Origin of the sequence: Flavobacterium sp. AED, from assembly GCF_000812945.1 — a bacterium.
GTDB lineage: Bacteria > Bacteroidota > Bacteroidia > Flavobacteriales > Flavobacteriaceae > Flavobacterium.
Map to the genome: position 1 here is coordinate 115,343 of NZ_JSYM01000005.1, position 57,671 is coordinate 173,013.

Below are 57,671 nucleotides of genomic sequence, written 5' to 3' on the forward strand. Positions count from 1 at the left end.
ATATTGAAAATACAATTGCCGTAATGGGTGGTGAAGATTGGGCTATGTGGATTGATGCTTTAAAAGCGGAGAATTTATTGGCACCAGGAGCTACAACCGTTGCTTATTCTTATATTGGGCCATCATTGACTGAGGCAGTTTATAGAAAAGGTACAATAGGTCGTGCTAAAGATCATCTTGAAGCGACAGCATTTGCTATCACTGACAGTTTAGCCGATATTGATGGGAAAGCATTTGTTTCTGTAAACAAAGCATTAGTAACTCAAGCAAGTTCTGCGATTCCTGTTATTCCATTGTATATTTCTTTATTGTACAAAATAATGAAGGAAGAAGGAATTCATGAAGGTTGTATTGAGCAAATTCAACGTTTATACCAAGAAAGACTATATACTGGAAATGATGTTCCTGTAGATGAGAAAGGAAGAATCCGTATTGACGATTTAGAAATGCGTCCTGATGTTCAAGAAAAAGTAGCTAAATTATGGATTGAGGCTGTTACCGAAAACTTATCTGAGATAGGTGATTTAGAAGGATACAGAAAAGATTTTTACAATCTATTTGGCTTTGATGTTCAAGGAGTAGATTATAAAGCAGATGCAAACGAAGTGGTAAACATCGAAAGTATTGGGTAATCCTATTACTAAATTAAATATTTATAAAACCATCAATTAATAGTTGATGGTTTTTTTATGGATAAAGATTATATTTGTTAAAATTTTTTGAGTCTAAAAAACATCTTTAATACCACATTCTTAATTTATGTTATTTTCCCTGATTATACCAGTTTACAATCGTCCTGACGAAGTTGATGAACTTTTAGAAAGTTTGTCTCATTCAACTTACAACGAAATTTTTGAAATTGTTATTATTGAAGATGGTTCCACTTTACCTTGTAAGGATGTTGCTAAAAAATATGGTGACAGACTGGACATTTCTTATTATTTTAAAGAAAATTCAGGTCCAGGAGATTCTAGAAATTATGGAATGACAAAGGCTAGAGGAGATTACTTTATTATTTTTGACTCAGATTGCATTATTCCCGCAACTTATTTAAATGAAGTTGAAAATGCCTTAAAGCAGAATTATGTAGATTGTTTTGGAGGTCCGGATAAAGCTTTAGACAGTTTTTCGGATATTCAGAAAGCAATCAATTTTGCGATGACATCTTTTCTTACGACAGGTGGCATTAGAGGTGGTTCTGAAAAAATTGACAAGTTTCAGCCTAGAAGTTTTAACATGGGATTGTCTCGAAAAGCTTTTGAGGCTTCCAAAGGTTTTGGAAATATACATCCTGGGGAAGATCCGGATTTATCAATTCGTTTGTGGAATTTAGGTTTTGAGACCAAACTTTTTCCTAAAGCTTATGTGTATCACAAAAGAAGGATTGATTGGGATAAATTTTCCGTTCAGGTGAATAAATTTGGTAAAGCAAGACCCATTCTTAATAGTTGGTATCCACAATACAATAAATTAACTTTTTTCTTTCCTTCGGTTTTTATAATAGGATTTTTTACTTCATCAGTATTATTGGTTTTCAATTTTGATAAGCTATTGCAGTTGTATTTTGTTTATTTTTTGGTACTATTTTTGGTGTCTTCTTTCCAAAATAAAAGTTTTAAAATAGGATATTTATCTTTAATAGCTGTTTGGAAACAATTTTATGGTTATGGAACTGGATTTTTGGAATCATTTATAAAAATCATCATTCTGAAACAAAAACCACAAGAAGCTTTTCCGGAGTTATTTTTCAAAAAATAATATGACAAAAATAATTGGTTTAACCGGGGGTATTGGAAGTGGTAAAACTACTATTGCTACTATTTTTCAATCATATGGCATTCCAGTTTATATTGCTGATGATGAGGCCAGAGAAATTATGCAATCATTAGAAATTATTGATGCAATTAAAAAGGGTTTTGGACCTTTTATTTTCGAAAATGAAGTTTTGAATCGAGAAAAATTGGCCGAAATTGTATTTAGTAATCCTGAAAAACTAGAGCAACTCAATAAAATTGTTCACCCCGCCGTAAAAAAACATTTTGATGAATGGATTTTGAAGCATAAAGATAATCCTTACGTTATTTATGAAGCTGCTATTTTATTTGAAAGTGGTCGTTATAAAGATTGTGATGTGATTATAAGTGTCACAGCTCCAGTAGAATCAAGGATTCAAAGAGTTATTGACAGAGATAAAACGACTAGAGCACTTGTTTTGAAAAGAATAAATTCGCAATGGACTGATGATCAGCGTATTTTGAAAAGTGATTTTGTTATTGAAAATACTTCTATTGAAGCTGTAAAAACAGAAATTCTTAAAATTCTTAAAATTTTAAAGATTAAACAAAATGTGTCTTAGATGTTAATCTTTGGTTAATGTATTATTTAATATATTGTTAAAATACTAAATTTGTCTCGATGAATAAACTTTTTTTTAGATTGCTTGTATTGTTGATGAGTTTGTCCCTGATAGGAATTATTCTTGTTCAGGTGTATTGGTTTAATACCTCATTTAAGAATAATGATGAACAATTTAAATTTCATGTTAAGCAAGTTATTGGTAATGTGGCAGATAAGCTTCAGCAGCAAGAGGCTTATAGTTTTTATGATAAATACAATCATTATAAAGACAGTACAGGAAAGATTCCTAAAAAAAATGATTTATTAGAATTTTATTATGTTCAAAAAAATCCTAGAACGAATAAAACAATAATATATTCAAATAGTATTATATCTGAAGATTACAATATTTCGTCAACGTTCTTTGATAAAAAATTTGATAGCGAAAGGTTTAAGAGTTTTAATTCTAAACGTGTTACCGAAGTTTATAACAATAATAATATTGATAATCCAGGTGTTCAACAAAGTTTGATACCTGATGTTCGAATTGAAAAATCTGGAAATTTAGATGTTTTAGATAATGCACAGTTTGAAATTTTCTTTAAAGATATTGCTTCGGCAATGCCTCTTGAAGAAAGGGTTTCAAAAGAAATATTAAATAAACTCATCAAAAAAGAATTAGAAGAATATGGTGTTAATACCAAATTTGAGTTCGGAATTTATAATAATAATTTGGCGACTAAAATAAAATCTAAAGATTTTAAATATGACAAAAACGCCACATATTCTATTCCAATATTTACTGACAATGAAGGAAATAGTAAATACCAATTATTGGTTACTTTTCCTCATAAAAAGAAATATTTATTGTCAGATCTCGTTAGTATAACTATACTATCAATCATATTTACGCTTATTATTCTCATCGCATATTCAAGTGCTTTGAACCAATTGATTCGTCAACGTCATATATCTGAAATTAAAACAGATTTTATTAATAATATGACACATGAGTTTAAAACTCCTATTGCGACTATTAATTTGGCTTTGGATGCCATTAAAAATCCAAAAATTATTGATGATAAAGAGAAGGTCTTTAGGTACCTCCAAATGATTAGGGATGAAAATAAACGAATGCACGCACAGGTTGAGAATGTTTTAAGGATTTCTAAACTGGAGAAAAAAGAATTGGATATTAATAAAGATTCTAATAATATCCATGATGTAATTAATGATGCTATTGAACATGTTAATTTGATATTAGAAGATAGAGAAGGAACTATTACTAGTCATTTTGATGCCAATAGAACTACCGTTTTAATAAATGATGTTCATTTCACGAATGTGCTTGTAAATATTTTAGAAAATGCCATAAAATATTCTCCAAATACACCAATAATCGACGTGTTTACTGAAAATGTAAAAGATATGGTTATTATAAAAGTAAGAGACAATGGCTTAGGGATGAGTAAGGTAGCTCAAAAAAGAATCTTTGAAAAATTTTATAGAGAACATACAGGAGATATACATAATGTTAAAGGGCACGGACTCGGTTTAGCGTATGTAAAAAGAATAGTTGAAGACCATAACGGTCAAGTTTATGTAGAAAGTGAAAAGGGAAAAGGAAGTACCTTCATAATAAAATTACCATTAATAAATTAGGAATATGGAAAATGTAAATAAAAAAATACTTTTAGTGGAGGATGACCTTAATTTTGGTGCAGTACTAAAAGATTATTTAATGCTAAATGATTTCGATGTCACTTTGGCTAAAAATGGAATGGAAGGATTTGAAAAGTTCAAAAAAGATACTTATGATTTGTGTATTCTAGATGTAATGATGCCATATAAAGATGGATATACACTAGCTAAAGAAATCAGAGAAAAGAATAATGAAGTGCCTATTATTTTCTTGACTGCTAAATCTATGAAAGAGGATGTATTGAAAGGATATAAAGCAGGTGCCGATGATTATTTGAATAAACCTTTCGATTCTGAAGTTTTGTTAATGAAAATCAAAGCCATCATTCAAAGAAAATCTTCTGATACCAAAGCGGAACAAGTACAATTTGAATTTAATATTGGTAAATTCCATTTGAATTCTAAACTTCGTTTCTTAACTTTTGCAGATGAGGAACCAATTAAATTATCTCCAAAAGAGAATGAATTATTAAAAATGTTGATTCTTCATGAAAATGATTTGATGCCAAGAGAATTAGCCTTAACAAAAATATGGAGAGATGATAACTACTTTACTTCAAGAAGTATGGATGTGTACATCGCTAAATTAAGAAAATACCTGAAACTGGATGAAGATGTTGAAATCTTGAACATTCATGGTGAAGGATTCCGATTAGTTGTTAAGAATAAAACAGCAGTATAAAAAAAAAGCTCCGAGAAATCGGAGCTTTTTTTTGGGAGTTATTTATTTCGTCAGTTTGCTTAAGGGGTTTGTTGAAATAATAAATTTATTCTATTTCCAATTTAATTGTAAAGCGAAGCTGGTTTTATCTTCTTTCGTAATACTGAAAATGGTTTCATTTTCAGAAATATTTTCATGAATGATTACTTTATCTTTTAAAGATAATTCTTTTAAGAAATTCATTTCAAAACTTTTAATCTCTTGATTCAGAATTAATTTTTCGTCAACTAAATCTAAACACCATTCAAGGTATTTTACATTGTTGACATGATTTACAATATCTAAATCGGACAAGAATACTGTTTTTTCAAAAACGATCTCTTTTTCATGATTGAAGTTTATTTTAGAAAAACCTTCCTGAGTGGCTCTTTTTTCAGGATATAATTCAAAATGTTCATACGGTAAAGCTAATCCTTCCGGTCTGCGGGTTTTAGTGTTGAAAACAGCCCAGAAAGTCTCACAACCTACAATTTTCTTGCCATTCACATGCATTTCTAAAGCACGCACAGAACGGGAATTTTCTAGTGAATTGATCCACGTTTTTACAGTTACAAGATCCCCCCATTTGGGTAATTTAGTAATTTCAACACGCATTCTGCTCAAAACCCAAGCTTGGTTGAATTCTTGCATATCCAAAAAACTAATCCCACCAATTTCTGAATGTGCCGCAGCCGTTAACTGCAAAATATTACACAAATCAGTATATTTTAAAAAACCATTTGGTGCACATTGTGTAAAATTGATTTCCCAATCTTTGCTTAGAATGGATGTGAAGTTAGGAGAGATGGGCATATTTGTGACTTTTAATTATTAAGAAAGCAGTTTGAAATTGATTGCTTTATTTAAGTTTTATTTTTTTGAATTTACATAATCAACAATAACTTCATATGGAGTTTCAAAATCAAACCATTTAGTATTTTCATTTCTTTTGAACCAAGTGAGTTGTCGTTTAGAAAACCGTCGGGTGTTTTTCTTTATTTCTTCAATGGCAAATTCTAATGATATTTCTCTGTCAAAATAACTAAATAATTCTCTATAACCTACAGTTTGTAAGGCATTCAACTCTTTATTTGGGAATACTGTTTTTGCTTCCGCCAAAAGTCCTTCGTTCATCATGATGTCAACACGTTGATTGATTCGGTTATAAATTATTTTTCTGTCGGCTTCTAAGCCAATTAAAATAGGGGTAAAGTTACGCGTGTTTTGCTTCTGGTTTAAAAAAGAAGAATACGGTTTTCCAGAACCCAAACATACTTCCACAAAACGCATCATTCGTTGTGGGTTTTGCAAAGTTTGAGGATTTTCGATTGTCAAGCTTTTATAATAATCGGAATCTAGCGTTTCTAGTCTTTGTTGTAAATATCCAATTCCTAATTTTTCATAATTAGCGGTTATTTCAGCACGTACTACAGCGTCAATTTCGGGAAATTCATCAAAACCTTTCAGAATTGCATCTACGTATAATCCTGAACCACCAACCAGAATCGCATAATCATTCGTCAAGAATAATTCATTGAGTTTGGCAATGGCTTCTTTCTCAAAATCACCTACGGTGTAATTTTCGAATATGGATTTGTTTTGGATGAAATGATGTGGTGCTGCCGCCAATTCTGCTTCACTTGGTACAGCCGTCCCAATAGTCATTTCCTTGAAAAACTGTCGGCTGTCGCAGGAAAGAATAGCACATTTGAAATAATTGGCTAATACTATACTCAAGGAAGTTTTTCCTATAGCCGTTGGTCCGATAATGGTTATTAAGTATTTCATATTTTTTAGCCCAGATGGAAACGAAAACCCCGGAGTTAGGAAAGTTATTTTTTCTTGGTGTAAAAGAGCGACCAAAGGAAGCTCCTTTTATGCCTTAGAAAAACAACTTGAATAACGAGGAGTTGCAGTGTACAGCTGGAATTGCTTCAAATTAGTATTATTTTAAAACTGCACCACAATGGTAACAGTGTTTTGCGTTATAATTATGCCCTTCTGTTCCACAATTCGGACAAGGATTAATCTTACCAGACACTGTTTTTTTATGAAAATTGTTAGCAAATTCTGCTGTGACAATTCCCGTTGGGACCGCGATAATGCCATAGCCCATTATCATTACTAATGATGCAATGCCTTGTCCTAATGGCGTTATTGGAGAAATGTCTCCATAGCCTACTGTCGTGAGTGTTACTATAGTCCAGTAGATACTAATAGGAATACTGGTAAAACCACCTTCTTTTCCTTCAACGACATACATTAAAGAACCTATTATGATACTGCTGATTAGCATAAAGTAAATGAAAATCAATATTTTTCCCCTACTGGCAATCAAGGCTTCTTTCAAGTGAGTAGATTGACTGGAGAATTGTGGGTGTTTCAAAATCTTGAATAATCTCAGTAATCGTAGTGCGCGGACAATTGTTAATATGCTTGTTCCAAAATAAAACAAGGACAAATACATGGGTAAAGTGGCTATCAAATCAATTATGCCATAGAAACTGAAAATGTATTTTAATGGTTTCTTGAGGGATATAATTCGAAGTACGTATTCTAAAGTAAAGAAAATGGTGATAATCCATTCCAGTATAATAAGTTCATGATGGTATTTTATATCAAAACCTTTGACTGTTTCCAGCATAACTATGAAGACACTCAGCACAATAATTCCTAAAAGAACGAGGTCAAATAATCGTCCGGAGGCTGTATTCGTCCCGTAAATTACAATATTGGTTTGTTGTCTAAAATCATCAAATCTTGATTTTATTGTTTTCATATTTATTGTGAATTAATAGAATATGATTAAAATCGTATAATTTTGAGCGTTTTACTTTTCCGGACATGACTTTGAATAATATTTCGAGTGTCACGATTGTTCTGCATTGGGATTATGATGTTTCTAAGGATTTCGATATTGTTAATTTGGTAATTTAAATCATAAAAAGCATATCCTTTGTAAATCCCATTTTCGATTAAAACCGCACTGCGCTCGTTGATGGTTCTTCCTCTGTCTACAAGGACCATGTTTTGATTTTCGAAACTGTTTTTATCTATAAATTCCTGAACTCTTGCGTTGTATTCTTCAACAGAAACTTCCCCAATGCAAGCACCATCACATTCTTTTATAGTGTATTGAAAACAGTTTGTTTTAGAAGCATACAAACCCGTTAATTTTTGACATAAATTGTAATGGGAAGTGATTCTGAACAACGCATTTTTTCCTTCTTGTAATGAAGTAAACGAAGTTATTTCTTTTTTTCGGCCGTCTGCTTTTTGAAGTTTCAAATTGAGATATCCCTTTTCGTCTTTTTCGGCATACAAAGCCAATTGGAAAATGCTCTTTCTTTGTGCCCGATTATGAATTGGTTTATTGACTTTTATTTCTTCGCTTTCTTTTAAAAGAGCAATTAGTTCACTTCCGGTTTCATCGTATGTTACTGTGAAAACTTCGGCTTGTATTTTTTTGCATTTAATAGAAGTTCCAGTAAAATGTTGGTTGATGCGTTTTTTGATATTTCGGCTTTTACCAATATAAATCAAATTCCCTTTTTCGTTATGAATATAATACGTTCCGGTTTTTGCGGGTAAACTTGCAACAATGTCTAATAATTTGGGAGCAATTCCTTTTTCAATTTCTAGTTTAATGAAATCTTTGACAATTTCTTTTTCTAAATCTTTCTCCAAAAGGATTTTGAATAATTTCACTGTTGCCAATGCATCACCACTAGCTCGGTGTCTATCAGCCATTGGAATGCCAAGGGCACGAACCAGTTTTCCTAAACTATGGGATGGTTGCTCCGGTAATAATTTTTTTGACAATTCGACTGTACAAAGCGTTCTTGCTTCAAAATCATAGCCTAATCGTCTGAATTCGGTTCTTAATATTCTGTAATCAAAGGAAGCATTATGAGCGACAATAACACAATCATTTGTCATTTCGATGATGCGTTTGGCTACTTCAAAAAACTTGGGAGCGGAGCGCAACATTGCGTTATTAATTCCAGTCAGTTTCACTACAAAAGGCTGAATTGGAATTTCGGGATTGACTAAACTAATGAATTGATCCACAACTTCATGACCATCAAATTTATAGATGGCGATTTCAGTGATTCCTTCTTCGTTGAATTGTCCTCCAGTGGTTTCTATGTCGAGTATTGCGTACAAATTTTAGTCTTCAGTGTTCCGTTTTTAGTAATCAGTTTTTTAGCAGTAATTTTCAAATCTGAAATTAAAAATAGTTAATCCTCAATCAAAAATCAAATTATCTTCCTCCAAAGATACTACTTCCTATTCGAACCATCGTACTTCCGCATTCAATTGCGAGTTGATAATCACCGGACATTCCCATTGATAATGTAGAGACGCGATTCATCGTTTCTGTACGAATCGCATCAAAAATTGATTTCAAATGAAGGAATTCTTTTTTGATTTGCTCTTTATTATCAGTAAAAGTTGCCATTCCCATTAATCCTACAATTCGAATGTTTTTCATTTGCTGAAATTCACTTGAAGATAGGAGAGAAGCGAGTTCTTCTTCGTCGAGACCAAATTTAGTCTCCTCTTCGGCAATATGAATTTGCAATAGACAATCGATAACTCTATTGTTTTTTTGTGCTTGTTTGTTGATTTCCTGTACTAATTTCAAACTATCCACTCCATGAATCAAGCTCACAAATTGTGCCATAAATTTGACTTTATTGGTCTGAACATGTCCAATCATATGCCACTTAATATCTTTGGGCATTTGTTCCCATTTCTCGGCCATTTCCTGGATTTTGTTTTCTCCGAAAATTCGTTGACCGGCTTCATAGGCTTCCATCAAATCAGCAACTGGTTTGGTTTTTGAAACCGCAACAAGGGTTACCTGTTCAGGTAATGTGGATTTTATTTTGAGAAGGTTTTGTGCGATTGACATATTAAATAAATTGTTTAGCAATCTTCTCTGCTTTTTTGCTTTCAGAATAATCATAAAAACCTTCTCCGGTTTTTACTCCCATTTTTCCTGCACGAACCATGTTTACTAATAAAGGGCAAGGAGCATATTTTGGATTTTTGAATCCGTCGTACATTACGTTTAAAATGGCCAAACACACATCAAGACCAATAAAATCAGCTAGTTGTAACGGTCCCATCGGGTGACCCATTCCTAATTTCATAACCGTATCAATCTCATAAACACCCGCCACTTTGTTGTATAACGTTTCGATGGCTTCATTAATCATGGGCATCAAAATTCTATTGGCAACAAAACCTGGATAATCATTTACTTCAACAGGTGTTTTACCTAATTTCTCAGATAAATCCATAATGATTTTAGTCACTTCGTCGCTCGTATTGTAACCACGAATGATTTCCACTAATTTCATAATTGGCACCGGATTCATAAAGTGCATTCCAATAACGCGCTCCGGATGTGCTACAACAGCTCCAATTTGTGTAATGGAAATCGAAGAAGTATTGGTTGCTAAAATCGTATTATGAGAACAAGCTTCGTTTAATTGCTTGAAAATATTTAGTTTCAATTCAACATTTTCCGTAGCTGCTTCAATCACTAAATCAACGCCTACAACACCATCTTTGATATCAGTATACGTGATTATATTGGTAATTGTTTTGGCTACATCTTCTTGAGTGATGGTTCCTTTGGTTAACATTCGGTCTAAATTGGCAGCAATAGTTGCCATTCCTTTATCCAAAGACTTTTCGGAAACATCAATTAATTTTACGGTAAAACCACTTTGGGCAAAAGTATGGGCAATTCCGTTTCCCATTGTTCCTGCTCCGATTACAGCTATTGTTTTCATTGGTATTTTGTTTAAAGTCAAAAAAGTTTAAAGTTTAAAGTGCTATTAAATCCTTTAAACCTTAAACTTTTAACGTATTTTTTAATTTATTTTTTAAAACAATTGATAATTTGGTATGCTACTCTTAAAGCTTCTGTTGCTTGTTCTAATGTTACAACGGGAGTGATATTATTATTGATGGCATCAGCAAATGATTCTAATTCATCAAGGATAGCGTTGTTTTGTTCCACATCAGGATTGGAGAAGTAGATTTGCTTTTTTACACCTTCAGCATTTTGTAAAATGATGTCAAAATCACCTGGAACTTCTGGAGCATCTTTCATTTTGACCACTTCGCATTTCTTTTCGAGAAAATCAACTGAGATATAGGCATCTTTCTGGAAAAAACGAGATTTACGCATGTTCTTCATCGAAATTCTGCTTGCGGTTAAATTCGCAACACAACCATTTTCGAATTCGATTCGGGCATTGGCAATATCCGGAGTTTCACTTATAACGGAAACGCCACTGGCATTAATGTTTTTTACTTTGGATTTTACAACGCTCAAAATAGCATCAATATCATGAATCATCAAATCCAGCACTACAGGAACATCCGTACCACGAGGATTGAATTCCGCCAAACGGTGTGTTTCAATAAACATAGGATTTTCAATCATGTTTTTGGTAGCGATAAACGCTGGATTGAAACGCTCGACATGTCCTACTTGTCCTTTGATATTGTATTCTTTGGCTAAAGCGATTATTTCTTCTGCTTCTTCAACAGTTGTAGAAATGGGCTTTTCAATAAAAACGTGTTTTCCTGATTTGATAGAGACTTTAGCACATTTGTAGTGAGAAAGAGTAGGAGTGACGATGTCTATAACGTCAACAGCATGAATTAATTTGGCTATTGTGTCAAATTGTTTGTAGCCAAATTCAGCAGCGATTTTGGCTCCATTTTCAAGATTTTCATCATAAAAACCAACCAATTCATATTTTTCTGATTGTTGTAATAAACGCAAATGTATTTTTCCTAGATGACCGGCACCTAATACTCCAATTTTCAGCATAATTATGTAATTTGTACAAAAATAGCAATTAATTGATTAATTTTTTATTGATAATGAACAATTATTTAATGTATTTTAAATTCAATTTTCAATATTTGATATTAAAAATTCTTTTCTATTTTTGCCAAAATAAAATAGTAAACTTTGAAAGACACAGCCAAACATCAAGGACTTCGGAATCAGTTAGTAAGCACTTTGGAACAAAAAGGGATTACTGATAAAAGTGTTCTGGCTGCGATAAAAAAAATCCCAAGACACTTGTTTTTAAATTCCAGTTTTGAAGATTATGCTTATCAAGACAAAGCATTTCCTATTGGTGCTGGTCAAACCATTTCTCAACCGTATACAGTAGCTTTTCAATCCCAATTGTTAGAAGTTAAAAAAGAGCATAAAATTTTAGAAATTGGAACAGGTTCTGGGTATCAAACCGCTGTTTTGTGTACCATGGGAGCAAAAGTGTTTAGTGTAGAAAGACAAAACGAATTGTTTAAACAGACTTCTATTTTATTTCCAAAATTAGGTATTCGTCCCAAACATCTTTCTTTTGGAGATGGATACAAAGGGTTACCAAGTTACGCACCTTTTGATAGTATTATTGTAACTGCGGGAGCTCCATTTATTCCCCAGCCTTTGATGGCGCAGTTAAAAATAGGAGGAAGGTTGGTTATTCCGTTAGGAGAAGATGTCCAAATTATGACTTTACTAATCAGAAAAAATGAAACGCAATTCGAAAAACATGAGTTTGGGGAATTTCGTTTCGTTCCTTTATTGGAAGATAGAAATTAAAAATCCCATCCCCAGTCCTTCCCAAAGGGAAGGAAACTGAAAATGTTTTTTATTGACCAATAATACTTAGATAACGTTCTAAGCTTTCTTTTTCCATTTGAGCTATAAATAACAAAAAATCTTCTTTATTGTTTTTAGTTTGAGCCGTTTCCAGCGCTTGGTAATATTGCATTCTACTTTCATAATCCCCTTTTATATTGGCGATGATATAGCCATGTTGCAACAAAATCAAGTTCATCACCAAGCGTGACGTCCTGCCGTTTCCATCGATAAATGGATGGATTGTGACTAAGCGTTCGTGTATTTCAGCAGCTAAAACGATAGGATGAAGACTATTTTTATTGGTTTCAAACCAAATGAAAAAATCTTCCATTTCTTTGGCAACCAGAAAAGGTTGCGGAGGCATATGACTGCTTCCCTGTATCATTACTTGGACTTTTCTATAGCGACCTGCGTCTTCCCGATGGATTCCCCTTAAAATAAGATTGTGAATAGAAAGTACTTCTCGTTCATTTATGGAAGTGTTTTTTTGCATCAAATCTTTGATATAAGCAATCGCTTCCTGATGATTAATGACTTCAAGATGTTCTCGCATACTTTTACCTGAAATTGTCAAACCTTCATTGATAACCAAATCAGTTTCCCTAAGCGTCATCGTGTTTCCTTCGATACGGTTACTTTCAAAAGTATATTCTAATTCCAATGCCTGAGCAATACGATAACTGTCAAAAGCTCTAAAAGAATCTAATTTTGTTTTTAAGGAATCTATTTCGACTAGAATTTTTTGTAATGTGGTAGATAGCTTTTTCTTGGCAGCTTTATTTTGGTATTTTATTTCTTCCTCTGCAACCTGTAATGCTTTTAATGCAAATTCATCTTGACCTATTTCATAAAGAATTTTTTCTTTAAGCCAAGCTACCATTATTGTTTCTAAACCTATTTCAAGTAAAGCAGCAAGTTTTAAAACTTGATCTCTAGTAGGTTTTCTGGTACCACTTTCAAATTTACTGATTAAGGCTTGATCAATTCCTAAAAGTTGAGCCACTTCTCTTGTCTTGAGCCCTTTTAGTTCTCTGGCATTTTTGAGTAGTGTTTTCATTTTTATAAAAATGTTTTAAATTGTCTTGACAAATTTAGTCATTTTTGTTTTAATAAAAAAATAATTTTAGACTTAAAATTTAATTTAAAATGATTTTTTTATTCTGTCAAGGTCGCGTTTAGTATCTTGTTCTTTTAGAGATTCGCGTTTGTCATAGGTTTTCTTTCCTTTACAAAGACCAATTTGTAGTTTAGCCATTCCTTTTTCATTAGTGAATAATTTCAAAGGAATAATCGTCAGTCCTTTGGCTTGAACGCTTTTGATTAATCCTTTCAATTCTCTTTTATTCAAAAGTAATTTACGTTCGCTTCTGGCTTTGTGGTTGAATTGATTTCCAAAAGTATATTCTTCTATATAAGTATTGATTGCAAAAAGTTCATTGTTACTAAATTCACAAAAACTCTCCGTAATATTAGCCTTTCCTAATCGAATAGATTTGATTTCAGTTCCAGCCAAAACAATTCCAGCAGTAAATGTCTCGATTATTTCATAGTCGAATTTGGCTCTTTTATTGTAGATATTTATTGTTTTCAGCATAGGAATACAAAGGTAGAAACAAATCTACGAAACACCAATTGTTTTTATATAAATACTTAAATTTGCAAAATGGAAAATTCGAAATCAAAAGACCCTTTACACGGAATAACACTTCAAAAAATTGTGGAACAACTTGTTGAATATTATGGATTCGATACTTTGGGTACGCTCATAAAAGTGAAGTGCTTTACGGAAAATCCAAGTGTAAAATCTAGTCTGACTTTTTTACGAAAAACGGATTGGGCTAGAAAACAGGTAGAAGACTTATATATTAAATCATTGCCTAGATTTTCTAACTAGGTCTTAATTTAGTTTATAGGAAATCATGACTCCACCTCGATAAGGCAACCATTCCCCACTTTTGTTATAATCTTTTGCCTTGTCGTAACGTTCGTTAGTACCAACATAATATCCTTTGTAAAAACCTTGATGGGAACCCCCTCCAAGGAAAAAATCTAACATAAACTTGTTATTGATTTTTTTCTGATATCCTATTGTAGCTCCTAGCATATAACCGAAACCATTTTCATATTGATTTAACTTTGCATGAATCCCTTTAGAAACTTTATACAATGATCCTCCTATATGTGCACCTGCATAAAAACCATTATATTTTTCTTTAAAAAAATAACGGTATTCTGGTGTAATGGTTAGAAATTCATAAGGTAATCCATTTATAGACTTCCACGGAGAGACTAAAATATCAAATTGAAAAGTAGATTTTTTTCCAATACTAGTTTCAATTCCTATGTTAGGTACTGCAACCAAAGCTGTCAATGCATTTACCTTTACATACGTTTGGCTTTGTGAGTGAATTGAAAATAAAAGAATTGCAATTACTAATAATTTTTTCATGTTGAAATTTTCGGAATGCTTTATAAAGAGCATTTACTTTGGAGGCAAATATAAAGATTATTCTTTCAAAGGCGCTAGTAATTCGGGGTTTTATACAGATGTTTTTATTGAAATTTTTAAATTATATTTTATTCAAAAGAGAATAAATAACAGTATCTAAAAAGCGTCCATCATAAAATTCATTTTCTTTCAAATGCGCCTCTTTTACAAAACCGTTTTTTTGTAAAACTTTTTCAGAACCAAAATTTTCAGGATCAATTATAGCTTCAATCGAATGCAGTTTCATTACATTAAAACCATAATCGACAACTTCTTTTACAGCTTCAGGCATAATTCCTTTTCCATTAAATTCTGGAAGTAGCATATAACCAATTTCAGCACGAAAATTCTCAGTTTTTATTCTATAATGTCCAATAATTCCAATTATTTTTGGGGCATTTTTCAAAGTAATTCCCCAATTTATCCCTTCGTTATTCTCGATTTTAGCATCAATCATTGCAATATGCTCCAAGGCATCTTCATTTGTTTTTAATAATGGTCTTGGAATATATTTCATCGTTTCCGGATTAGAACGTAAAGCTAAAATTTCATTTATATCATTAGTATCAATACGTCTTAATAAGAGACGCTCCGTTTCTAAAAGTGGAAATGGATCAAAATTTATAGTTAACATATTTTGTTGCTTTTTACAAATTAAAGGATTTCGATGTTAAATTCAGAATTGAAAGTTTCATTTTCATTCAGAATTTGAATGCCTTCTTTTTCAAATATATTCCCCGAATTTTCGCCTGTATCCGAATAGCCAAACCATGGTTCTATACAAAGAAATGGCGCATTCATTTTTGTCCAAATTCCTAAACTTGGAAAATCCTCAAAATTCACTTTTAAGAATGGTTTTTTGTTTTCTAAAATAGTTATTGATTTGGATTCTAGTGTTTTGAAAATCAAGGCATCATTTTCGAATAATTGATAAGTCAAAGGAATCTGGCCTTCTTGGGGTTCCAATTTTTTTGTTTCATTTGAAATCAAATCATTTTCAAGAAGATAATATTGTAAAGGTTCTTCTTTTTCAAATTGAATGGAATAATTTTCAAAATTTCCTGGTAAAGCTAATGCAGGATGTGCCCCTATAGAAAATGGTATTTGTGAATTTCCCTTATTTATAACTTTGTACGCGATACTTAAATTATTTTTTTCTAAAGTATAAATGATTTGTAATTCAAATTCGAATGGATATACTTTTAGGGTTTCTTCAGAAGATTGTATCGAAAAAGTGGCGCTGTTTTCCTTTTTTTCAATTAATTCAAATTCCATTTCTCTTGCGAAACCATGACGAGATAAATGATACTTTTTATTATCGTAATCAAAAGAATTATTTTTCAATGTACCCACAATCGGAAACAAAATAGGAGAATGCTTGCCCCAAAATTCTGGATTCCCCTCCCATATGTATTCTTTATTAAAGTTGTTTTTTAGTGAACATAATTCGGCACCAAAGTTATTTATTGTAGCGGTTAAAAATGTATTTTTAATGACTGTTTTCAAAGCAGTTTCTGTTTAAATTTAGATTGTAAATATATTTAAAATTTAATTAAAACTATAAATTAGTTAAAATCTATACTATGTTAATGTTACCCTTTTCAATAAATTATTTTTTTGTTACAATGTGAGTTATTTTTCATTTATTTGTTATAATATTTATTCAATAATTTTTTTTTAATGTAACAAAAGTATTCGCTTTTATACTTATTGTTAATCAAACAGATAAAAAGTAAAAAATCAATCAAATTATGAAAAACAATTTCATTAAAGCTACATTGTGTTTAGCTTTCATTTGTGGAGTTTCTTCGCTTCAGGCACAAGATACAAAAGCAAATGTGTCAAAGTATGATTATCATGATGCCTTTGCACCAGGATTTTATACAAAAAATGGAACAGAAACGCGTTCTGCAAGTGGTCAACCCGGTTCAAAATACTGGCAAAACAGAGCTGATTATCAATTAACGGCAAATTTAAATGATAAAACCAGTGAAATCATTGGAACTGAAACACTAACGTATACCAATAATAGTCCAGATAAATTGGCTTTTCTTTGGATGAATGTTGACCAAAATTTATTTAAAAATGATTCCCGTGGAAATGCCGTTATTCCAGTAAGCGGAAGTCGCAACGGAGCAGACGGAGAAATTTTTGACGGAGGTCACAAAATCAAATCAGTTAAAGTTATCGCAACAGTTGGAGGAAAAGCTATTGAAAAAGAAGCAAAATTCACAGTTGTAGATACGCGTATGCAAATTATTTTGCCACAAGAATTAAATGGTAACGGTACTTCAATTAAAGTAAAAATTGACTTCTCTTATATCTCACCAAAATACGGTTCAGACAGAACAGGTGTTTTAGATACTAAAAACGGTAAAATTTTCACTATTGCACAATGGTATCCTAGAATGTGTGTGTATGATGATGTAAAAGGTTGGAATACTTTACCTTATATAGGTGCCGGAGAGTTTTATTTAGAGTATGGAGATTTTGATATATCAATTACAGCACCTGCTAATCATGTTGTAGTTTGTTCAGGTGATTTGCAAAATCCATCAGAGGTTTATACAGTTGAACAACAAAAACGTTGGGCTCAAGCTGCTGCAAGTGATAAAACGGTTATGATTCGTACTGCCGCCGAAGTTACAAATCCAAGTTCTCGTCCAGCAGGAAAAGCAACTTTGACATGGAAATTTAAAATAAAAAATTCTAGAGATGTTGCTTTTGCATCATCAGCTGCTTTTATTATTGATGCTGCCAAAATTAATTTACCAAGCGGAAAAAAATCTATTGCAGTTTCAGCTTATCCAGTTGAAAGTGATGGTCAAGGTGCATGGAGTCGTGCTACTGAATACACTAAAACATCTATTGAAAATTATTCAAAACGTTGGTTTGAATTTCCTTATCCTGCCGCCACAAATGTTGCTGGTAATGAAGGAGGAATGGAATATCCTGGAATTGTTTTTTGTGGATGGGAATCTAAAGGAGATGATTTATGGGGAGTTACTGATCACGAATTTGGTCACGGTTGGTTTCCTATGATTGTAGGTTCAAACGAAAGATTATTTGCTTGGATGGATGAAGGGTTTAATACATTCATTAACTCATTGAGTTCAGTAGATTTTAATAATGGAGAATACAAGCAACCGGCTACAGACATGCATCGTTCAGCAAACAGAATGACAAATGCTGAAATTGAACCTGTTTTCTCTGCACCAGATGCATTAAAAGAAGCAAATCTAGGTGTTTTGGCTTATTTTAAACCAAGTGCTGGATTAATCATGTTGCGTGAACAAATTCTTGGAAAAGAACGTTTTGATTATGCTTTTAGAACGTATACTGAACGTTGGGCTTTCAAACACCCAACTCCAGATGACTTTTTCCGTACTATTGAAAATGTTGCCGGTGAGGATTTAAACTGGTTTTGGAGAGGTTGGATTATTAATAACTGGCGTTTTGATCAAGCAGTTTCTAAAGTTAAGTATATAAAAAATGATCCTGCAAAAGGAGCTATTATTACTGTAGATAATTTAGAGAAAATGCCTTTTCCTGTAATTTTGGATATTAAGTCTAAATCTGGTAAAGTGACTAGAGTTAATCTTCCTGTAGAGATTTGGGAACGTAACAAAAGTTGGTCTTTCAAATCAAATACAACTGAAGAAATTGATACAATAACACTTGACCCAGGCCATGTTTTTCCTGACGTCAATACGGATAATGATACTTGGACTTCAGGTAAAGGAGAATTAGAGAAAGATGTAATCTTAGATGCTTACATAGGATCGTTTTCAAGTAAACAAATCCCTATAAAACTTGTTTTTTCTGAAGATAACGGTGTTTTAGTAGGGAAATCAGAAGGTCAGCCTAATTTGAATCTTGTTCCTGCCGGAAAGGATAAATTTGTTTTTGATCAAGCTGGACTTACCGTTCAATTTAATGAAAATAAAAGTGAATTTACATTGGGATATAACGGTCAGAGTTTCTTATTTACAAGAGATAAATAATTTTAGAATACTATTTACTAAAAACGCCAACTTCACAGTTGGCGTTTTTTTTTGCTTTACATTTAAAAGTAACTATTTTAATTTTTATTCTGGAATTTGTTGACTCAAACAATGTAAAGTTCCAAAACCCCAAATGAAATCAGTAGCACTAATTCCGATGATTTCTCTATCCGGAAAACATTCTGAAAGGATGTTTAAAGCTTTCCTGTCATTATTGTCGTTAAAAGTAGGAACTAAAACGCAATTGTTCAAAATAAGGAAATTAGCATAACTGGCAGGCAAGCGCAAGCCATCAAACTCCAAGCATTTCGGCATTGGTAAAGCAACAATTACAGGTGATTTACCATTTTCTAATTTAGCATTTTGCAATCGTTTTAAATTGTCTTGTAACGGTTTGTAATTATTATCTGTTGGATCTGTTTCTACAATAGTCACAATCGTATCTTCGTTTACAAATCGGCATAAATCATCAATATGACCATGGGTATCGTCACCTTCAATTCCGTCACCTAACCAAATCACATTCGTAATTCCAAGATATTCCTTGAAAACCGCTTCGTAATCTGCTTTAGTGAAATTTGGATTCCGAACCTGAATATCAGGATGCATCAAGCATTCTTCCGAAGTCAGCAAAGTTCCTCTTCCGTTGCTGTCAATAGCACCACCTTCAACAATTACCGGTTTTCCTTTGTATAGTACTTGAGTAACAGGAATATTCAAAAATTCGCCCACTTTAGCAGGAACAAATTTGTCTAATTGAATGTTTTTATACTTCGCCCAACCATTAAAATTAAAGTTTAAGGCTTCTCTTTCGGTTCCGTTTTTAACGATTATTGGACCCGAATCACGCATCCAACTTCTATTGGTTTTATGTATGATGTACGAAACATTTGCAAGATCAACATGAGCTGTTTCCAGCATAGTATTGACTTTTTCTTTCTGGTTTTCATCAGCAATCACTAAAAATACGGACTCGAAAGTGGCTATTTTTTTAATGAATTCGACAAAAGCCCATTGAACCGCTTCGTATTTTCCTGGCCAATCTTTACCATTATGTGGAAAACAAAGTAAAATACCTTGTTGCTTTTCCCACTCAGCAGGAAATCTTCTATTATTTGTAGTAGTCATAATTAGTCGATTGCTCTTTTTGTAATATCACCAAAAGCGTCTATTCTTCTGTCTCTGAAAAATGGCCAATTTTGACGTACATTTTCTTGTAAATCTAAATCTACTTCGGCAATCAGGATTTCTTCTTTGTCGTGTGAGGCTTGCGCCAAAATTTCGCCTTGTGGTCCCGCTATAAACGAAGATCCCCAAAACTGAATTCCCGCCGTATCAGGCAAGTATTGCTCTAAACCAATTCTATTTGCTGCGGCAACGTATACACCATTTGCAACTGCGTGACCTTTCATGACACTCATCCAAGCGCCATGTTGGTTTTCACCGTATTGCTCTTTTTCTTGTGGATGCCAACCAATTGCTGTTGGATAAAACAACACTTCGGCACCTTGTAAAGCAGTCAAACGAGCTGCTTCAGGATACCATTGATCCCAACAAATTAATGTTCCCACTTTTCCTTTTTTGGTAGGAATAGTTTTAAAACCCAAATCTCCAGGCGTGAAATAGAATTTTTCATAAAAATGAGGATCATCAGGAATGTGCATTTTGCGATACAATCCTGCTTCTGAACCATCTGTGTCAATGATGTAAGCGCTGTTATGGTAGATTCCAGCCATTCTTTTTTCGAAGAAAGGAACAATAATTACCACGCCTAATTCTTTTGCCAAAGCGCTAAAAGCAATAAACGAAGTGCTGTATAATGGTTCTGCTAAAGCAAAATTATCAACATCTTCACTTTGACAAAAATAATGACTGCTGTATAATTCCGGTAACGAAATCACTTCGGCACCAAGGTTGGCGGCATCACGAACCCAACTGATACATTTTTTTAAGTTGTTTTCGGCAATATCATTAAGATTCAATTGAATGACTGCTATTTTGTATTTCTTGTTTGGCATGACTAAAATTTTAGAATGCAAAAATAGTGAATTTTATAAAGAGTAGAAAAAGGGGTAATGTGTTTTTTAGGTTTTAAATAGTCTGTGAATATATCGAATTGGATTTTTAGGAATTACAATGAAGTTGAGAGACTTCATTGAGCTGGTACAAAGAGCATTTACTAATTGTACTAAGACTTTGAGCTGGAGAAAAAATTAATATAAAATTGGCATTAACAAAGTTAAAGAGGCTTTATTTTTGTATATAGTATTATAGCTAACAAAATGGGGTAAGTTTTTGTTTGATTTAATAGTGTAATTTATGATTAATTAAATTTTACAATTATGACAGAAGAATTCACAATCATTGAGAAAGAAGACATAGCTTCTCTTAAGTTCCCGACAACAGATGTTCTGGACGATGATAACGAAATAAAAACTAGAATAAGTGATATCAATAGGGCTTTATCATTGGGTAATTTAGAGCATTCGAAAATTAAAATTTTCTTTGAAGATAACGAATCCAAAAAAATTGTAGATACTACGGTTTGGGCTGTTACAGACAAAAATGTTATCTTAAAGCAAGGTGTGATGATTCCAATTCACAGAATATATAAGTTGTTTTAGGGTATTGTATTCTTTAATTATTTAGAACGGTTTTTTTATCACTATTTGTACTAGCGGAAGCGCCCTGCTAGGACTAGCGTGGTAATATTCCTCCAAAACCTTTCGGTATTAGCAGTACTGTTTTTAATTACTTTTGAAAAAAAAAATATGGGGTTCAAACATATATTTAAAGCTAAATTAGATTGGCTTTTTGCGACGACGTATACTAAAAGTCATGCCATAACGATTGACGATAAAGCTGTTCTACATGTTTCTGCCGCTAAAGCTTTCAAAGGAGATCCAGCTTTGTATAATCCTGAAGACCTCTTATTGAGCAGTGTAGTTTCCTGTCACATGATGTCTTACTTATATGTTTGTAAACAAAATGGTATCGACGTGGTATCCTATACAGACGAAGCAGAGGCAACTCTTGAGGTTTTGGCCGACGGTAGCGGACGTTTTATTGAAATTAAACTGAATCCGAAAGTTTGTATCAGTAACAAAGAAAAAATAGCGGAGGCACTTAGCTTACATAAAAAAGCAAACCAACTCTGTTTTATAGCCAATTCGTGTAATTTTCCAATTCTACATTTTCCAATTTGTGAAATTGCTGCTGCAAATTAAAGGTTGTGTATTTTTACTTTTTTTCGATACTAATTATAAAATCGCAATTAAATCAGCCGGTTGGTTTAATACATATTTTGCGCCATTTGAAATCAATTCTTCTTCAGGTCTATAGCCCCATGAAACCCCAACGGCATACATATTAGCATTCGTTGCCGTTTGCATATCAATACCGGAATCCCCTATGAAAATGATTTCTTCGGCTTTTAATCCAAAGTGTTTACTTATTTCCACTGTTTTAAACGGATTTGGTTTTTTTAGTGATTCTGTCGTCAAACCTACTATTGGATTAAAATAATCAGGAAATAGGGTTGCTGTAATTTCCTTTGTCAGGTCATCCGCTTTATTCGAGAATACGCTTAGTTTTATATTGCGTGATTTTAATTCGTCTAATAATTCGAATATCCCATCATAGGCTTTTGTTTTACGTGTACAATTATCACGATAAACTTCAACCATCAAATGGTAACAATGATCAATTTGTGTTTCCTCATTATGTGTTTCCGGCAAGGCTTTACTCACCAAATTTCTCAGGCCACTACCAATGAAATATTGATAAATAGCATAACTGTGAGTGGGGTAATTGAGACCTTCAAGGACACTATTCATAGCATCTGCAATATCTTCCAGTGAATTCACCAATGTTCCGTCTAAATCAAAAATAATTCCTTTAAATTTCATTTTTTATTCTTTAAATCAATCGAAAGGATGTGTTTTTCGATTGCTGTTTTGGGATCAGAGGCAAAGGTAGAGATATTGTTTTTTATCTGTTAGTGACTTTTATAAATTATATTTATTTGGCTCGATAACAGATTTGCAATCTGTGAGGACAAATTATAAAGTAAATTGACAAAAGATAGAATGATAAAAAAAATAGAAAATAACAAGTTGGGCTAGACAATTGGAATGGGCACGGATTGCAAATCCATATTGTTGTGGTGATATATCTGCGCCATCGGGTGTACAGTAGGAGGGAAGTTGTTATGAAAACCAATAGTTCTGCTCCAAAAAAAACACCAATCTCTCGACTGGTGTTTGCTATTGTTTTCTTTTTGTGTCATTTCGACCAAAGGGAGAAATCACATTTGTTGCTCAAATTTGTTGCTCTCGTTATGTGATTTCTCCTGCGTCGAAATGACAAAAGACTATAATCAGGAAACTAACTCGGTTTGATTTCTAAAAACCAGTTTCCCATCAAACGCATCGATTAAAACGATACTGTCTGTAGTTATTTTTCCGGATAGAATTTCTTTGGATAATTCATTGAGCACATCTCTTTGAATCACTCTTTTCACGGGTCTGGCTCCAAATTGCGGATCGTATCCTTTTTCGGATAAATAGGCAATGGCTTCCGGAGTTGCGTCCATGGTAATGCCTTGTTGTGCCAGCATTTTGGTTACATTTTTCAGTTGTAAACCTACAATTTGAGCAATGTTTTCATTGGTAAGCGGCGTGAACATCACGATTTCATCAATACGATTGATGAATTCCGGACGCACCGTTTGTTTCAATAATCCCAGCACTTCCACTTTTGCAGCTTCGGTTGCGGCTTCCACGCTTCCTTTTAGATTTTCAAATTTTTCCTGTATAATCTGGCTTCCCATATTAGAAGTCATGATGATAATCGTGTTTTTAAAATCGGCAAGACGTCCTTTGTTATCTGTTAAACGTCCTTCATCCAAAACCTGTAGCAAGATGTTGAACGTGTCCGGATGCGCTTTTTCAATCTCATCTAATAAGATTACGGAATATGGTTTTCTACGTACGGCTTCGGTCAATTGTCCGCCTTCATCATAACCCACATATCCCGGAGGTGCACCCACCAAACGGCTTACGCTGTGGCGTTCTTGGTATTCGCTCATGTCAATACGCGTCATCGCATTTTCATCGTCAAACAGGTATTCCGCCAAGGCTTTCGCCAATTCGGTTTTTCCAACTCCCGTTGTACCCAGGAAAAGAAAGGTTCCCACCGGTTTTTTCATATCCTGCAATCCGGCACGGCTTCTGCGCACGGCATCACTCACGGCCTGAATTGCCTCTTCTTGTCCTACGACTCTGTGATGCAATTCATCTTCCAATTTTAGCAGTTTTTCTCGTTCCCCCTGAAGCATTTTCATCACTGGAATTCCCGTCCATTTGGCTACTACTTCGGCAATATCTTCGCGGGTAACTTCTTCTTTTATTAATGATGTTCCAGATTGGTTTTCTTGTAATTCCTTGAGTAAAATGGCCAAACGTTCTTGGGCTTCTTTAATTTTTCCGTAACGAATTTCGGCAACTTTTCCATAATCACCATCACGTTCAGCTCGTTCGGCTTCGTATTTGAAGTCTTCAATTTCCGTTTTTACAGCTTGAATATTATCGACTACATCTTTTTCTGATTTCCATTTTGCGTAGATTTCGTTGCGATCTTCTTTGAGATTTGCCAAATCCATACCCAAAATTTTAAGTTTGCTTTCGTCTTTTTCTCGTTTAATGGCTTCAATTTCAATTTCCAATTGCATAATTTTTCGATCCAAAACATCCAGTTCTTCGGGTTTCGAATTGATTTCCATACGCAGTTTTGAAGCGGCTTCGTCCATTAAATCGATGGCTTTGTCCGGAAGAAAACGGTTGGTAATGTACCGTTGGGATAATTCGACAGCCGCAATAATAGCATCGTCTTTGATTTGGACTTTATGATGTGTTTCGTATTTTTCTTTAATTCCACGTAAAATCGAAATAGCACTTTCGGTATCTGGTTCTTCGACCATTATTTTTTGGAATCGTCTTTCGAGTGCTTTGTCTTTTTCAAAATATTTTTGATATTCGTCCAATGTTGTTGCTCCAATAGCACGCAGTTCCCCACGAGCCAACGCCGGTTTCAGAATATTCGCCGCATCCATAGCGCCTTCGCCACCGCCGGCTCCCACAAGTGTATGGATTTCGTCTATGAATAAAACAATATCGCCTTCGGCAGAAGTCACTTCTTTCACCACGGATTTTAATCGTTCTTCAAATTCCCCTTTGTATTTGGCACCGGCAATTAATGCCCCCATATCAAGGGAATACACGATTTTATCTTTCAAATTGTCTGGAACATCTCCGTCGACAATTCTGTGTGCTAATCCTTCCGCAATGGCGGTTTTTCCCACTCCGGGTTCTCCCACTAACATCGGATTGTTTTTGGTTCTACGGGTTAGAATTTGCAACACTCTACGAATTTCCTCGTCACGACCAATAACCGGATCGAGTTTCCCTGTGCGGGCCAATTCGTTCAGATTTTTGGCGTATTTATTTAAAGAATTATAGGTTTCCTCAGCAGATGCCGAAGTCACTCGTTCTCCTTTTCGTAATTCGTCGATAGCAGCTTTTAGTCCTTTTTCGGTAACGCCTTGGTCTTTTAGGATTTGGGCAACTTTGCTTTTGGAACCAAATATGGCTAAAATTAAATGCTCTACAGAAACGAATTCATCATTCATTTTTTTTGCAATAATTTCGGCTTCGTTCAGCGTTGAGTTTGCGGTTCTGGAAAGCATAATTTCACCTCCGGAAACTTTAGGGAAGCTTTGTATCGTGCTGTCTATTATTTGTTCCAATAAACTCACATTTACATTCAGTTTCTTCAATATAAAAGGCGCCACATTTTCATCAACTTCAAAAATGGCCTTGAAAATATGTTCGTTTTCTATTTGTTGTTGCCCGTGGCTTTGCGCCAATTGTTGGGAAAGCTGAATGGCTTCCTGGGATTTGATTGTAAATTTATTTATGTTCATGATGGTATATTGTTTTGTTGTTATTTGACTAACTTTGCGAATTATATTCAATATATATTCCAATACAATAATACAGACAAATTGACGGAAATTTCATGATTTTTATCATACTTTAAAGTCAAAATGTCTTAAAATAAGACAATTATGAGTTTTTTTCAAAATATTTTTAATAGTTCAGAAGACAAGGATTTAAAAGAAAGCAAAATCAGCTGGAATGTCTTGACTGATTTAGGGCAACTGAATGAAATTATTTCAGTTTCGAATGAAAAACCGGTAGCAATTTTTAAACACAGTACCCGATGCAGTGTAAGTAGGATGGCGCTGAAACAGTTTGAAAATGAGTTTAATAGCTCAGATAAAGTTACGCCTTATTTTTTAGATTTAATAGAACATCGTGATATTTCTAATGCCATTGCGGATCAATTTGGTGTAATTCATCAATCCCCACAATTGATAGTTATAAAAGACGGAAAAGCCATTTATAATGTTTCGCATAGTGATATTGATGCGGAAGAATTAGGTAAAAAGGTTTAAAAATCAACAGCTTAAATTTAAAGTATAAAAAAAACCATCAGCCGCGGCTGATGGTTTTTTTTGTAACAATTATTTTGGGTTTGAATTAATAAGAATCTTTCATTTTATTTTTTATTGCATCCAAACAAAGGTTGTTGATGCTTCCTTCATGCGTATGCTTAGTTTCTTTTGGCGATTTAAAAGTGCCATTTTCCAATTGTTCAGCAACAGCTTTATAAGCATCTCTGAACGGCATTCCCGCAACAACCATTTCGTTTAAAGAATCTACCGTAAACAAATAATCGTATTTTTTATCGTCTAAGATATGCTCTTTTACTTTAATGTCTTTAATCGCAAAAATTGCTATATCCAAACACGCTTTTAGGTTTTGAATCGCTGGAAACAATCCTTCTTTCAACAATTGTAAATCCCTGTGATATCCACTTGGGAGGTTGTTGGTAATTAAAGTGATTTCGTATGGCAAGGCTTGAATTTTGTTGCATTTTCCACGAATCAATTCAAAAACATCTGGGTTTTTCTTGTGTGGCATGATGCTCGAACCTGTTGTAAGATGCGAAGGCAAAGTGATAAAATCAAAATTTTGACTCATATACAAACAAACATCCATCGAGAATTTTGATAGAGTAGCAGCAACGCTGCTCATGGCAAAAGCGACTGTTTTTTCTGATTTTCCACGGCTCATTTGTGCCGCTACCGAATTGAATTTTAAAGTTTCAAAACCCAATTCCTTTGTAGTGAATGTTCTGTTGATAGGAAATGAACTTCCGTAACCTGCTGCAGAACCTAATGGGTTTTGATCCACGATTTTCAAAGCGGCATTCAACATTGTTACATCATCAATTAAGGTTTCAGCGTAAGCGGAAAACCACATTCCAAAAGAGGAAGGCATTGCAATTTGAAGGTGTGTGTATCCTGGCAACAATACATTTTGGTGTCTATCTGCTGATTCCATCAGTAAATCAAAAAGGCTTTTTACTTGCTCTTTAAATGCTGCAACTACATCTTTAAGATATAAATTAACGTCTACCAAAACTTGGTCGTTACGAGAACGAGCGGTGTGGATTTTTTTTCCGGCGTCGCCTAATTTTACTGTTAGTAAATATTCGATTTTCGAATGGACATCTTCAAAGCTGTCTTCGATTTCGAATTTACCGTTTTCAACGTCTTTTATGATTTCTTCTAATGCCAAAACCAAAGAAACGGTTTCGGAGTCTGTTAAAAGACCTATTTGCCCCAACATTTTTGCATGCGCAATCGAACCTAAAGCATCATATTTTGCCAGAACTAAATCTAGTTCTCTGTCGTTTCCAACGGTAAAATGTTCGATTTGTTTATCAGTTGGTATTCCTTTTTCCCAAAGTTTCATATATGGATAATTAGATTTTTAGATTATTTGACTACATAGAATATTAGATTATTAGACTTTCTAAGGAGTCTAAAAAAGTCTAATAATCTAAGAAGTCTTAAAAAAGAAGTCTGAAAGTATTTTGATATACAATTGAATTCCTTCTTCTATTTCGTTTATAAATATAAATTCATCTGCTGAGTGTGACCGCAGGGTTTCTCCAGGTCCTAATTTCAAGGATTGACAGTTCAAAACCGATTGATCCGAAAGGGTAGGCGAGCCATAAGTGGTTCTTCCCAATGCAATTCCGGCTTGTACTAATTCGTGTGCAACAGGAATCGATGACGCATTCAAATGCATCGATCTCGGATTTATTTCAACAGTCAAATGTTTCTTTACGGTATTTAAAATTTCTTGATTACTGTAACAATCATTCACTCTGATATCGACAACCAAATGACATTCCGCAGGAACTACATTGTGCTGTTTTCCAGCAGATACTTGTGTTACGGTCATTTTTACAGGACCTAAAACCTCCGATATTTTTTCGAATTGATAGCTGTTAAACCATTCGATAACTGGTATCGCATTGTAAATAGGATTGTCCGGGTTGTTGTGCGCGGCGTGGCTTGCCGTGCCTTTTACGATGACATCAAGTACCAATAAACCTTTTTCGGCTACGGCCAATTGCATCAAAGTGGGTTCACCAACAATAGCACATTCCAGTTCAGGTAAATGTTTCAATACGCTGTTTAATCCATTTTTTCCGCTACTTTCTTCTTCGGCTGAAGCGACCATCACAATATTGTAAGGCAGATTTTCATTCGAATAAAAATGTACAAAAGTGGCTAAAAGGGAAACCAAACAACCTCCTGCATCATTGCTTCCCAGTCCAAATAATTTACCGTCTTTTACGATAGCTTCAAATGGATTGTTAGTATAGCCTTGGTTTGGTTTTACGGTATCGTGGTGTGAATTCAGTAAAAGCGTAGGTTTGGTGCTATCAAAATGTTTATTGAAGGCCCAAACATTATTATTTTCTCTTTCGAAAGGGATACTATTTTGTGTAAACCAATTTTCGATTAAAAGTGCTGTTTTATCTTCTTCACTTGAAAATGAAGGCGTTTCAATCAGTGCTTTTAATAGCGCAATGGCTTCTTCTGTAAGGATTTCTATACTCTTCATAGTGTAATTGTAGTGTACAATGCGGTTTTATCTTGCAACATCCTGTGATGACCAATTTTTATTTTTTGAACTCCTTTGGACAAACTATTGAAACAGTTGTCTAATTTAGGAATCATACCGGAATGTATTGCTTTTTCGGCTTTTAATTTGGAATATAATTCTTGGTTGATGTTCTCAATTACAGAAGAATTGTCTTCGGCATCATATAAAACGCCAGGTTTTTCGAAGCAATAATTCAAAGTGACATCAAAAACTTCCGATAAAGCTATCGCCAATTCACTTGCAATGGTATCCGCATTCGTGTTTAATAATTGTCCTTTTCCATCGTGTGTTATTGCGCAAAATACTGGAACGATACCAGTTGAAAGCAACGTTTCCAATAAGTTTGTATTCACTTTTTTGACATCGCCCACAAAACCATAATTGATTGTTGGGTGGTTTCTTTTATCTGACTGAATTAAATTTCCATCAGCACCAGAAAACCCCATCGCATTGGTGGAATTTGCTTGTAATTGGGAAACAATATTTTTGTTGATTTGACCTGCATAAATCATCACAACTACATCAAGCATAGCGGCATCGGTGATGCGTCTTCCATCAATCATTTGAGGAACTAAACCAATGCTTTCAGCCATTTTGGTAGCTGATTTTCCACCGCCATGAACAAGTACTTTATATCCTTCAATCTTAGAAAAATCAGATAAAAACTGTGCTAATTCCGTAGGGTTATCAATAATATTTCCTCCAATTTTTATTAACGTTACTGGTTTTTTATTTTCCATTTTCCAATATTTTTTGCAATACTAATTGTGCGGCATAGGTTCTGTTGTTAGCCTGTTCGATAACAATTGAATTTTCGCTGTCAATTACTTCATCAGTAACAATTACATTACGTCTTACAGGTAAACAGTGCATAAATTTAGCATTGTTTGTCAGTTTCATTTTATCGGCAGTTACGGTCCAATTTGGGTCAGAATTAGTAATCTGACCATACTCGTTATAATTGCTCCAGTTTTTGGCGTAAATAAAATCGGCATTTTCAAATGCTTTATCTTGGTCGTATTCAATCTTGGAATCTTTCGTGATTTCAGGATTCAATTCGTATCCTTCCGGATGCGTGATTACAAAATCAGCATCTTGCAATTGCATCATTTGCACAAAGGAGTTGGGAACAGCCTGAGGCAATGCTCTTGGATGTGGTGCCCAAGTCAAAACCACTTTTGGTTTGTGTTTCGTTTTGTGTTCTGCCATAGTAATGGCATCGGCTAGTGATTGTAATGGATGTCCTGTGGCACTTTCCATATTAACAATTGGCACAGTGGCATATTTTAAGAAACCCATAAGAACCGTTTCGGCATTGTCTTTTTCTTTGTCTACTAATCCTGCAAAAGCTCTGATGGCAATAATATCACAATATTGAGAAACAACTGCTGCCGCTTCTTTAATATGTTCCGAAGCACCAGAGTTCATGATGGCTCCATCTTCAAATTCAAGTGTCCAGCCCTCACTGGTAAAATTCATTACCATGACGTTCATTCCTAAATTCAAAGCTGCTTTTTGAGTACTCAAACGCGTTCTTAAACTGGAATTAAAAAACAACATTCCTAAGGTTTTGTTTTTACCCAGTTTTTTGTTTTTAAGTGGTTTTTTCTTGATTTTTAATGCTTCTTTCACCCATTTGTTGAGCGAATCTATGTTTTGTATGGAGATGTAGTTCATTGTCTTAATTTGTTTAATCGGTTATTTGTTTAATCGATTAACCGAATTAACGATTAACCGCATCAACATTTATAGAATTTTAGTAAATGGTATTTCGTTTTTTAAAGCTTTCAAAATAAAATTGTCTTCCAATCCATTGACAATCCAAGTTTCTATATTAGCGGCTTTGGCAATTGCCGATGCTTCTATTTTAGATTGCATTCCACCTGTTCCGTGCGAAGATTTAGAATCGCCAATCTCTTTTTCCAATACTTTTAAATCAGTTACCAAAGAAATGGTTTCAGGAACGGCATCATGGATGGATGATTTAGTGTAAATCCCGTTCGTATTAGTAGCAATGATCAGAATGTCAACATTTAATAAAACGGCGGTTAAAGCGGCTAATTTATCATTATCACCAAACTGAATCTCATCCGTTGCCACGGTATCATTTTCATTGATGATTGGAATATAATTGTTTTTGACCAACACATTGATTGTGTTTACAATATTTACTTTGGCTTGCTCTTTTTCGAAATCAGAATAAGAAAGCAAACATTGCGAAATTAATAGTCCTAAATCGCTGAAATTTTCATGATAAATCCGCATTAAATGAGGCTGGCCAATTGAAGCCAACGCTTGTTTTACAAAAACATCTTTGTCTTGACTTTCCAGTTTTACAAATTGTTTGGCAGCAGCAATCGCACCGGAACTTACAATTACAAATTCATAATCGTCTTTTAACGCTGCTATTTGCATACCAATATCCTCAATCTTCCCTCTCGAAATGTGATTGGTTTCTTTGGTTAAAGTATTGCTTCCTAACTTTAATAAAATTCTTTTTTTACCTGATTTGTCCATTTCCGTAAATATACCACTTATTAGTAACTAAATGTTGCAAACCAATTGGTCCACGTTGGTGTAATTTGTCCGTGCTTATCGCCAATTCTCCTCCTAAACCAAATTGTCCTCCATCAGTGAATCGAGTAGAGGCATTTTGATAAACGGCTGCAGTATCTACATTTTCCATGAATTCCTGGGCAATTGCATCATTTTTTGTAATTATCGAAGCGGAATGTCCGCCACAATATTTATTTATTTTGTTAATCGCTTCTTGATCCGAATTGGTTGTTCCAATAACAATTTTATAATCTAAAAACTCTTCGTACCAAATTAAATCCGATTCGATCTGAGGAACATCTGTTGCTTTGGAAATACTTTCATCTCCTAAAACGGTTACGTTTCTTTGTTGTAATTCCTCAACTATTTTGGTAGCAAAAGCTTCCCAATTTTCAAGATTTGTGTCAATTAAAACTTTATCTAAAGCATTGCAAACAGATATATTTGAGGTTTTTCCATTAATTATAATAGCAAGTGCTTTTTCTAAATCAGCATCCTTATTTACATAAACAAAATTATTTCCTCTACCACTTATAATTACCGGGCAGGTTGCGTGTTTTTTTACAAAAGCGATTAATTTTTCACCACCACGAGGAACGATTAAGTCTACTTTTTGTGTTGGTTTCTCTAAAAATGCCTGCGTTTCTTCGCGATTGTAATTCAAGTATTCTACCCATTCTGTCGCAACATTATTTGCTGTTAAAGCCTGATGCCACAATTCAACAATTTTTAAATTGGATAGTAAAGATTCTTTTCCGCCTTTTAATAAAATTTTATTTCCAGATTTAAAAGCGATTCCACCAGCTTCAACAGTAACATCAGGTCTGGACTCATAAATAATCATTATGGTTCCAAAAGCCGCTGTTTTATTGATGATTTTCATTCCGTTTTCATGGTCGAAATTAAAACGCTCCACACCAACAGGATCTTCTTGACTTGCTAATTGTTGCATGGATAAAATCATGCCGTCAATTTTGGTATCATCAACCAATAAACGTTTTTCCATGGCCAAGTCATCCCCAGAATAATTATTTAAATCCTGTTGATTTACAGTTTTAATATTGGCTCTTTCTTGTTCAAGAAGTTCGGCCATACGACTTAAAACTGAATTTCGTTTTTCTATTGGTAATAAATGGTTCATTGTTTTTGGTTAGTGGTTAATGGCAAAATAACAAAATTAATATTCAAACCATATAAGAAATATAAGTTCATTTAAGCTTGTTTGAACATTGATTTATATGTCCTTAATATTTCTTATATGGTTGAATTAATTTAAAATCAAACGAATTATAATTTTAATTCATCCAATGTTTCTTTTAAAGCTATAATAAAGGTATCAATGGCTTCCTTATTGATTGTCAATGGAGGAAGAATTCTTAATAAGTTTTTATTATTTGCATTTCCCGTAAAAATATGTTTGTCAATAATCATTTTTTTACGAAGTGTACTTACGTCAAAATCAAATTCTACACCTAGCATTAATCCTCTTCCTTTTACTTTGATCACTTCAGGGACTTGTTTGATTGCTTCTAAAAAATAGGCGTAAACGTCATTTACGTTATCCATTAATTTTTGGCTTTCAATCACATCTAAAACAGCAATTCCAGCAGCGCAAGCCAAATGGTTTCCACCAAAAGTAGTTCCCAATAATCCATAACTCGCTGTGAATTTTGGAGAAATCAAGATTCCGCCAATAGGAAATCCGTTACCCATTCCTTTAGCCAGACAAATAATATCTGCTTTGATGTCATGATGTTGGTGTGCAAAAAACTTTCCGCTTCTTCCGTATCCTGATTGCACTTCGTCCAAAATCAGAACGGCATCGTATGCTGCACATATTTTTTCTAATGCCTGAAAAAATTCAGTTGTTCCTTGGTCTAAACCGCCAACTCCTTGAATTCCTTCAATAATAACAGAAGAAACATCCCCTTTTTTCAGTTCGTTTTCTACCAACTCGATGTTATTCAATGGCAAAAAAGTAACGATTTGTTGTGCATTGATTGGTGCAACAATTTTTTTGTTATCTGTAACCGCAACTGCTGCTGAAGTTCTTCCGTGAAAGGAATTATCAAAAGCAATTACACGAGATTTTCCGTTGTGAAAAGAGGCTAATTTCAAAGCATTTTCATTGGCTTCAGCTCCAGAACTGCACAAGAATAAAGTATACTCTTCCAATCCGGAAAGTTTTCCTAATTTTTCTGCCAGTTCTACTTGTAATGGATTCTGAATCGCATTGGAATAAAAACCAATATTATCCAATTGATTTTTTAATTTGGCAACATAATCCGGTTGTGTGTGTCCAATGGAAATTACTCCATGACCACCATATAAATCTAAATATTCCACTCCTTTTTCATCTGTAATAGTGCAATCTAGTGCTTTTACAGGAGTGATGTTGTATAATGGGTAAACGTCAAATAAGTTCATTTTTTTTTAAAGTTTAATCGGTTAATGGGTTATTTGTTTAATCGATTAACCGAATTAACGATTAACCAAATAAACATCTAGAACCCGCTTGGTTTCAAATGCAATCCTGTGGTTTCATCCAATCCAAACATTAAATTCATGTTTTGTATGGCTTGTCCTGAGGCTCCTTTTGTTAAATTATCAATTACTGAAGTAATCAATAACCGGTTTCCTTTTTTCATTAAACTAATAATACATTTATTCGTTTGAACCACTTGCTTCATGTTGATTCCAGTGGTAGTAACAGTTACAAAAGGTTGGTCTTTATAAAATGCCTCGTATTTAGCCACTACATCTTCCAAACTTTCTTCGATTGTTGTGTATAATGTAGCGAAAATTCCTCTCGCAAAATCACCTCTGTTGGGTACAAAAATCAATTCGTTTGTATAATCCGCTTGCAATTGGTTTACACTTTGGTTTATTTCGCCCAAATGTTGGTGTTCAAAAGCTTTATAATGTGACATATTATTTGATCTCCAGCTAAAATGCGTTGTTTCCGAAGGTGAAACTCCAGCTCCTGTGCTTCCGGTTGTGGCATTGATATGAACATCAGTCATAAGCATTTCGTTTTTAGCCAATGGCAATAATGCCAATTGAATTGCTGTCGCAAAACAACCTGGATTAGCGATAAATTGAGCGTTTTTGATAACCGCTTTATTCAATTCAGGCAAACCGTAAACAAAAGATTTATTATCGAGCTCTTTGTCTTTTGTCAATCTGAAATCATTTCCTAAATCGATGATTTTGGTATGACTCGCAAATTGATTTTGCTCTAAAAATGATTTTGATTTACCATGACCCAAGCACAAGAAAACAACATTTACATTTGGATTTACAGTATCAGTAAAATTCATTTCGATATCGCCCATTAAATCATGATGCGCAACCGAAAGTGGTTTTCCAGCGTTTGTCGTGCTGTAAACAAAATCAAGTGTAGCATTGGGATGAAACATCAATATTCTGATAAGTTCCCCTGCAGTATAACCCGAACCGCCAATTATTCCAATATTAATCATGTGTTAGTTTATTTACAGATGAAAATATGTTTTGAGCATTTCCAAGAATTTTGATAAATCCTTTAGCGTCATCTGATGTCCAAGCGTTGTTCATTTCTCCATATTGTCCAAAACCGGTATTCATTAAATCATTTTCAGATTCAATTCCGTCCAATGTAAAGTGATATGGTTTTAGAGAAACGATAACGGTTCCATTTACAGTCGTTTGAGTGTCTTCTAGGAAAGCCTCGATGTTTCTCATTACAGGGTCCAAGAATTGTCCTTCATGAAACAACATTCCGTACCAGTTTCCTAGTTGTTCTTTCCAGTATTGTTGCCATTTACCCAGCGTATGTTTCTCTAATAAATGGTGTGCTTTGATGATGATTAAAGGTGCAGCGGCTTCAAAACCAACTCTCCCTTTAATTCCGATTATAGTGTCACCAACATGGATATCTCTACCAATTGCATATGCGCTGGCTAATTTTTCTAATGCAACGATGTTTTTTGTTGGGGTGTCCAATGTTCCGTTGATACCTACTAATTGTCCTTTTTCAAATTGTAGTGTCACTTTCTCTTCTCCAGTTTTTTGCAATTGCGAAGGATACGCTTCACTTGGTAAAGTTTGATTTGAGGTCAATGTTTCTTTACCACCTACGCTTGTTCCCCACAATCCTTTATTAATGGAATATTGTGCTTTTTCCCAAGAATAATGAACTCCGTTTTTAGATAAATAATCAACTTCTTCCTGTCTTGATAATTTCAAATCTCTAATAGGAGTGATGATTTCAATTTCGGGAGCAATGGTTTGGAAAATTAAATCAAAACGAATTTGGTCATTTCCTGCACCAGTACTTCCGTGAGCAATTGCTTCGGCACCAACAGATTTTGCGTATTTTATTGCTTCTATAGCTTGAAAAACACGTTCTGCACTTACTGATAATGGATAGGTATTATTTTTTAATACATTTCCATAAATCAAATATTTAATAGCTTTATCGTAATATTTATCAACGATGGTAAGATTTGCATGTTGCGCACTTCCTAATTCGTAGGCTCTTTCTTCAATAGCGGCTAGTTCAGCTTCATCAAATCCTCCTGTATTTATAAGAACGGTATGAACTTCATATCCTTTTTCGTTTTTTAAATATTTTAGGCAATATGAGGTATCTAATCCTCCGCTATAAGCTAATACAACTTTTTTCATGATATTATTTTTTTAAGAACAAGGCTTCTTTAATTGATTTTAATCTGTTTAACACTCTGACATTAAATGGATGTTTAGGCGGGTCTTTAGGCTTTTCTTTTGGGTCATAAAGCATTCCGGTACACAAGCACATTTTGTTGTCTTTACTTTTTAGAATTTCATAATTGGTACACGTTTGACATCCTTTCCAAAAACTTGGATCGCTGGTCAATTCTGAAAAAGGAACAGGTTTGTAACCCAAATCTGAATTAATTTTCATTACCGCCAAACCAGTTGTGATTCCAAATACTTTAGCCTCTGGATATTTTTCCAATGAATAGTCAAAAACAAATGACTTGATTTTTTTTGCTAAGCCTAAATTTCTGTAATCAGGATGTACAATCAAACCAGAATGTGCTACAAATTTCCCGTGTTGCCAACTTTCGATATAGCAAAAACCAGCAAATTTGCCATTGTCTAATGCAATGACAGCATCTTTGCTTTCCATCTTTTTTTGGATGTATTCAGGAGTTCTTTTAGCAATCCCAGTACCTCTTAATAAGGCGGACGATTCAATAGTATCGCATATTTCCTGCGAATACTTATAATGTTCTTCCTGAGTTACAATGATAGAAATGTTCATTTCAAGAGATTATTTTGAGTTAAAAAATGAGTTGGATTCAAGTTTTGAAAAACCAGCGTTATACCAATCAATTAAAATAGATGCATAAAAAGACATTAATCCTGAACATAGCGTTGTGTGGGCTAATGAACAAGAAAATATAGTTTTTTTAGGATATATTAATCCAATGGCTAACTGGGATAATTTCAAAACGGTATAAATGAGAAATGAATAAAAAACAAAAACAAAACACGTTGTGGGTACTATATTATAGCATCCGTACTTCGGGAGAAGCCGTAGGTCTGTTTGTCCGTGATATAGAAGTTATATGTACACTTATATTATTCATGGGTGCAAAAATACAATTATTTTGGAAACAGAACACTTATTTTGTTTTTTGTAACAAAATTTTAATACAATGTTTGTTTTCTCTAAATAAAAAACTCCCTGAGATAATTTATTTTCAGGGAGTCTTTATTTTTGTATTGATTTAACCAATTAATTTCGAAATCTATTGCGACTAATAATATCTTTTAACTTGGCTTTTAAATCTTCTCCAGTATCATAAATCATTTGTTCGCTGCTAGGAAAAGCGACAGCTCTTTTGTCAAAATAAGAGTAATAATTATCGTCAGAAGCGCGTCGGTCACCTTTATAGGTTGAATAGATGTTTTCGAAAGTAAACTCACTTGTCACAGGAAAGGACTGTAGGAGTTGATTGCTTCTTAGGTTTACATAATCCACTTTTGCGGTAATTTGACAGGATTTAAATTGTCTCGATTCATAAATACGGGCGTTTACGGTTCTAAGATTATCAACCATAACCACTTTTCCTTTTTCGTCTAAAACTTCTCTTCCGTTAGCATCAATCAGTTTTTTGAGACCATCTTTTATGATACGCTCTTTTACAAATTCTCTTTCTTTGATTTGCTCCGGTGAAATATAAATTTGACGAAAATTAATCATCATACCGTAATCGTAATCAATTCCTCTTTGTTTGTTACTGTGGTAAACGGTCCATTTATCATTTAATCCATAGGTACTAAAATCCAATAAATCATTTTGTAGGCGAACTGGAATAATCATGTTGGTTTCGTTTTTGGTGTAAACTGAAACATAATCAGAACCTTTGAATTTAGCTTCGTCCATGAGTTGCAAAACATTTTTGTAATTTGGATTTATCTGATTCAAATAGTCCAAATCATCATACCCCTTGCGGAAATTCATCTTGTCTGAAGTGAGCATTAACTTTTTTGCATTAGCATATAAATAAGCTGACAAGGCATTTTTGCTGTCAATAATTTGGTCATTATAGTTATCGAAAGGAAAAATTGCATTCCTGCCTTCTTTAATTAATTTTAGAGGAAGTATCGGTTTGATTTTTTCCTGACGGTTATTCAATTGTATATATGTGGTGTATATTTTTTCCAATTGCGCCGGATTTGCATCTTTTGTCAATAAATTTATCGTGTTCAAGTCACGCTCTTTGGCTTTGGCGAAAGCCTCTTCCAGTAAATAGACATAATCCTGCTTGCCTTTTTTGTCTTTATTGGATTGTAAATTTGAAATGGCATTGTCAATTGCTGGATCGTAATTTCCGGAGCTTAATAAGTTTTGAGTTTGCTTTACGCCACAAGACGAAACAAGAATAAATAGGGATAATAAAAGAGTAATTTTTTTCATAAGCAAAAAAGTAAGTAGTTGTTTATTTGAAGCTGTAATCCTATTTTAAATCAAATTTCAAAAATAATGCCACAAAAAAACCTAACAAAAATAGAATAAATGTTAGGTTTTTGAAAAGTATATTTTTAATTTTTTATTTTCTTACGAATGGTGGAAGCAGCTTACTGGAAACTTCACCAAAACCAATTCGAACTTGTCCATTTTGGCAAAATCCTTTCATGATTACAGTATCATTATCATTGATGAATTTACGTTCTGTCCCGTCATTCATTTTTATAGGATTTTTTCCTCCCCAAGTTAATTCTAGCATGGAACCAAAACTATCTTCAGTTGGTCCTGAGATTGTTCCTGATCCCATCATGTCACCCGAATTTACGCGACAACCATTAGAGGTATGATGCGCTAGCTGTTGGCACATTGACCAGTATAAATATTTAAAATTAGAATGAGAAACAACTGTTTTTTCGGCATTTTCAGGTTGAATTGCGACTTCTAAATTGATATCGAACGAATGTTTTCCTTTTTGTTGTAAATAAGGTAGCGGAGTAGGTTCTTGTTTTGGACCTTTAGTTCTAAACGGTTCCAACGCATCCATAGTTACAATCCAAGGGGAGATTGAAGTGGCAAAGTTTTTTGCCAAGAATGGCCCTAGTGGTACATATTCCCATTTTTGAATATCACGGGCACTCCAGTCATTCAATAAAACCATTCCGAAAATATAATCTTCGGCTTCATTTATAGGAATATTTTCTCCCATAATATTGACATCGGTTGTTATAAAAGCAGTTTCCAGTTCAAAATCGACGGAACGGGAAGGGCCAAAAACAGGAGTATTTTCGCCATTTGGCAATGTTTGTCCCATTGGTCTGTGTATTGGAATTCCTGAAGGAACAATAGTAGAGCTTCTTCCATGATACCCTACAGGGATGTGAAGCCAGTTTGGTAATAACGCATTTTCTGGGTCGCGAAACATTTTTCCTACATTGGTTGCATGTTCTTTACTGGAATAGAAGTCTGTATAATCACCTATTAGTACCGGTAATTGCATTTCTACATCTTCCATTTTGAAGATGACAATATCTCTGTCTTTTGTATTATCTCTTAATTTTGGATTTTTTTCGTCAAAAATTTCGGCGATACGATTTCGAACCAATCGCCATGTTTTTTTTCCATCCGAAATAAAATCATTCAAAGTGTCTTGCATGAACATATCATCCGTCAGCTCAATACCTTCGAAATAATTTAATTGCTGTAAAGCTCCCAAATCAATTGCGAAATCTCCAATTCTTGTCCCTACAGTCACTATGTTCTCTTTAGTAAGAAAAACACCAAAAGGAATGTTTTGAATGGGAAAATCGCTGCTTGTAGCTACTTCTAACCATGATTTTCTTTTAGTATTGTTGGCTGTTATAGGCATATTGATGTTAATTATTTTGTTGAAAATTACTCATCAAATATATTATAATCTAACTATTAACCAAACGTTTTTTTGTATTTTTGCAACATATTAACGAAAATCAAAGAAATGCAACGCGACGAACAAATTTTTGACCTTATTCTAGAAGAACAAGAAAGACAAATACACGGATTAGAACTTATCGCTTCGGAAAACTTCGTAAGTGACGAAGTAATGGAAGCAGCTGGTTCTGTTTTAACCAATAAATATGCAGAAGGATATCCTGGCAAAAGATACTACGGCGGTTGCGAAGTAGTTGATGTTATTGAGCAAATTGCTATTGACAGAGCCAAAGAATTATTTGGTGCTGCTTATGCAAATGTGCAGCCACACTCTGGTTCACAGGCAAATACAGCGGTTTATCACGCTTGTATCAAACCAGGAGATAAAATTTTAGGTTTTGATTTGTCACATGGTGGACATTTGACTCACGGTTCTCCTGTAAACTTTTCTGGACGTTTATACACCCCTTCTTTCTATGGTGTAGATAAGGAAACTGGAAGATTAGATTACGATAAAATTCAAGAAATTGCAACAAAAGAACAACCAAAATTAATTATTGCAGGAGCTTCGGCTTATTCTCGTGATATGGATTTTGAGCGTTTCAGAGTAATTGCTGATAGTGTTGGTGCTATTTTATTGGCTGATATTTCTCATCCTGCAGGTCTTATTGCAAAAGGTTTGATGAACGATCCATTGCCTCATTGTCATATAGTAACAACTACGACACACAAAACATTACGTGGTCCTCGTGGCGGTTTAATTTTAATGGGTAAAGATTTCGAAAATCCATTTGGTTTAACTACTCCAAAAGGAGAAATCAGAATGATGTCTTCACTATTAGACTTAGCTGTTTTTCCTGGAAATCAAGGTGGTCCGTTAATGCACATTATTGCTGCTAAAGCGGTAGCATTTGGTGAAGCATTGAATGATGAATTTTTTACTTATGCTTTGCAATTGCAAAAAAATGCTAACGCAATGGCGGATGCTTTTGTAAAAAGAGGATATGAAATCATTTCAGGAGGTACAGATAACCACATGATGTTGATTGATTTAAGAAACAAAAATATTTCTGGAAAAGATGCTGAAAATGCATTGGTAAAAGCAGAAATTACGGTAAATAAAAACATGGTTCCATTTGATGATAAATCACCATTTGTAACTTCAGGAATTCGTGTAGGAACTGCAGCAATTACCACTCGTGGTTTGCTTGAAGAAGATATGGAAACAATTGTTGCTCTAATTGATAGAGTGCTAGTGGATCATACTAACGAAGATGTTATCGAAGCGGTAGCTGCTGAAGTAAACGAAATGATGAGCGAAAGAGCTATTTTCGTATACTAATTTTTTTTAGTTTAAAGTTTAAAGGTTTAAAGTTTAAAGTTTTGTGTTTCGAAAAGGTATCACAAAATTTTGAACTTTAAACTTTTTCATTTTTAATGGAACTTTAAACCTTATTTTTTTTCAAACTTTAAACAAATTTTGTAATGTCTGTACTAAGATTAAAATTGCCAACCGATCCGAGATGGGTGAATATTGTAGAGAAAAACATTGAGGAAATCTTGACGGATCATGCTTGGTGCGAACAAAAAGCAGCTACAAATGCCATAACAATTATCACTAATAACTCGGAACACCAAGATTTAGTGAAGGATTTATTGGCTTTGGCCAAAGAAGAAATCGACCATTTTGAGCAAGTGCACAACTTCATTATTAAGCGTGGCTTGAAATTGGGACGCGAACGCAAAGATGATTATGTGAACGAATTGTATTTGTACATGAAAAAAAGCGGTGATGGGAGCAGAGTTTCAGGTTTAGTGGAACGGTTATTGTTTTCAGCGATGATAGAAGCTAGAAGTTGTGAACGTTTCAAAGTACTTTCAGAAAACATCCAAGACGAAGAATTAGCTGTTTTTTACAGAGATTTAATGGAAAGTGAAGCGGGTCATTACACCACTTTTATAACCTATGCAAGGAAATATGGAGTAGGAATTGATGTTGAAAAACGTTGGAGAGAATGGCTGGAATTTGAAGAAAATATTATAACAAATTACGGAAAAAGTGAAACGATTCACGGATAATTTTAATTATGATTTTTTTAAGAATGAATGTAATTTATTCAAGAGTATTAATAATCAGCTTTTTATATTTTTTACATTTTAAAGAAAGCAATGTTTTACATTTAAAGTAAATTATTTGTTATGGATTAATAATTTTTGATTTACTTTTAGCGTTTAATTTTAACTTTAACAATTGTTATTGCTATGAAGCTCAATTTTAATTATGATGGAAATATTGCCTGCAGGGCGATATTGCAAGATCAATTAGAAAATTTAGATATTAAATATCAACTGTTGGATTTAGGACAAATTGAAATTAGTGACGATGTTTCAGAAGATAGCTTTACGGCACTTCAAGATAGTTTAAAGAAGTATGCTATTCATATTATAGATAACCCAAAAGGGCAATTAATTCAAAAGATTAAAGATGCAATAATTGAAATTGTCTATGAAAAGGATAAATTTCCTAACATAACAATTTCTCAGTATCTATCGGATAAATTGAACTTTAGATATGGATATATCACGAATGTTTTTTCAGAATATACACATACGTCAATTGAGAATTTTATTATTATCCAAAAGATTGAAAGAGCAAAGAAATTAATAATTGAAGAGAAGCTGACATTAACTGAGATTTCTCATGAACTGAATTATAGCAGTGTCGCTTATTTATCAACTCAATTTAAAAAAGTAACAGGATTAACGCCTTCCATGTTTAAAAGAATTGTTGGTAAAAGAAGAGAGTTAGCTAATAATGAATAATAAAAAACACAAAATAACCCCCGATATTTTATGATTTCACACCAAGATTCAATGCATATTCTTTTAGCTGACGATGACGAAGATGATCGTACATTTTTTAGTGAAGCTATACAGGAGCTTAAAATGAATAATAAGTTGACTCTATTTAAAGATGGTAAGGATCTAATGGATTATTTAGTACATCCTGATATTAGGTTGCCCCATGTTTTATTTCTTGATTTAAATATGCCAGGAAAAACCGGTATAGATTGTCTGAAAGAAATAAGAGCAAATATTCGTTTTAAAGATGTTTCGATTGCCATATATTCTACTTCTTCATCAGAAAAAGATATTGAGGATACGTTTATAGAGGGCGCTAACATTTATATCAAAAAACCAAACGATTTTTCAATGTTGAAAAAAGTAATTAAGGAAGTGGTAAATATGAATTGGCAATTTCATACATCAGGCTTAAATATAGAAACTTTTTTCTTCAGCATATAAAAAGGGAAAATGAAAATTCTAGGACTATATAAAAACGCTCAAGTGTTTAAAATAGCTTTAGCTATTGCAATTGTTGTGGTTTGCTATATAGCCTCAATGTTTTATTCCCAAATGAAAAATCTTGACTCAACGGTTGAGTTAATTGCAAATTCAAATGAAACTCAACTTGAATTAGAAAAACTTTTATCAGTAATCAGTAATTACGAAACGAGTTTGCGAAGTTATATTATAACAAAAGATGAATCATATATAGCAAACCGTTTTTTGAGCAGAGGTAAAATTGAAGAAAACTTAGAGAATTTAAAAAGGTTGACTTCGAAGAATCCTGCCAGAAATAAGGATATTGACCGACTTAAAAAAATCATTGATTATAGATTTAAGCTGTTCCGACAAACGCTAATTATTGCTAAAAGTAAAAATTCAGGGCCATTATATCTGAATGCTAAGCTACTTGAAAGTAGTGAGGTTACTGAAATGATGAAATCTTTTGTCACTAAAATAATATTTTCAGAAAGTGCAAAAACAAAATTTCAAAATGACAGTCATCAATTTGAATTGCGGGACTCCATTATAACAGCCTTTTTATTAGTCATCCTTTCTCTTTTAATATTACTGTTATCATTCAATAAAATGAATGTAGATATTGATGAACTCAAAAAAGCAAATGATAAATTAAAACTGCTTAACGAGTCGTACAATACTGCTGAAATGACTGCTGGTTTTGGACATTGGATGGTTAATCTAGAAACGAATACTTATACTTTTTCAGATAATTTGTTCCGCCTAATGGGGGTTGAACCCAATGCTTTTGAGCCCAATATAAAAAATACAATTAAATATATTCATCCTGATGATTTAGATTATGTAACAAAAGTGCATAAAGATTCTTTGATTAATCACCAGTCTACTTCGATGGTATTTAGATTTTTAACTCCAAATGAGGAGGTGAAATATATTTTGGGCGTAGGAAGTTTTACTAATGATGGAAATGGAAATTTAATTAAAATAGGTGTGAATTGTGATATTACAAACCAGTACAAAAAAACACTTGAATTAGAGGAAAATAATAAAGAGCTTAAATATATCAATAAAGAACTCGAAGCTTTCAATAATATAGTGAGTCATGATTTGCAGGAACCGCTTCGTAAGATTCAAATGTTTATTTCCAGATTAGAAGAAAAAGAGTTGGATTTGCTAACCCAGCAAGGAAAAGAATATTTTTCTAAAATTCGTGTTGCGGCCAATAGAATGCAGACCTTATTAATAGATTTAGTCGATTATTCCAGAACAATAAAAGGAGATAAGGTTTTTGTAGAAACAGATTTAAACAAACTGGTAGATGAAACGCTTCAAGATTTATCCTCTACTATTGAAGAGAAAAAAGCTATTATTCAAACGGGAAATTTACCAACAATCAAAGTAATACCGTTTCAGATAAAACAGCTTTTTATAAACTTAATTTCTAATTCTCTTAAATATAGTAAAGACGATGTACCGCCTCAAATAAGTATCGTTTCTAAAGAAATTACTGAAAAAGAAGTACTAGATTATAAAATAACGAATGCAGCGGATTATTATAAAATTGTCGTAGAAGATAACGGAATTGGTTTCAAACAAGAGTATGCCGAAAAAATATTTCTTTTATTCAAACGTTTAGAAACGGATCCTAAATACTCAGGAACTGGGCTTGGTCTGGCGATTTGTAATAGAATTGTAGAGAACCACAAAGGTTTCATAAAAGTAAAAGGAGAACCTGGAGTAGGGGCTAAATTCTATGTGTTTATTCCTAAAGGGGATTTGCTTTAATTTCAATAAATAAATTACAATGATTACAATAAAAGAAGCTTCAATAGCAGACTTAAATACAATTCAAGAGATTGCTTATAAATCTTGGCCCGATACTTATGGCGAAATACTTTCGCAGGAGCAAATCGATTTTATGCTTAATTTATGGTATACGTCAGAAGTTTTGATTGATAACTTGACTAATAAAGGACATTTCTTTTTATTGGCTTTTGATGGAGCTGTCTGCCTTGGATTTGCTTCATACGAACACAATTACTTAGATAAAAATGTAACACGTTTGCACAAAATCTATTTACTTCCTGAGGCACAGGGTAAAGGAGCAGGGAAATTATTGATTGATACCATCGAAAATTTGGCAAAAGAAAATCATTCCGTTGCGATTTCCTTAAATGTAAATAAATTTAATAAAGCATTTACCTTTTATCAAAAAATAGGTTTTGAAATTGTAGATGAGTATGATACCGAAATTGGCAATGGCTATTTGATGGAAGATTATATTATGCAAAAAGACTTGTAATTTATTGCTGGATTTTCTCTTACAAAAAACACTTTTTTATTGCATAATTAAGTACCTGTGATTTAATATTAAAATGTATATTATCGTACATTTGATAGAAAGAATTTATAGTAACTTATAATGTTAAATAAAAATTAAATGAGTTATAAATCAATATCATTATTTTATTTATTGCTTTTTGCCATTCTATCCTGTTCAAAAAAAGAGAATCAAGAAACAAAATCCACTTTGGGGGATGTAACGGAAAGTGTTTATGCTTCAGGCGTTATTAAAGCTGATGGTCAATATACCGTTTTTTCTACAGTTAACGGAACCTTGCAAAAAGTAAATGTAGTTGCGGGTCAATCCATAATTAAAGGGCAATCATTATTTGAACTGGAAAGTGATAAAGCGGAATTGAATACTGAAAATGCTCAATTAGCGTATCAATTAAGCCAGCAAAGTAGCCGTTATATTCATGATAAAATTTCCGAAATGGAAATGAAAGTCGAGTCTGCCAAAGATAAATTAACCTTAGACGAATCAATTTATAACAGGAACAAGAACATTAAAAATCAAGGTGGAATTTCAGAAGTTGATTTTGAAAGAGTAGCATTAACTTTTAAAAGTTCTAAAATCAATTATGAATCTGCCAAAAAACAATTGGGCCAACTCAAAGCACAATTAGAAAACGACCAAAATCGCAATCGCATTAATCTTAAAATCAATCAAAAATCACAAAGCGATTTTAGTGTTAAAAGTGCTTTTTCAGGGGAATTATTTGATGTGTTGGTGAAAGAAGGAAGTTTGATTACTCCACAAACTCCTTTGGCAATCATAGGTAAAGCAGATTCTTTTTTATTGGAATTAGAAGTAGATGAAAATGACATGGTAAACGTTACGCTGGGGCAAAAAGTACTGGTAACGATGGACAGTTATAAAGGTCAGGTTTTTGAAGCAGTAGTCGACAAAATTTATCCTATCATGGATGAGCGTTCCCGTACTTTTAAAATCGAAGCTCATTTTGTAAAACCGCCTGATAAATTATATCCTAACCTTACTGCTGAAGCGAACATTATCATTCAGATTAAGAAAAATACAATCACGATTCCTAAGTCTTATTTAATTCAAAATAAATATGTTTTGGTGAATAAAGATGAAAAACGAGAAGTAAAAATAGGTTTGAGTGATTATCAGAAAGTAGAGATTCTAGAAGGATTAAAAGCTGAAGAAACAATTTATATGCCTAAGTAATGAACTTCAAATTAATTTTAAATATTGCGCTACATTTGCTTCGAGCCAGACTAAAACAAACTATTGTTGCGGCCGTTGGAGTAACCTTTGGTATTGCCATGTTTATTTCTTTGGTTAGTTTTATGCATGGTTTAAATGATTTATTGGATGGATTAATGCTCAATAGAACTCCTCATGTTCTTTTGTATAACGAAATTAAACCTTCTGAAAATCAACCTGTTTCATTAGTTGGTGATTATAAAAAAAACGTCAATTTTATTCATTCTATAAAACCAAAAGATAGAGGGAAATCTATTTACAATGGTAAAACGATTATTAAAGTTTTAAAAGAAGATGCACGCATTATTGATGTTGCGCCAAAGGTAAAAACTGCTGTTTTTTTTAATTCTGGAACCATTGAAATTTCCGGAATCGTTAATGGTATTGATGTTTTACCAGAAGAGAAATTATTTAAAATCAGCGATTATATCATAGAAGGAAAAGTGGCTGATTTGCTTCAGAATAACAGTATTATCATAGGAAAAGGATTGGCAGATAAAATGTTACTTTCTAAAGGAGATGTTATTAAAATTACTACTCCTAAAGGGAATTTGGCCTCTTTAAAAATCGTTGGAATCTCTGAAATTGGTATTGCTGAAATTGATAATACGATGAGTTATACTTCATTGGCCACAGCCCAAAAAATCTTAGGTGAATCCACAAATTATATTACTGATATACAAATTAAACTTTTTGATATGGCTTCGGCTCCTGCTGTTGCAAAAGAGTTTAGGGATAAATTCAACTTGGATACTATCGATTACCAAACAGCAAATTCACAGTTTGAAACCGGAAGTACAATACGGAGTATTATTTCCTATGCAGTAGGAGTAGTGTTGCTTATTGTGGCTGGTTTTGGGATCTATAATATCCTAAATATGATGATTTATGAAAAAATGGATAGTATAGCGATTCTAAAAGCAACTGGTTTTTCAGGGAATGATGTCAAATGGATTTTTGTTTCACTTTCTATTATTATTGGACTTGCCGGGGGATTATTTGGATTGTTATTTGGCTATATTTTCTCCTCCATTATAGATGTAATTCCATTTGAAACGGCTTCGTTGCCTACAATAAAGACCTATCCCATAAATTACAATCCCTTATTCTATGTTATCGGAATTACTTTCGCATTATTTACCACTACAATAGCAGGACTTTTCCCTGCTTTGAAAGCCAGTAAAGTTGATCCAGTAGAAATAATCAGAGGAAAATAACGATGGAGAACAATAAAGTTTTAGAGGCTGTTGGTCTGAGCAAATATTTTTATGACCCTGTTAAATTTCAGGTCTTAAAAGAAATTAACATGAGTATTAATCATGGTGAGTTTGTTTCAATCGTGGGAAAATCGGGTTGCGGAAAATCGACCTTGTTGTATTTGCTTTCTACAATGGATACGGATTATGACGGTAAAATATTTATTCATAACGAACTTGTTACTGGAAAGACCGACAAAGAACTGGCGTTAATACGGAATGAGAAGATAGGTTTTGTATTTCAGTTTCATTATTTGCTTGCGGAATATAATGTCTTGAAAAATGTCATGCTTCCGGGAATGAAATTGGGTAAATATTCTAATCAGGAACTCGAGCATCGAGCGATGAAACATTTGAAAACATTGGATATGGAAGACCAAGCTTTGAAAATGCCAAATCAATTAAGCGGAGGGCAAAAACAACGTGTGGCTATAGCCAGGGCTTTGATAAATGATCCACTGATTATTATGGGTGATGAGCCTACAGGAAATTTAGACAAGAAAAATAGCGACTTGGTTTTTGATATTTTTAATAAATTGACCCAAGAACAAAATCAGACTTTATTGGTTGTTACCCACGATACTGATTTTGCTGAACGGACGAATCGAATCATTACCATGGAAGATGGGAAAGTGATTTCGTAACGGTTTATTTAACTATAATTTCGTGTTTGTAAAGCAATCCTTTTAGACCTTCTAAAGAGAAAATAGCTTTCTTTAATTTTGTCTTGGTTGGATCAATAGTGTAGTTGTAGCTTGTTTTAAAATTCGCTTTATTGGCAATTGCTTTTGCAAATTCAGAACGGTATAAATCGCAATTTTCAAAAACGACTTCGGTCAAATCAGTAGCCATAAAATCTACTGCAATTAAACTACAATTGGTAAAGGATGTTCCTTTAATTTTTAAGGTATAAAACTTGGAGAAATCTAAAACACAATCATTAAAAGTAATTTCGAAAATTAATTTGTCGCACATGGCAAAATTGACTTCTTTGATTTCACAACGATTGAAAGTCACGGTTCTAAAGGCGACATAATTTATTCTAGCATTGCTAAAAGTACAATCATTGAAAGTGCAGTCAATAAAAGTTACTGCCAGAAATATACATTGGGAGAAATTACAATTTGTAAAAGTACAACACTCAAATTCCTTAAAATTGACTTCTTCTTCGCTATAAATGATGTTGTTGTATTCAATATCTAGAAAATATTCTGGCATTTACGGGTTTTAAATTCAAGTTTAAGGCGATGATTTTGCGCAACAAAGAAACAAAATTCTATAGCTATACAATTCAGAATTTGGAATAATTATTTTTTAAATTTTAAACTCTGTCCAAATCTGCTTTCCAATTAATGATGGCTTTTTTAATTGCTGTTCCCGAAAGATTTTCATTCAACGTTCTTTCGATAAGCATAGGAAGTTCTTCATCTGGTGCAAATCGTAGGGCAAATAATTGGTCATCATTTAATTGGTGTTCAAAATCCTCCAATCTTTTACCTGTAATAGAAAAATAGCGGTACCGAAGCTCTAATCGTACAATTCGGTTTTGCAAAGTCAATGCGTAATGTTGGCGCAACATGAAAGCCAGACAAAACAGAACAACAAAAATAGCACTGATAAAAGTCCAAATCAATTTGTCTTCGGTGGTGCAACTAAAATACACGCTGAAGGCCAAAAATGTCATTATAATGGGATAATAAACAAAATGATGGGGTGGGTAATACCGAATATGATTTTTATAAGATTGTGGTTCCATGATTTTCTTTTAAAGTTTTTAAAGATAGTCAAAACAACTTATTTGGAAGGGAGTAGAAGCAACATTGTAACCCATTTAGGATAATTTTTCGAACTGTTTTTAGATGATTTAAAACTCTTAGCCTACTGTTTTCAGAAATAAAGCTGTCAAAAATTCAGCAGTATTTTTTCTGTTTTTATTTATTTGAACTTGTGTACTCATTATCTGTTACCGCTTCTAACCAAACAGGCGTACCGTTTTGAGTATTTGTAATAGCTACTTGAACAAATGCTGCGTCAATACTTGCACCATGCCAATGCACAATGTTAGGCAGACATTTAATTACATCCCCTTTTCGAAGTACTTTTATAGGTTGCCCTTTTTCCTGATAATATCCAACTCCATCGGTTACCAACAAAATTTGTCCGCCCGGATGCAGATGCCATTTTGTTCTTGCTCCAGGTTCAAAGGTTACATTTCCTACTGAGGTTGGATTAAGACTATCAGCAGCTATCAGTATTTGTAAATAAGCCGTACCTGTAAAATTATCATTGGTAATTTTTTCTCCTTTGGGGAAAAGGATTGATTTTTGTGATGCTTTCTCTGTTGAAAGTGTTGCTTTTTTTTGTGCTTTGCAAGAAAAAGCAAACACTCCCATAAGAAATATTCCTGCCATGTTTTTAAGTTTCATCATTTTAAACGTTAAAGATTAGTTTGATAAAAATTCACCAATTTATTTACCGCTTGCAATACGTATTCGGGTTTCCAATAGGTTTCTATATGAGTAGCTCCATTGATAAGAAATAGTTCCTTATTTTTTGCATTGGTAGCTTTGCTAAAAGCATCGTCCGTCATATAATAGCTGTCAGCTTTACTTCCTGCAATCATTAATAATGGCTGGTTTATCAAGTCCATATTACTACTGGCATCAAACGTCATTAAATCCATAAGACTGCTCTTAGTGTATTTAAATGTGGAATTTGTATGAGCATGTGTTTTGCCGTAATACTCAAATCCTTCACGATATAAATCAAACGGTAGTGCTGCTATTTGTTTATCAGTGAGTTGCGTATCTCCCACATACATTATTTTACCGCCTGTAGCTTCTTGGGCACGAGCATCAGAAGCTTCTTTTAATCGTTCTTGGATAGTAGAAATTTGTGAATTCATAAACCCATTACGCCGTACTACACCGGAATTGAACATACTTAGTGTGGCAATTGCCTTAAATCGTTTATCTGATTGGGCCACCTTTAAAGAATAACCACCGCCGCCACAAATTCCGAGTAATCCAAGTCTTGAAATATCGACCCCTTTATATTGAGTAATAAAGTCAGCCATTGCGTATATATCTTCAATTCGGTTTGCCGGTTTATCTACATTACGAGGTTCTCCGCCGCTACCGCCTTGATAGGCTGCATCTGCAGTAATGGTAATATAACCTTTTTCTGCTAATCGTTGTGCATATAACCCTGCCACTTGTTCTTTTACACCACCATTAGGATGAGCAATAACTAATGTAGGATATTTTTTTGATGAGTCAAAGTTAGCAGGTGTGTAAATATTAGCAACTATTGTAATCTCTTTAATTTTATAGTTGACGGGATGAATGTTTACTTTTTCCTTTACATTTTCTGTAATAGCTCCCTCATATACTAAGGTATATGGATTTTGCTTTCGTTCTATTTGAGTAGTTTGTGCACTAGACATCTGTACAGTTATTATTGAAATTATTAATATGATTATTGATGCTATTTTTTTCATTTCTTTTATTTTAAAATTATTGAGCCTATCTGTTTTTCAACACTTCGTTTACAACTTCTTTTGCAGCTTTAGTTTTCTTTTTACCTATGATTGGTTTTATTACGTCTATAAATTCTTTCAACTGTTCAGGCGATATACCTACATTGAGAGAAATTGACAAATGCCCCTTTAGCATTGGTTCAGCATTACCAATCGTACTGATAACAGAAATCGTAACTAATTCTCTTTGAGTGTAGGTTAAAATATCTCTTTCAAAAATAGCTGCAAATAAGTGTTCTTTTAAAAAGGTATCTATTACCGGTGCAAAAGCGGAATATCCTGTAAGCGTATCCGATTGTGGCGTTTTGGTAAGTTGTTCCAAAATATTTTTACCTCTTTCGTATTTATTACCCTCTTCTTTGATGGGAGAAGCTTCTTTGCCAGGTTCATCGATAATACCTTTTGCTTTTCGTTCGTTAAGCACTTCCATAAAAATTTGCAATCCTCTGATACTCCTTGGAAAACCGCAATAGGCATAGGTATGGACCAATACTTCTTTTACTTCATTCACGGTAAGTCCAGCTTCAAGACCTATGTTTAACGCTAATTTTAGTTTGACTAAATCACCTTTTGCTGTAAGTGATGCAATAGTTATAATGCTTTTTTCCTTTGCACTTAAATTGCTGTCTATAATGGTCATCTGATTTGCTTTAGCGTAATTAGGAAACAAAGCAGTGCTTACTATAATCACTATAAAATTGAAAATTTTAAAACCCTTCATATTTATTTTTTTACTGTTCTTTGAAAACATATCAATTCTTCAGAATCCCTATTTTCTTTAACCATTTTTGTATTTCTTTTTCAGCTTCAATTTTCTTTTCACCTTCCATCACAAATAAAATTCCGTCTCTTTCTTTGCCTCCTTTAATGGAAAATCCTTCCAATATTTTACTTTCAATGCATAGTTCTTTGATCTTATCAAAACTACTTCCTATACCATAACCGGCATTGGTGTTAAACGGAATAATAGTTTTACCTTTTAAATTGTATTGACTTAAAAAACTTTTCATTGGAGGGGGTAATTGCATTCCCCAAGTTGGAAAACCTATAAAGACAGTATCATATTTTTCAATGCTGTCAATTTTGGTTTTGAGCGGGGGTAAAAAACCTGTTTCGTTTTCCTTGGCGACCTGATCAACAATTGCTTTGTAATTTTCAGGGTAAGGATTTTTAAGTTCTAATTCAACTAATTTGCCACCAATTTGTTTATGAATGATTTGTGCAACTGTTTTGGTGTTTTTTGTTCGAGTTAGATAGACAATAAGAATACTATTTGTATTCAAACTATCTTTTTCTTGCTTAACAGTACTTTGTGCCTTGGAACAACTCGAAAATAAACAAGCTGATACTATCATCATTATACAATATGCCGTTACTTTTTTCAACTGAATTATTGTTAGGGTTTTTTATAGGTTGTATTTATTAATTAATCCAACTTTTTTTCTTTTAACCATCTTGCCATTAAATCAGCCACTTGTATATTATTTAAATCTGAAAACGGAAAGTGTGTATTTCCTTTGAGGCCTGCCTCAGGAAGATGTACTACGGTTACATCACCACCGTATTTGTTTACTATATCTCGCCATAAACGTGCCATTTGGAGACGTACTCTCCATCCGTCTGCCCCGGGATTGTTTGAGGGACTTTCAGGAATATTATCGCCATAATAAATAACAATAGGTATTTTAGTAAGTTGCATAAATTCTTTCATCGGAACCGAACTTGCTTCTAACGATCCCGCCGAACTTGTTAAAGGTGATGGTACTTCACCTTCAGGAAATAAGAATCCACTACCTGGTTCGTAAGACACTATTGCTTTGACGTTTTGATTTTTTAAAGCAGTGAGCCATCCCATACCACCAGAATGGGAATGTGTAACCAAAATTGCAGGACCTATTTTATTGAATAATGCTGAAATCGCATCCGAATTAACATTACTATCGATAGCACCAATGTTTGGTGTCATAGATCGAAAGTATTGATTGAGTGTATTTGAATCCCGAGAAAATTGGACACCTTCAAAATAATTGGGCCATACCCCTACACGGAAAACATCAAACCATTGCTGTTCATCAGGTGTTGGATTAATGGTAGCTGCTACAGTACTTCTGCCAGCATTACCTCTTCTTGGTTGATCAATAACATAAACAGGAAAGTTTCTGCGAAGGAAAATGTTTTGATACCCTTCTCGTCCGTCGGGCGTGGTTTCCCATGTTTTAGAAAACTGACCTATGCCGTGCCACATTACCAAAGGAAACTTACGGGCATTTACTGGAATTTGATAAAAAACATAGGCGTGGTCTCCACTAAAAGTTTGTCCTTCAGCAGTGGGTTTATATGGATCGAATGTGCCAGGATTGGTAATGATGGTTCCTCCAACAGCAAAACTTCCTTGCTCTGAGAGTATCATAGGTTTTTGCTTATTTGCTTTTTGTGCCTGCAGTGAAGGGCTAGTTATTAGCAACAAAAATGCGACACTCAAAACGATAGTTATTTTCTTATTCATGATTCATTTATCTTAGGGGTTTATTCAAACTTTATTTTTTACTACTTCATACCTTTCTTTAAGCTACGGTTTTTCTGCTGCCATCTTCATAACATCTAATCTTGTTTTTCTTTTATCGAGAATATTGCCTGCCGAACCATCTTGTTTGAACTCGAAAACCTCGTTCTTCTCTGGGTTGTATATAGGCCATAGCGGTAATCCCTTACTATTTGGATTGCCAGTTTTGGCGAAGTTAACCCAATAAACATTCATCATTCTGGCAACCTCTTTGTCTGTTGGCATAACTGTGAATCCATTACGTTCTATAAGATTGTTAAATACATATGGAATCTCAGATGCATGTGGTGCACCATAACGCAACATTTCTTGCAATGAGACTGGTACATATGCGAAATGATAGAGATAAGCTGGAGAACCCTTGGCAACAAAGGCATTGGCTGTGAAACGGGCTGGCTCTGCCCAAACTTTATCGGTATTAACAAGTGTAAGCATCTTGGCTAAATCGGTCTTACCATCAGGATCGTATGCTGCTTCAATTTCTTTATTCAGGTTTCCGAAATTAGACAGTAATTCTTCCTTAGATTTTGCATTAACAAAACCTGCTGGAACTTCTGCACTATTCGAGCCGATGAGAAGTGGAATACTGACCTGTCTACCTCCTTTGTAGGCGCTCTCTGCCGTTTCAACAACCAGTTTACCGTCGAGAATCGGACCAGAATAGATAGGTAAACCTCCGGGGCCATCGGTTTCCTGTCCTCCATCTACAATATCGGCTACACTAAGGGAGCGAAGCTTCGCCAATGCGGCTGCATCCGTGCCCTCGATTCCATGTTTGTGCGCAAAGTTTTTTCCAATCGTTTCTGCTGAAACGGGGTAATGCCGGTCGGAATTCGCGTCATGTATTGGTCTTCCGGTAAGAACACCATCGCGGCCACCGCCTGACTCGATGATTGCCTTTTGGAAAAGGCCTTTTGCTGCGGGTATGGTCAGAAGCGAATGTACTGAAACGCCACCCGCAGACTCACCAAAAATGGTTACATTTTTCGGATTACCTCCGAAAGCGGCAATGTTTTCCTTTACCCACTTGAGTGCGGCAATCTGGTCCATATAGGCATAATTACCTTTAGGCTCTTCAGGATGCTCATTACTTAACGCAGGGAACGCAAAAAAGCCAAGGCGTCCGAGACGGTAGTTAAAGGTCACGAGGAGGACGCCTTGTTTGGCAAATTGGACTCCTGAAAAATCAGGTTGGGAACCACTGCCAAATACGAAAGCACCACCGTGGATCCACACCATAACTGGCAGCTTTGCTCCCGGCTTAGTGCCGGCAGGTAGCCACAAATTGAGGTACAGGCCATCTTCCGATGAACCCTCTGAAATTGACCCAGGAGCAGCACCCCATCCCGCTTGAGCACAATTTGGTCCAAATTTGCTTGCATCTCGAACTCCTTTCCAAGCTTTTACGGCTTGTGGCGGACGCCAGCGATATTCACCGACAGGCGGAGCTGCAAAGGGAATCCCCCTGAAGACTGAAACACCACCTTCAGTTACGCCACGTAATGATCCTGAAGCTGTTTTGACTATTGGTGATGCTTCCCGAGAAGCATTGTCAACTTTTTGTTGCGCATCTAAACTGCAACTAAAAATAATTGCTAAACTTATTACTATTTTTTTCACTTGATAATTATTAATGTTCTGGTGTCATGAGTTTAGTGAACGACAGTGAGCCGAGTTTCCAACCGTCATGTTCTTTAACATATACTTCCGTTACAATAAACGGATTGGTTACTTCATTCCCTCCAACTACTGCTAATAATGTAATTTTATTTAAAAGTATGGCGGTATTGCCAATTATATTTACAGATACTTCATGGATGTCAGCTTTCTTGTAATGAATTCCGCCACTTTTAATAATGTTAATCTCTTGGGTTTTACCCCAACTTCCACCCATGTGGACAAAAACAGATTTATCATCAAACAAAGTAGCGAGACGATCAACATTTTTATCAGCCATCCATTGCCATTTTTGCTTAGAAAGCTGAATAATTTCTTGTTCAACTGCATTTTGTGCAAAAGTATTAGTTGTAAATAAAATTAGAAGAAGTAGTCCAAAAAATGATTTTTTCATAGTAGTAAATTTTAGTATTATGTATTTTTATTATTATTTCTGAATCTGGTGTGTATCTCGAACACTGCTGAATGTTAGGCCTAACAATTTCCAATCCTTACCTTGTTTTTGATAGATTTCTGTTACAGTAAATTCAGTCACAACATCATTCCCACGGACATTAGCTTCAAGCGTAATTCGGCTCCAAATGATTGCTGTTTTTTTGAAAATTTCTATTGCTACATCATGGACTTTAGCATTTTTGTACCAAATCCTACCTGTTTTAATAATGTCGAGTTCCTCATCCTTTTTCCAAGTGCCACTCATATGGACAAATTTTGATTTGTTGTCAAAGAGTCGTTCAAGTTTATCGACATTTTTATCGGCCATCCATTGCCATTTATCTTTAGATAGTTGAATAACTTCTTGTTCAGCGACTGTGTAAGCCTTAGCAACACTACTTGTTTTGTTTTCTTGAGCAAAAGAACATTGTAAACTTATTATTATAAGCAGTCCCGTAATTAATGTTTTCATATGAATTTAAAGTTAAATTGTATTTATAAGACTTCTGTTATTTTTTCTTTAATGGTGCTTCCACATCAGAAAAAGCTTGAACAAAGGCAGGTAATCGTTCACCCAAAATTTGAATAGCATCCAATTGTTTATTGAATTCCTTTAATTCAGCTTGGGTAAATTTTACATTTTCAGCTCCTATATTTTCCAGCATGTGAGCCAGCTGTGTCGTGCCTGGTATTGGAACAATCCAAGGCTTTTGTGCCAGTAGCCAAGCCAGCGAAATTTGAGCAGGAGTAGCATGTTTTTGTGTCCCCCAGTTTTTTAATAAATCTACGATTTTCAAGTTATTAGGTAGATTCTCTGGCGAGAAACGAGACTCATTTCCACGGATATCACCTTGAGCGAAACGCGTATTTGCATCAATAGTTCCGGTTAGAAATCCCACGCCAAGTGGACTCCAAGGAACGAAACTAATGCCGAGTTCCTCACAAAGTGGAATAATTGTTTTTTCAGGCCCACGCCATAACAAAGAATATTCGTTTTGAATAGCAGTAACAGGATGAACGGCATGTGCTCGTCTTACGGTTTGCGGTCCCGGTTCGGAAAGCCCGTAATGCAATATTTTGCCTTCTTTTATCAAATTATATCTTCAATAGGAACTTGCGGATCCACACGATGTTGATACAATAAATCTATTCTGTCCGTACGAAGTCTTTTCAACATTCCTTCCACTACAATTTTGATGTGTTCAGGTCGGCTATTTAATCCTGGTAATCGGGCGCCTGTTTCTTGGTCAATATTCCAACCAAACTTGGTTTCGATGACTATTTTATCACGGAAAGGCGCTATACTTTCTCCAAGAATTCGTTCCACTTC

Annotated in this window: 60 protein-coding genes (2 of these 60 running past the window's edge); 20 read left to right on the plus strand and 40 right to left on the minus strand. The window is 34.0% G+C overall.

Annotation, left to right across the window (positions count from 1 at the left end; translation table 11 throughout):
- The 5 genes from fabV to OA85_RS14875 all read left to right on the plus strand — a co-directional run.
- Positions 1 to 632, plus strand: partial view of an enoyl-ACP reductase FabV gene (gene fabV, locus OA85_RS14855; protein WP_039110611.1) — the 3' portion only. The gene continues 559 nt to the left of window position 1, outside the view; 632 of the gene's 1,191 nt are visible here — the last part of the coding sequence; its start codon lies beyond the left edge, outside the window; the stop codon is at positions 630 to 632.
- Between the two features lie 127 nt (positions 633 to 759).
- Positions 760 to 1,758: a glycosyltransferase family 2 protein gene (locus tag OA85_RS14860; RefSeq protein ID WP_039110612.1), complete on the plus strand. Its 999-nt coding sequence runs from the start codon at positions 760 to 762 to the stop codon at positions 1,756 to 1,758.
- Between the two features lies 1 nt (position 1,759).
- On the plus strand, positions 1,760 to 2,356 hold the full coding sequence (coaE, locus tag OA85_RS14865; protein ID WP_039110613.1) for a dephospho-CoA kinase: 597 nt from the start codon (positions 1,760 to 1,762) through the stop codon (positions 2,354 to 2,356).
- A 59-nt stretch (positions 2,357 to 2,415) separates the two neighbouring features.
- Positions 2,416 to 3,999, plus strand: coding sequence for a sensor histidine kinase KdpD (locus tag OA85_RS14870; RefSeq protein WP_039110614.1), 1,584 nt, complete (start codon positions 2,416 to 2,418; stop codon positions 3,997 to 3,999).
- Between the two features lie 4 nt (positions 4,000 to 4,003).
- Positions 4,004 to 4,720 carry a response regulator transcription factor gene (locus OA85_RS14875; RefSeq protein WP_039110615.1) on the plus strand — a complete coding sequence of 239 codons (717 nt, stop codon included), beginning with the start codon at positions 4,004 to 4,006 and terminating at the stop codon, positions 4,718 to 4,720.
- A gap of 90 nt (positions 4,721 to 4,810) precedes the next feature.
- On the opposite strand, the gene OA85_RS14880 is transcribed toward OA85_RS14875, so the two are convergent.
- The 7 genes from OA85_RS14880 to OA85_RS14910 all read right to left on the minus strand — a co-directional run bounded on the left by OA85_RS14880 (position 4,811) and on the right by OA85_RS14910 (position 11,597).
- Entirely contained in the window at positions 4,811 to 5,551 is a 741-nt protein-coding gene (locus OA85_RS14880) for an acyl-[acyl-carrier-protein] thioesterase (protein WP_039110616.1), read from the minus strand.
- A gap of 57 nt (positions 5,552 to 5,608) precedes the next feature.
- Complete coding sequence (miaA, locus tag OA85_RS14885; protein WP_039110617.1) at positions 5,609 to 6,526, minus strand: tRNA (adenosine(37)-N6)-dimethylallyltransferase MiaA; 918 nt, start codon at positions 6,524 to 6,526, stop codon at positions 5,609 to 5,611.
- 157 nt (positions 6,527 to 6,683) lie between these two features.
- Positions 6,684 to 7,517, minus strand: a complete 834-nt coding sequence (locus tag OA85_RS14890; RefSeq protein ID WP_039110618.1) for an ion transporter — start codon at positions 7,515 to 7,517, stop codon at positions 6,684 to 6,686.
- A gap of 26 nt (positions 7,518 to 7,543) precedes the next feature.
- Positions 7,544 to 8,905 (minus strand): exonuclease domain-containing protein, encoded by a 1,362-nt coding sequence (locus OA85_RS14895; RefSeq protein ID WP_039110619.1) that lies wholly within the window; start codon positions 8,903 to 8,905, stop codon positions 7,544 to 7,546.
- A 97-nt stretch (positions 8,906 to 9,002) separates the two neighbouring features.
- Positions 9,003 to 9,656 (minus strand): YggS family pyridoxal phosphate-dependent enzyme, encoded by a 654-nt coding sequence (locus tag OA85_RS14900; protein WP_039110620.1) that lies wholly within the window; start codon positions 9,654 to 9,656, stop codon positions 9,003 to 9,005.
- A gap of 1 nt (position 9,657) precedes the next feature.
- A complete protein-coding gene (locus OA85_RS14905; protein WP_039110621.1) occupies positions 9,658 to 10,545 on the minus strand; it encodes a 3-hydroxyacyl-CoA dehydrogenase family protein in 888 nt (295 codons plus the stop codon).
- An 86-nt stretch (positions 10,546 to 10,631) separates the two neighbouring features.
- Positions 10,632 to 11,597 (minus strand): Gfo/Idh/MocA family protein, encoded by a 966-nt coding sequence (locus tag OA85_RS14910; protein WP_039110622.1) that lies wholly within the window; start codon positions 11,595 to 11,597, stop codon positions 10,632 to 10,634.
- Between the two features lie 144 nt (positions 11,598 to 11,741).
- Between OA85_RS14910 and OA85_RS14915 the strand changes: the two genes are divergently transcribed.
- Positions 11,742 to 12,383 carry a protein-L-isoaspartate(D-aspartate) O-methyltransferase gene (locus OA85_RS14915; protein WP_039110623.1) on the plus strand — a complete coding sequence of 214 codons (642 nt, stop codon included), beginning with the start codon at positions 11,742 to 11,744 and terminating at the stop codon, positions 12,381 to 12,383.
- Between the two features lie 49 nt (positions 12,384 to 12,432).
- On the opposite strand, the gene OA85_RS14920 is transcribed toward OA85_RS14915, so the two are convergent.
- Both OA85_RS14920 and smpB read right to left on the minus strand, forming a co-directional pair.
- Entirely contained in the window at positions 12,433 to 13,482 is a 1,050-nt protein-coding gene (locus OA85_RS14920; RefSeq protein WP_039110624.1) for a Fic family protein, read from the minus strand.
- Between the two features lie 84 nt (positions 13,483 to 13,566).
- Entirely contained in the window at positions 13,567 to 14,019 is a 453-nt protein-coding gene (smpB, locus tag OA85_RS14925) for an SsrA-binding protein SmpB (protein WP_035671685.1), read from the minus strand.
- A gap of 69 nt (positions 14,020 to 14,088) precedes the next feature.
- Between smpB and OA85_RS14930 the strand changes: the two genes are divergently transcribed.
- Positions 14,089 to 14,319: a VF530 family DNA-binding protein gene (locus OA85_RS14930; protein WP_039110625.1), complete on the plus strand. Its 231-nt coding sequence runs from the start codon at positions 14,089 to 14,091 to the stop codon at positions 14,317 to 14,319.
- Between the two features lie 3 nt (positions 14,320 to 14,322).
- On the opposite strand, the gene OA85_RS14935 is transcribed toward OA85_RS14930, so the two are convergent.
- The 3 genes from OA85_RS14935 to OA85_RS14945 all read right to left on the minus strand — a co-directional run bounded on the left by OA85_RS14935 (position 14,323) and on the right by OA85_RS14945 (position 16,419).
- Positions 14,323 to 14,874 carry a DUF3575 domain-containing protein gene (locus OA85_RS14935; RefSeq protein WP_039110626.1) on the minus strand — a complete coding sequence of 184 codons (552 nt, stop codon included), beginning with the start codon at positions 14,872 to 14,874 and terminating at the stop codon, positions 14,323 to 14,325.
- A gap of 121 nt (positions 14,875 to 14,995) precedes the next feature.
- A complete protein-coding gene (locus tag OA85_RS14940) occupies positions 14,996 to 15,547 on the minus strand; it encodes a GNAT family N-acetyltransferase (protein WP_039110627.1) in 552 nt (183 codons plus the stop codon).
- Between the two features lie 20 nt (positions 15,548 to 15,567).
- Positions 15,568 to 16,419 (minus strand): aldose 1-epimerase family protein, encoded by an 852-nt coding sequence (locus OA85_RS14945; protein ID WP_039110628.1) that lies wholly within the window; start codon positions 16,417 to 16,419, stop codon positions 15,568 to 15,570.
- A 245-nt stretch (positions 16,420 to 16,664) separates the two neighbouring features.
- On the opposite strand from OA85_RS14945, the gene OA85_RS14950 reads away from it, so the two are divergent.
- A complete protein-coding gene (locus tag OA85_RS14950; RefSeq protein WP_039110629.1) occupies positions 16,665 to 18,917 on the plus strand; it encodes a M1 family metallopeptidase in 2,253 nt (750 codons plus the stop codon).
- An 84-nt stretch (positions 18,918 to 19,001) separates the two neighbouring features.
- On the opposite strand, the gene OA85_RS14955 is transcribed toward OA85_RS14950, so the two are convergent.
- Both OA85_RS14955 and OA85_RS14960 read right to left on the minus strand, forming a co-directional pair.
- On the minus strand, positions 19,002 to 20,045 hold the full coding sequence (locus tag OA85_RS14955; RefSeq protein WP_039110631.1) for an agmatine/peptidylarginine deiminase: 1,044 nt from the start codon (positions 20,043 to 20,045) through the stop codon (positions 19,002 to 19,004).
- Between the two features lie 2 nt (positions 20,046 to 20,047).
- Entirely contained in the window at positions 20,048 to 20,935 is an 888-nt protein-coding gene (locus tag OA85_RS14960; RefSeq protein ID WP_039110633.1) for a carbon-nitrogen hydrolase, read from the minus strand.
- A 324-nt stretch (positions 20,936 to 21,259) separates the two neighbouring features.
- Between OA85_RS14960 and OA85_RS14965 the strand changes: the two genes are divergently transcribed.
- A complete protein-coding gene (locus OA85_RS14965) occupies positions 21,260 to 21,541 on the plus strand; it encodes a hypothetical protein (RefSeq protein ID WP_039110634.1) in 282 nt (93 codons plus the stop codon).
- Positions 21,542 to 21,688: 147 nt separating this feature from the next.
- Positions 21,689 to 22,144 carry an OsmC family protein gene (locus tag OA85_RS14970; protein WP_039110707.1) on the plus strand — a complete coding sequence of 152 codons (456 nt, stop codon included), beginning with the start codon at positions 21,689 to 21,691 and terminating at the stop codon, positions 22,142 to 22,144.
- A 33-nt stretch (positions 22,145 to 22,177) separates the two neighbouring features.
- Here the strand turns inward: OA85_RS14970 and OA85_RS14975 are convergent, their stop codons facing one another.
- Together OA85_RS14975 and clpB are read right to left on the minus strand one after the other, a co-directional pair.
- Positions 22,178 to 22,825, minus strand: coding sequence for an HAD family hydrolase (locus tag OA85_RS14975; protein WP_039110635.1), 648 nt, complete (start codon positions 22,823 to 22,825; stop codon positions 22,178 to 22,180).
- Between the two features lie 470 nt (positions 22,826 to 23,295).
- The gene (gene clpB, locus OA85_RS14980) at positions 23,296 to 25,899 is read right to left on the minus strand and encodes an ATP-dependent chaperone ClpB (RefSeq protein WP_039110708.1); all 2,604 of its coding nucleotides are present in this window, start codon (positions 25,897 to 25,899) and stop codon (positions 23,296 to 23,298) included.
- A 144-nt stretch (positions 25,900 to 26,043) separates the two neighbouring features.
- On the opposite strand from clpB, the gene ytxJ reads away from it, so the two are divergent.
- A complete protein-coding gene (ytxJ, locus tag OA85_RS14985; protein ID WP_039110636.1) occupies positions 26,044 to 26,433 on the plus strand; it encodes a bacillithiol system redox-active protein YtxJ in 390 nt (129 codons plus the stop codon).
- 85 nt (positions 26,434 to 26,518) lie between these two features.
- Here ytxJ and argH read toward each other — a convergent pair whose 3' ends face one another.
- The 12 genes from argH to fahA all read right to left on the minus strand — a co-directional run bounded on the left by argH (position 26,519) and on the right by fahA (position 39,930).
- Entirely contained in the window at positions 26,519 to 27,799 is a 1,281-nt protein-coding gene (gene argH / locus OA85_RS14990; protein WP_039110637.1) for an argininosuccinate lyase, read from the minus strand.
- Positions 27,800 to 27,886: 87 nt separating this feature from the next.
- Complete coding sequence (locus tag OA85_RS14995; RefSeq protein ID WP_039110638.1) at positions 27,887 to 28,963, minus strand: M20 family metallo-hydrolase; 1,077 nt, start codon at positions 28,961 to 28,963, stop codon at positions 27,887 to 27,889.
- On the minus strand, positions 28,960 to 29,745 hold the full coding sequence (argB, locus tag OA85_RS15000; protein ID WP_039110639.1) for an acetylglutamate kinase: 786 nt from the start codon (positions 29,743 to 29,745) through the stop codon (positions 28,960 to 28,962). Before argB ends, OA85_RS14995 begins: the two co-directional genes overlap by 4 nt.
- A complete protein-coding gene (locus tag OA85_RS15005; RefSeq protein ID WP_039110640.1) occupies positions 29,735 to 30,682 on the minus strand; it encodes an N-acetylornithine carbamoyltransferase in 948 nt (315 codons plus the stop codon). Before OA85_RS15005 ends, argB begins: the two co-directional genes overlap by 11 nt.
- A 69-nt stretch (positions 30,683 to 30,751) precedes the next feature.
- Positions 30,752 to 31,522, minus strand: coding sequence for a glutamate 5-kinase (gene proB, locus OA85_RS15010; protein ID WP_039110641.1), 771 nt, complete (start codon positions 31,520 to 31,522; stop codon positions 30,752 to 30,754).
- A complete protein-coding gene (locus OA85_RS15015; protein WP_039110642.1) occupies positions 31,506 to 32,702 on the minus strand; it encodes a glutamate-5-semialdehyde dehydrogenase in 1,197 nt (398 codons plus the stop codon). Before OA85_RS15015 ends, proB begins: the two co-directional genes overlap by 17 nt.
- A gap of 146 nt (positions 32,703 to 32,848) precedes the next feature.
- On the minus strand, positions 32,849 to 33,988 hold the full coding sequence (locus OA85_RS15020) for an aspartate aminotransferase family protein (protein ID WP_039110643.1): 1,140 nt from the start codon (positions 33,986 to 33,988) through the stop codon (positions 32,849 to 32,851).
- Between the two features lie 77 nt (positions 33,989 to 34,065).
- Entirely contained in the window at positions 34,066 to 35,043 is a 978-nt protein-coding gene (argC, locus tag OA85_RS15025; protein ID WP_039110644.1) for an N-acetyl-gamma-glutamyl-phosphate reductase, read from the minus strand.
- Positions 35,036 to 36,229 carry an argininosuccinate synthase gene (locus OA85_RS15030; RefSeq protein WP_039110645.1) on the minus strand — a complete coding sequence of 398 codons (1,194 nt, stop codon included), beginning with the start codon at positions 36,227 to 36,229 and terminating at the stop codon, positions 35,036 to 35,038. The genes argC and OA85_RS15030 overlap by 8 nt, the downstream gene beginning before the upstream one ends.
- A 4-nt stretch (positions 36,230 to 36,233) precedes the next feature.
- Positions 36,234 to 36,851 carry a GNAT family N-acetyltransferase gene (locus OA85_RS15035; RefSeq protein ID WP_039110646.1) on the minus strand — a complete coding sequence of 206 codons (618 nt, stop codon included), beginning with the start codon at positions 36,849 to 36,851 and terminating at the stop codon, positions 36,234 to 36,236.
- A 477-nt stretch (positions 36,852 to 37,328) separates the two neighbouring features.
- Positions 37,329 to 38,513, minus strand: a complete 1,185-nt coding sequence (locus tag OA85_RS15045) for a hypothetical protein (protein WP_039110648.1) — start codon at positions 38,511 to 38,513, stop codon at positions 37,329 to 37,331.
- Positions 38,514 to 38,646: 133 nt separating this feature from the next.
- Positions 38,647 to 39,930: a fumarylacetoacetase gene (gene fahA, locus OA85_RS15050; RefSeq protein WP_039110649.1), complete on the minus strand. Its 1,284-nt coding sequence runs from the start codon at positions 39,928 to 39,930 to the stop codon at positions 38,647 to 38,649.
- A gap of 108 nt (positions 39,931 to 40,038) precedes the next feature.
- On the opposite strand from fahA, the gene glyA reads away from it, so the two are divergent.
- The 9 genes from glyA (at position 40,039) to OA85_RS15095 (ending at position 48,772) form a co-directional block, all read left to right on the plus strand.
- Positions 40,039 to 41,313: a serine hydroxymethyltransferase gene (gene glyA / locus OA85_RS15055; protein ID WP_039110650.1), complete on the plus strand. Its 1,275-nt coding sequence runs from the start codon at positions 40,039 to 40,041 to the stop codon at positions 41,311 to 41,313.
- Positions 41,314 to 41,456: 143 nt separating this feature from the next.
- On the plus strand, positions 41,457 to 42,050 hold the full coding sequence (locus tag OA85_RS15060; protein ID WP_039110651.1) for a tRNA-(ms[2]io[6]A)-hydroxylase: 594 nt from the start codon (positions 41,457 to 41,459) through the stop codon (positions 42,048 to 42,050).
- Positions 42,051 to 42,233: 183 nt separating this feature from the next.
- Positions 42,234 to 42,794, plus strand: coding sequence for an AraC family transcriptional regulator (locus tag OA85_RS15065; RefSeq protein ID WP_039110652.1), 561 nt, complete (start codon positions 42,234 to 42,236; stop codon positions 42,792 to 42,794).
- A 30-nt stretch (positions 42,795 to 42,824) separates the two neighbouring features.
- The gene (locus OA85_RS15070; RefSeq protein ID WP_231557114.1) at positions 42,825 to 43,277 is read left to right on the plus strand and encodes a response regulator; all 453 of its coding nucleotides are present in this window, start codon (positions 42,825 to 42,827) and stop codon (positions 43,275 to 43,277) included.
- Between the two features lie 9 nt (positions 43,278 to 43,286).
- Positions 43,287 to 45,083 carry an ATP-binding protein gene (locus OA85_RS17105; RefSeq protein WP_052257280.1) on the plus strand — a complete coding sequence of 599 codons (1,797 nt, stop codon included), beginning with the start codon at positions 43,287 to 43,289 and terminating at the stop codon, positions 45,081 to 45,083.
- Positions 45,084 to 45,102: 19 nt separating this feature from the next.
- Positions 45,103 to 45,600 carry a GNAT family N-acetyltransferase gene (locus OA85_RS15080; RefSeq protein ID WP_039110654.1) on the plus strand — a complete coding sequence of 166 codons (498 nt, stop codon included), beginning with the start codon at positions 45,103 to 45,105 and terminating at the stop codon, positions 45,598 to 45,600.
- A 138-nt stretch (positions 45,601 to 45,738) separates the two neighbouring features.
- Entirely contained in the window at positions 45,739 to 46,833 is a 1,095-nt protein-coding gene (locus OA85_RS15085; protein ID WP_039110655.1) for an efflux RND transporter periplasmic adaptor subunit, read from the plus strand.
- The gene (locus tag OA85_RS15090) at positions 46,833 to 48,089 is read left to right on the plus strand and encodes an FtsX-like permease family protein (protein WP_039110656.1); all 1,257 of its coding nucleotides are present in this window, start codon (positions 46,833 to 46,835) and stop codon (positions 48,087 to 48,089) included. Before OA85_RS15085 ends, OA85_RS15090 begins: the two co-directional genes overlap by 1 nt.
- A 2-nt stretch (positions 48,090 to 48,091) precedes the next feature.
- Positions 48,092 to 48,772, plus strand: a complete 681-nt coding sequence (locus tag OA85_RS15095) for an ABC transporter ATP-binding protein (protein ID WP_039110657.1) — start codon at positions 48,092 to 48,094, stop codon at positions 48,770 to 48,772.
- Between the two features lie 4 nt (positions 48,773 to 48,776).
- Here the strand turns inward: OA85_RS15095 and OA85_RS15100 are convergent, their stop codons facing one another.
- From OA85_RS15100 to OA85_RS17720, 12 genes are all read right to left on the minus strand, one after another.
- Positions 48,777 to 49,346: a pentapeptide repeat-containing protein gene (locus tag OA85_RS15100; protein ID WP_039110658.1), complete on the minus strand. Its 570-nt coding sequence runs from the start codon at positions 49,344 to 49,346 to the stop codon at positions 48,777 to 48,779.
- Between the two features lie 103 nt (positions 49,347 to 49,449).
- Positions 49,450 to 49,884 (minus strand): DUF6526 family protein, encoded by a 435-nt coding sequence (locus tag OA85_RS15105; RefSeq protein ID WP_039110659.1) that lies wholly within the window; start codon positions 49,882 to 49,884, stop codon positions 49,450 to 49,452.
- A 175-nt stretch (positions 49,885 to 50,059) separates the two neighbouring features.
- The gene (locus tag OA85_RS15110) at positions 50,060 to 50,557 is read right to left on the minus strand and encodes a cupin domain-containing protein (protein WP_231557115.1); all 498 of its coding nucleotides are present in this window, start codon (positions 50,555 to 50,557) and stop codon (positions 50,060 to 50,062) included.
- Between the two features lie 8 nt (positions 50,558 to 50,565).
- Positions 50,566 to 51,627 (minus strand): alpha/beta hydrolase, encoded by a 1,062-nt coding sequence (locus OA85_RS15115; protein WP_039110660.1) that lies wholly within the window; start codon positions 51,625 to 51,627, stop codon positions 50,566 to 50,568.
- Between the two features lie 25 nt (positions 51,628 to 51,652).
- The gene (locus OA85_RS15120) at positions 51,653 to 52,387 is read right to left on the minus strand and encodes a carboxymuconolactone decarboxylase family protein (protein WP_039110711.1); all 735 of its coding nucleotides are present in this window, start codon (positions 52,385 to 52,387) and stop codon (positions 51,653 to 51,655) included.
- Positions 52,388 to 52,418: 31 nt separating this feature from the next.
- On the minus strand, positions 52,419 to 53,024 hold the full coding sequence (locus OA85_RS15125) for a flavodoxin (protein WP_039110661.1): 606 nt from the start codon (positions 53,022 to 53,024) through the stop codon (positions 52,419 to 52,421).
- 68 nt (positions 53,025 to 53,092) lie between these two features.
- Entirely contained in the window at positions 53,093 to 54,172 is a 1,080-nt protein-coding gene (locus tag OA85_RS15130; protein ID WP_039110662.1) for an alpha/beta fold hydrolase, read from the minus strand.
- A gap of 63 nt (positions 54,173 to 54,235) precedes the next feature.
- Positions 54,236 to 55,849, minus strand: coding sequence for a carboxylesterase/lipase family protein (locus OA85_RS15135; protein WP_039110663.1), 1,614 nt, complete (start codon positions 55,847 to 55,849; stop codon positions 54,236 to 54,238).
- Between the two features lie 10 nt (positions 55,850 to 55,859).
- Positions 55,860 to 56,300: a nuclear transport factor 2 family protein gene (locus tag OA85_RS15140; protein WP_039110664.1), complete on the minus strand. Its 441-nt coding sequence runs from the start codon at positions 56,298 to 56,300 to the stop codon at positions 55,860 to 55,862.
- 33 nt (positions 56,301 to 56,333) lie between these two features.
- Entirely contained in the window at positions 56,334 to 56,813 is a 480-nt protein-coding gene (locus tag OA85_RS15145; RefSeq protein ID WP_039110665.1) for a nuclear transport factor 2 family protein, read from the minus strand.
- Positions 56,814 to 56,850: 37 nt separating this feature from the next.
- Positions 56,851 to 57,435 (minus strand): aldo/keto reductase, encoded by a 585-nt coding sequence (locus OA85_RS17715; RefSeq protein ID WP_255350541.1) that lies wholly within the window; start codon positions 57,433 to 57,435, stop codon positions 56,851 to 56,853.
- On the minus strand, positions 57,432 to 57,671 hold the 3' end of the coding sequence (locus OA85_RS17720; RefSeq protein WP_255350542.1) for an aldo/keto reductase. 312 nt of this gene lie beyond the right edge of the window; only the last 240 of its 552 coding nucleotides appear in the window; the start codon falls outside the window, past its right edge; it ends in the stop codon at positions 57,432 to 57,434. Before OA85_RS17720 ends, OA85_RS17715 begins: the two co-directional genes overlap by 4 nt.

What these genes read in the sequence shown, in the direction of transcription:
- clpB (WP_039110708.1), bottom strand. Translation starts at nt 25,899, where the DNA reads ATGAACATAAATAAATTTACAATCAAATCCCAGGAAGCCATTCAGCTT.
- miaA (WP_039110617.1), bottom strand. Translation starts at nt 6,526, where the DNA reads ATGAAATACTTAATAACCATTATCGGACCAACGGCTATAGGAAAAACT.
- OA85_RS15080 (WP_039110654.1), top strand. Translation starts at nt 45,103, where the DNA reads ATGATTACAATAAAAGAAGCTTCAATAGCAGACTTAAATACAATTCAA.
- OA85_RS15030 (WP_039110645.1), bottom strand. Translation starts at nt 36,229, where the DNA reads ATGAAAAAAGTTGTATTAGCTTATAGCGGAGGATTAGATACCTCATAT.
- OA85_RS17105 (WP_052257280.1), top strand. Translation starts at nt 43,287, where the DNA reads ATGAAAATTCTAGGACTATATAAAAACGCTCAAGTGTTTAAAATAGCT.
- OA85_RS15125 (WP_039110661.1), bottom strand. Translation starts at nt 53,024, where the DNA reads ATGATGATAGTATCAGCTTGTTTATTTTCGAGTTGTTCCAAGGCACAA.
- smpB (WP_035671685.1), bottom strand. Translation starts at nt 14,019, where the DNA reads ATGCTGAAAACAATAAATATCTACAATAAAAGAGCCAAATTCGACTAT.
- OA85_RS14940 (WP_039110627.1), bottom strand. Translation starts at nt 15,547, where the DNA reads ATGTTAACTATAAATTTTGATCCATTTCCACTTTTAGAAACGGAGCGT.
- OA85_RS14970 (WP_039110707.1), top strand. Translation starts at nt 21,689, where the DNA reads ATGGGGTTCAAACATATATTTAAAGCTAAATTAGATTGGCTTTTTGCG.
- proB (WP_039110641.1), bottom strand. Translation starts at nt 31,522, where the DNA reads ATGGACAAATCAGGTAAAAAAAGAATTTTATTAAAGTTAGGAAGCAAT.
- glyA (WP_039110650.1), top strand. Translation starts at nt 40,039, where the DNA reads ATGCAACGCGACGAACAAATTTTTGACCTTATTCTAGAAGAACAAGAA.
- OA85_RS14965 (WP_039110634.1), top strand. Translation starts at nt 21,260, where the DNA reads ATGACAGAAGAATTCACAATCATTGAGAAAGAAGACATAGCTTCTCTT.
- OA85_RS15015 (WP_039110642.1), bottom strand. Translation starts at nt 32,702, where the DNA reads ATGAACCATTTATTACCAATAGAAAAACGAAATTCAGTTTTAAGTCGT.
- OA85_RS15115 (WP_039110660.1), bottom strand. Translation starts at nt 51,627, where the DNA reads ATGAAAAAAATAGCATCAATAATCATATTAATAATTTCAATAATAACT.
- OA85_RS14975 (WP_039110635.1), bottom strand. Translation starts at nt 22,825, where the DNA reads ATGAAATTTAAAGGAATTATTTTTGATTTAGACGGAACATTGGTGAAT.
- OA85_RS15035 (WP_039110646.1), bottom strand. Translation starts at nt 36,851, where the DNA reads ATGAACATTTCTATCATTGTAACTCAGGAAGAACATTATAAGTATTCG.
- OA85_RS15065 (WP_039110652.1), top strand. Translation starts at nt 42,234, where the DNA reads ATGAAGCTCAATTTTAATTATGATGGAAATATTGCCTGCAGGGCGATA.
- OA85_RS14910 (WP_039110622.1), bottom strand. Translation starts at nt 11,597, where the DNA reads ATGCTGAAAATTGGAGTATTAGGTGCCGGTCATCTAGGAAAAATACAT.
- OA85_RS14875 (WP_039110615.1), top strand. Translation starts at nt 4,004, where the DNA reads ATGGAAAATGTAAATAAAAAAATACTTTTAGTGGAGGATGACCTTAAT.
- ytxJ (WP_039110636.1), top strand. Translation starts at nt 26,044, where the DNA reads ATGAGTTTTTTTCAAAATATTTTTAATAGTTCAGAAGACAAGGATTTA.
- OA85_RS15020 (WP_039110643.1), bottom strand. Translation starts at nt 33,988, where the DNA reads ATGAACTTATTTGACGTTTACCCATTATACAACATCACTCCTGTAAAA.
- OA85_RS15045 (WP_039110648.1), bottom strand. Translation starts at nt 38,513, where the DNA reads ATGAAAAAAATTACTCTTTTATTATCCCTATTTATTCTTGTTTCGTCT.
- OA85_RS14860 (WP_039110612.1), top strand. Translation starts at nt 760, where the DNA reads ATGTTATTTTCCCTGATTATACCAGTTTACAATCGTCCTGACGAAGTT.
- OA85_RS15005 (WP_039110640.1), bottom strand. Translation starts at nt 30,682, where the DNA reads ATGAACTACATCTCCATACAAAACATAGATTCGCTCAACAAATGGGTG.
- OA85_RS15130 (WP_039110662.1), bottom strand. Translation starts at nt 54,172, where the DNA reads ATGAATAAGAAAATAACTATCGTTTTGAGTGTCGCATTTTTGTTGCTA.
- OA85_RS14935 (WP_039110626.1), bottom strand. Translation starts at nt 14,874, where the DNA reads ATGAAAAAATTATTAGTAATTGCAATTCTTTTATTTTCAATTCACTCA.
- OA85_RS15120 (WP_039110711.1), bottom strand. Translation starts at nt 52,387, where the DNA reads ATGAAGGGTTTTAAAATTTTCAATTTTATAGTGATTATAGTAAGCACT.
- OA85_RS14960 (WP_039110633.1), bottom strand. Translation starts at nt 20,935, where the DNA reads ATGCCAAACAAGAAATACAAAATAGCAGTCATTCAATTGAATCTTAAT.
- fahA (WP_039110649.1), bottom strand. Translation starts at nt 39,930, where the DNA reads ATGCCTATAACAGCCAACAATACTAAAAGAAAATCATGGTTAGAAGTA.
- OA85_RS14905 (WP_039110621.1), bottom strand. Translation starts at nt 10,545, where the DNA reads ATGAAAACAATAGCTGTAATCGGAGCAGGAACAATGGGAAACGGAATT.
- OA85_RS15100 (WP_039110658.1), bottom strand. Translation starts at nt 49,346, where the DNA reads ATGCCAGAATATTTTCTAGATATTGAATACAACAACATCATTTATAGC.
- OA85_RS15070 (WP_231557114.1), top strand. Translation starts at nt 42,825, where the DNA reads ATGATTTCACACCAAGATTCAATGCATATTCTTTTAGCTGACGATGAC.
- OA85_RS14870 (WP_039110614.1), top strand. Translation starts at nt 2,416, where the DNA reads ATGAATAAACTTTTTTTTAGATTGCTTGTATTGTTGATGAGTTTGTCC.
- OA85_RS14950 (WP_039110629.1), top strand. Translation starts at nt 16,665, where the DNA reads ATGAAAAACAATTTCATTAAAGCTACATTGTGTTTAGCTTTCATTTGT.
- OA85_RS15145 (WP_039110665.1), bottom strand. Translation starts at nt 56,813, where the DNA reads ATGAAAACATTAATTACGGGACTGCTTATAATAATAAGTTTACAATGT.
- argC (WP_039110644.1), bottom strand. Translation starts at nt 35,043, where the DNA reads ATGATTAATATTGGAATAATTGGCGGTTCGGGTTATACTGCAGGGGAA.
- OA85_RS15110 (WP_231557115.1), bottom strand. Translation starts at nt 50,557, where the DNA reads ATGATGAAACTTAAAAACATGGCAGGAATATTTCTTATGGGAGTGTTT.
- OA85_RS14890 (WP_039110618.1), bottom strand. Translation starts at nt 7,517, where the DNA reads ATGAAAACAATAAAATCAAGATTTGATGATTTTAGACAACAAACCAAT.
- OA85_RS15090 (WP_039110656.1), top strand. Translation starts at nt 46,833, where the DNA reads ATGAACTTCAAATTAATTTTAAATATTGCGCTACATTTGCTTCGAGCC.
- OA85_RS14900 (WP_039110620.1), bottom strand. Translation starts at nt 9,656, where the DNA reads ATGTCAATCGCACAAAACCTTCTCAAAATAAAATCCACATTACCTGAA.
- OA85_RS14880 (WP_039110616.1), bottom strand. Translation starts at nt 5,551, where the DNA reads ATGCCCATCTCTCCTAACTTCACATCCATTCTAAGCAAAGATTGGGAA.
- OA85_RS15060 (WP_039110651.1), top strand. Translation starts at nt 41,457, where the DNA reads ATGTCTGTACTAAGATTAAAATTGCCAACCGATCCGAGATGGGTGAAT.
- OA85_RS15105 (WP_039110659.1), bottom strand. Translation starts at nt 49,884, where the DNA reads ATGGAACCACAATCTTATAAAAATCATATTCGGTATTACCCACCCCAT.
- coaE (WP_039110613.1), top strand. Translation starts at nt 1,760, where the DNA reads ATGACAAAAATAATTGGTTTAACCGGGGGTATTGGAAGTGGTAAAACT.
- OA85_RS15140 (WP_039110664.1), bottom strand. Translation starts at nt 56,300, where the DNA reads ATGAAAAAATCATTTTTTGGACTACTTCTTCTAATTTTATTTACAACT.
- OA85_RS15095 (WP_039110657.1), top strand. Translation starts at nt 48,092, where the DNA reads ATGGAGAACAATAAAGTTTTAGAGGCTGTTGGTCTGAGCAAATATTTT.
- OA85_RS14995 (WP_039110638.1), bottom strand. Translation starts at nt 28,963, where the DNA reads ATGAAGAGTATAGAAATCCTTACAGAAGAAGCCATTGCGCTATTAAAA.
- argH (WP_039110637.1), bottom strand. Translation starts at nt 27,799, where the DNA reads ATGAAACTTTGGGAAAAAGGAATACCAACTGATAAACAAATCGAACAT.
- OA85_RS14930 (WP_039110625.1), top strand. Translation starts at nt 14,089, where the DNA reads ATGGAAAATTCGAAATCAAAAGACCCTTTACACGGAATAACACTTCAA.
- OA85_RS14955 (WP_039110631.1), bottom strand. Translation starts at nt 20,045, where the DNA reads ATGACTACTACAAATAATAGAAGATTTCCTGCTGAGTGGGAAAAGCAA.
- argB (WP_039110639.1), bottom strand. Translation starts at nt 29,745, where the DNA reads ATGGAAAATAAAAAACCAGTAACGTTAATAAAAATTGGAGGAAATATT.
- OA85_RS15085 (WP_039110655.1), top strand. Translation starts at nt 45,739, where the DNA reads ATGAGTTATAAATCAATATCATTATTTTATTTATTGCTTTTTGCCATT.
- OA85_RS14920 (WP_039110624.1), bottom strand. Translation starts at nt 13,482, where the DNA reads ATGAAAACACTACTCAAAAATGCCAGAGAACTAAAAGGGCTCAAGACA.